Genomic DNA, 57,671 nt, shown 5'->3' with positions numbered 1-57,671 from the left:
GCGGACCATGCTCTCGTTGGAGAACGGCAGCAGATCCTCGACCGACCCACCACCGCGCGCCACGACGATGACATCCACCTCCGGATGAGCGTCGAGCTCGGCGATCGCACGGCTGACCTCGCCGACGCTGCTCGTGCCCTGGACGGCCACCTCGCGCACCTCGAACTGCACCTGCGGCCACCGGGCGGAGGCGTTGACGATGACGTCGTGCTTGGCCTTGGCGTCCCGCCCGCAGATCAACCCGACCCGGGTGGGCAGGAACGGCAGCGCGCGTTTGCGGTCGGCGTCGAACAGACCCTCCGCTGCGAGGATCCGTTTCAGGTGCTCGATCCGGGCGAGCAGCTCGCCGAGGCCGATCGCGCGGATGTCAGTGGCTCGCAGGCTCAACGTCCCGCGTTTGGCCCAGAACGACGGCTTGCCGCGCACCACCACGTGCGCGCCCTCCTCGACGGCGGTGCCGGCACCGGCGAGCAGGCGCTTGAGCATGGTGACGTTCAGGGACATGTCCACATCGGTGTCACGCAGCGTGAGGTAGGCGCTCGCGGACGCATTGTGCGCGTTGACCTGGACCAGCTGACCCTCGACCCAGACGGGGGCCATCTTGTTGACGTAGTCGGCGATCTTCACCGAGAGGAGCCGAACCGGCCACGGGTGCTCGGCCGTGGTGTCCAGCGCCCGGGCGGGCAGATCGGTGGGCGCAGCGCCGGGGGAGACGCCGGACCGTGGCTCGGGCGGTTGCATACCTCTAGCCTGCCGCATCCCGCCGACAATCCCACGCCATCCCGCCCTGCCCTGCACCCGCGACCTGCCCACGCCTGCCCTGCACCTACCCCCGGGACCCACCACCTACCCCAGCACCCACCTGCCTCGCGTCGAATCCCCTTTCCGCCACCGAGCCACCTTCCATCCCTCCGGACGTGGGTTCCCCGGCGGAATGGGGATTCGGTGCGGAGCACGATCACTCGCGATAGGGAGATGCGGCCGCGCAGATCCCCCGAACGGACGATGTGGTCACCCCTCACGCAGTGTCACGGTGGCGCTATGACTGAGCCCGGCCGGATCGCAGATACCGCAGACGCCTCGACCGCACCGAGCACGGGTGCTCTCGTTCGAGGCCCTTCGACCGCAACGGAGCGGGCCCTGGCGCCCGATCTCGCGCGCGGATTCATGCTGTTGTTGATCGCGCTCGCGAACACACCGTGGTATCTGTACGGACAGGCTTCCGGCATGACCTCGGCCCACCCGGTCGACGGTTCAACCCTGGACCGCATCGTCCAGTTCCTGCTGATCACGGCCGTCGACGCCCGCATCTACCCGCTCTTCGCGTTCTTGTTCGGGTACGGGATCGTGCAGCTGTACCGGCGCCAGATCGAAGCCGGTGCAACCGACCAGGCGGTGCGGGCGATCCTCCGGCGGCGGCACTGGTGGATGATCGTCTTCGGCGCGGTCCACGCCGCATTGCTGTGGTTCGGGGACATCGTCGGTGCGTACGGTCTGGTCGGGTTGATCATGGTGGCGATCTTCCTGCGGCGCATGGACCGGACCCTCATCGTGTGGGCGGCCGTGCTCACCGGGATACTGACCGTGATCACTCTGCTGGGACTGGTCTCGCTGCCCTTCATCCCGGCCGACCCAGCGTTCGAGCAGGGCGGCGGCTTCGCCGACCCTGCCGCCCTCAGTGGTGAGGAGGACTACCTCGCCTCCGTCCTCCTGCGGCTGGCGACCTGGCCGCTGATCGCGATCGCTCAGGGCATCATCGGACTCGTCGTCCCGACCATGATCCTGCTGGCGTTCTGGGCTGCACGCCGGCAGATCCTCGAGGATCCGCGGGCCCATGCACGACTGTTGCGCCGCACCGCGGTGATCGGAGTCGCCGTCGGCGTGCTGGGCGGGCTGCCCAACGCACTTACTCATGTGGGTGTGTTCGAGCTCGGCCCGCACCAGTCGTGGATCTTCACCCTGACCCAGTCGGTGACTGGGATATTCGGCGGACTCGGCTACGTCGCCGTCTTCACCCTCCTCGCCGACAGGCTCCAGCGAGCAGGTTCCGCGAGTGTGCCCGTCGTGGCGATCCAGGCCGTGGGGAAGCGATCGCTGTCGAACTACCTGGGCCAATCGGTCATCTTCGCCCCGCTGCTGAGTGCCTGGGGCATCGGACTGGGGGCGGACCTGAACAGCGCCGGGGTCGCTGCGATCGCGGTGGCGGGGTGGGCATTGCTCGCTGCGGTGGCCTACCTCTACGAGCGTCGCGGATGGCGGGGGCCAGCCGAACGGCTGCTGCGCCGCCTCGCCTATCGGTGAGGGACGCCGTCGTGAGCCGGGCGGGTGGCTGATCCCACAGGTCAGCCCCTCCGATGGGCCTCGACCTGGCACGTAGACTGAATCCGTGACGACTTCCACCAAGCGAATCCTGCTCGCTGCACCCCGCGGCTACTGTGCGGGGGTCGATCGGGCTGTCGAAGCCGTCGAGCAGGCCCTGGACCACTACGGTGCGCCGATCTACGTGCGCAAGGAGATCGTCCACAACAAGTACGTGGTGGAGACCCTCTCCAAGCGCGGTGCGATCTTCGTGCATGAGACGGACGAGGTGCCCGAGGGCGCGCGGGTGATCTTCTCCGCCCACGGCGTCTCCCCGGCTGTGCACGCTCAGGCCGCCGAACGCAACCTCGACACGATCGATGCCACGTGCCCGCTGGTGACGAAGGTGCACAAGGAGGCCGTTCGGTTCGCCAAGGACGAGTACGACATCCTGCTCATCGGGCACGACGGCCACGAGGAGGTCGAGGGGACTGCGGGTGAGGCGCCCGAGCACATTCAGCTGGTTGACGGCCCGGCCGCGGTCGACAGCGTGAGCGTGCGCGACCCCGAGAAGGTGGTGTGGCTGTCGCAGACGACGCTCTCGGTGGACGAGACGATGGAGACGGTGCGCCGGCTGCGGGAGAAGTTCCCGCAGTTGCAGGATCCGCCCAGTGACGACATCTGCTACGCCACGCAGAACCGCCAGGTGGCGGTGAAGAAGATCGCTCCGGATGCGGACGTGATGATTGTGGTCGGCTCGGCCAACTCCTCGAATTCGGTGCGATTGGTGGAGGTGGCGCTCGAGGCCGGGGCACGCTCCGCCTACCGGGTCGACACCGCCGATGGGCTCGACCCGGCATGGTTCGAGGGTGCGAGCAGCGTGGGCCTGAGTTCGGGTGCGTCAGTGCCGGAGATCCTCGTGCGCGACGTGATCACCCAGCTCGGCGAGTGGGGATTCGGTGAGATGGAGGAGGTGCGCACCGCCACCGAGGACTTGATGTTCTCCCTCCCGCGGGAGTTGCGCGCCGATCTGAAGAAGGCAGGCCAGCCGGTGGGCCGGCCCGCCCGGGGCGCCCGTCGTTCGCTGGACGTCTCCGCTACCTGACGGCGTCCCTCACGGGGCCCGGCCGAGCCCAGTGAGGCATAGCGTTCCGTCGATCCGCTCCACCGGGCGAGGGCTGTGCGTCAGGCCTTCTTGGTACGGCGTGCCGCCGAACCGTGGCTGACCTTGTCTGCGTCCCGGGTGGCGTCGGCGACGAGGGACTCGATCTCTGGATCCGGTTCCAGCGCGAGACCCTCCAGCGGCAGCGCTGCCGTGTTCTCCCGGATCGGCAGCTGGGCGGGCCCGGCGTCAGTGTGCTGTGCTGTCTCGTAGACGTCGGGCTTCTGAGCGGGGGTGGCGAGCACCTCCAGCGGCGGGTGCGATTCCAGCGCCGGATCCAGGCCCTGGAGGTTGCTGAACCGGCGAGCCTGGGTGATGACGTTGGAGTCCAGGGAACGGTTGAAGGCGTTGAACGCCTCGACCGAGGAGTTGAGCCGCTTGCCGAGCGTGGTGAGGTGCTTGCCCATGGTGCCGAGCCGCTTGTGCAGCTCCCGCCCGACCTGGAAGACCTGCTGCGCCTCGTGTGCGAGAAGTTCCTGGCGCCAGGTGTAGGCGACGGTGCGCAGCAGTGCCACGAGTGTGGCCGGGGTTGCGAGCACGACGTTCTTCTCGAACGCGCGCTCCATGATCGTCGGATCCTGCTCGAGTGCCGCCTGCAGGAACGACTCAGCGGGCAGGAACATCACGACGAACTCCGGAGTGTTCTCCAGGTGCTCCCAATAGGCTTTCGCGCCGAGGGCGTCTACGTGGTCGCGCACATGGCGGGCATGAGCCTGCAGTCGTGACGTACGTACGGAATCCTCCCGAGCCTCCATCGCCTCCAGGTAGCCGTTGAACGCGACCTTGGCGTCCACGACGACGCGCTTCTCGCCAGGAAGGGTGACCACCAGGTCCGGACGCAAGGCCCCGCCGTCGGTGCTGACGGTCTCCTGTTCGACGAAGTCGACGTGCTCGATCATCCCGGCCGCTTCCACCACACGACGCAGCTGCAGCTCGCCCCACCTGCCCCGGACCTGTGGCGCACGCAGGGCCGTCACCAGCTGGTTCGTCTCCTGGCGCAGGTGCTCGGAGTCCGATCGCATCTGCTTGACCTGTTCGGCGAGCGTCGAGTGCGCCTGTAGCCGTGCCTTCTCCGCCTGGTCCATCCCGGACTTCACCTCGGTGAGCGTGCGGCTCAGCGGTTCGACGAGCGACTTGACGGCGTCTTCCCGCTTGGCGAGCTCGGCCTCGGAGAGCTGCTGAGCGCGTGCGAAGCGCTCCTCTGCCTGCTTGAGAAAGGACTCCTGCGTCTGTGAGAGCACCTTCGCTGAGAGCGCCTCGAACTCATCCGACATCCGCTTACTGTCGGCGCGCAGTTCCTCGACGCGCTCCTGCGCCTGCGTGATGCGCTCGGCGGCCCGTGCGCGCTCGGCCTCGACCGTCCGCTCGAAGCCGGCCCGTTCGAGATCGGCCCGCTCGTCGGCGGCACGTTCTGCCGCGTGGAGTGCGCGTTCGTGTGATTCCCGCTCGGCAGCGAGCCGCTCGGTCAGCACCGGGACCTGGGCCGCCTTCTCCTCGGCGGCGTGCAGGCGATCGGTGAGGTCGGCGATCTCGTTCGCTTCCCCTGCCCCGGTGGCAGATGTGCCGCGTGCGGCACGCATGAGCCATGCGCCGGCGAGGCCGCCGAGCACGAGGCCCACGGCCAGTCCGAGTGAGAGCTGTGCGAGATCCATGCCTTCACCGTGCCACGAGGCACCGACATCGTCCCCACGGGCGCGCCGCCGCCGGGGAAACCGTGACGACGGTGCGACCAGAGGAGGAGGACAACGGCCGGTTTCATCCGCTTGATGGATCCGCGCCGCACGGCGTGCGGGCTAGCGTAAACGGGTGATCTCGAGATGGGGGCGCTGGCGTGCGGCGCGCAAAGTGCGGGAAGGGGACGGGCGGCCCCTGGGACGGTATCGCTGGTGGCAGCCGCTGTCGCGCTCGCTGCTGCACCTGGCCCTGCGGGAGGAGGACGGCGAGGTCCGCCGGTGGTCGGTCGACGTGCGCCTGTGGGGCGACTCCGACGGCGAGGTCCGGGCTCACCTGTTCAGAGACGGCCGTCATCACGCCAGTTCCAAGCTTCCTGCCGTACTCCCGGTGCCGGGTGGATCGATCGAAGTGGTCGCGAGTGGCTACGGCCTCCGGCGCTGCCATTTCGTCTCCGACGACGGGGCCCAGCAACAGCTCGTCCCCGACCCTGCCTCTGCCGAAGGGCGCCGAGCGCGACTGGAACGTGAGCGCCCTGGTGTCAGCCGCGCGATCGGCGCCGTTTCCGTGGCGATCCTGCTGGTCGCCCTTGTCCTCGGGGTGCCGCAGATCGTCGAGCAGATCTCGCACATTCCGCCCGTGGCCGAGCATGTGGGTACGTTCACATCACCGCTGACGCTTCCCGCCTGGAGCAACATCGCACTTACGGTGGCCGCGCTTGTCGCGAGCACGGAGCGAGCACTGCGGCTGCGCTATCACTGGCTCCTCGACGGCGGGCTCTTCGAGGGCGAGGCCTGACCGGTCGATCTCCCCCTTGCGGTGGATCACGATGTCCGTGCTGGCCCTTAGGTTGGATGGCATGTCCGAGCCTCACCTCTCACGCCCGGCCGACGCGGCACCGGCTGATCCCACACCCGGCGCAGTCGAGCGTCCCGACGTCCGCTCGCCGTCCGCGCCGCCCGACCCCGCTGCAGCCCTGTCGATCCGCGGTCTGTGGAAGCGATTCGGCCAGAAGACAGCCGTGGCCGGCATCGACCTGGACGTCCCCCGTGGCTCGTTCTACGGTTTCGTCGGCCCCAACGGTGCAGGTAAGACCACCACGCTGTCGATGGCGACCGGTCTGTTGCGACCCGATGCGGGGACCGTGATGGTCAACGGCACCGACTTCTGGAGCGCTCCTGACTCCGGGAAGGCGCAGATGGGCGTGCTCCCGGACGGGGTGCGCCTCTTCGACCGGCTCACCGGCGCCCAGCTGCTCACCTACTCAGGGCTGCTGCGGGGGATGGATCGTGACGTCGTCGCCGAGCGTGCCGACGATCTGCTGCGAGCGATGGATCTCACCGAGGACAAGGACACCTTCGTGGTGGACTACTCGGCCGGGATGACGAAGAAGATCGCCTTGGGCTGCGCGCTCATCCACGCTCCGCGTGTGCTGGTGCTGGACGAGCCGTTCGAGGCGGTCGACCCGGTCTCGGCGGCGAACATCCGGGACATGCTCGCCGACTATGTGCGCTCGGGGGCCACCGTGATCGTCTCCTCGCATGTGATGGACCTGGTGCAGCGGATGTGCAGCCATGTGGCGGTGATCGCCGACGGGCAGATCCGCGCCGCCGGGACCGTGGACGACGTCCGCGCTGGTGGCTCGTTGGAGGACAGGTTCGTCGAGCTCGTCGGCGGTCGGCACCAGACGGAGGGACTGGCGTGGTTGCGCACTTCGTCCGACTCCGACTGACGATCCTGGCCAACACGTTCCGGCGGAGCGTGTGGCAGATGATCGGCTATCTGTTCGCCATGCTCTACGCATTGTTCGTCATCGGCATGGCTGTGGTGGGGGCGGTTGCCGGTGGTGGTGTCGACCCGCAGCTGACCGGGCAGATCATCCTGCTGGCAGGCGCGCTGGCGATGGTGGCCTGGTGGGTTGTGCCGATCTTCGCCTTCGGCACCGATGCCACACTCGATCCGCAACGCTTCGTCTCCTTCGGCATCCCCCGGCGCCAGCTGCTGACCGGCCTGACGGCCGCGGGGTTCACGTCCATTCCTGCAGCCGCCACAGTGCTGGTCTCGGTGGGGATCGCCTTCGCCTGGTGGCGCACACCGGCACTGATCCCCCTCGCCCTGGTGGGCGGTCTGCTCGCCGTCGCGCTGTGTGTGGTGGGGTCCAGGGCCCTGACGACGGTGCTGGCCCCGCTGCTGGATTCTCGCCGGTCCCGTGAGGTACTGGCGGTTGCGGCGCTCGTGCCGATCGTGATGATCGGACCGGTGATCAGCTGGTCCACCACGCGGCTGGCGGACGGTGCCACGAGCGGGGATCAGGTCCGGTCATTGGTGACAGACATCGCCACCGTGGTGGGGTGGACGCCGTTCGGTGCGCCCTGGGGGATCGCACCGGCCGTCGACGCCGGTGACTGGGGGCTGGCGGGCGCCCGGTTGATGATCTGCCTCATCAGCCTGGTGTTGGTCGTGTTCGCCTGGGATCGTGGCCTCGCCCGGGCGTTGGTGACGCCGCCGACAGCCGGCGCCGGGGGACGTGGCAAGGGGCTGGGGTGGTTCGACCACTTTCCCTCGACACCTACGGGGGCCGTGGCTGCTCGCGCGCTGACGTATTGGATCCGTGACCCGAGGTACTCGGCGTCTCTGGCGGTGGTGCCGCTGCTCCCGGTGATTCTGGCGGTGGCGGGTGGTAGCGGGGGACTCAACGAGATCATCTTGATCCTCGCGCCCCTGACCGCCTGGATCCTGGGCTTCGCCATCTCGGCCGATATCGCCTATGACAGCAGCGCCTTTGCGCTGCACGTGGCCACCGGCGTCTCCGGACGCGCCGACCGCGCCGGGCGAGCGCTGGCGATCGGTGCACCTGGTGCGCTAGTGGTGAGCGTCTTCGCGGTCGCGACCTGCGCCGTCACCGATCGCTGGGATCTGGCGCCGATGGTGCTCGGTGTCAGCTATGGGGCGCTGGGCGTGACGCTGGGTGTGTCCAGCGTGACCTCCGCCAGGCTGATCTACCCCGTACCCAAGCCCGGTGATAGCCCGCTCAAGCAGCCCCAGGGTGCGGCCATGGCGACTCTCGTGGCGCAGATGGCCGGCATGCTCGCCTCGTTCGCGATCTCCCTGCCCGTCCTGGTGCTGGCGGTGCTGACACTGGTGATCGGGCCCGTGTTCGGGTGGATCGCGCTTGTGGTCGGCAGTGCGGGTGGCGTCGCGGTGTGCGTGCTCGGGGTGCGATTCGGCGGTCGCTGGTTCGACCGCCGCACGCCCGAGATCATGCAGCAGGTGATGGCACAAGCCTGACTGGCCAGAAGGTCCCGCGCCCGCGCCACTCGTGCCCGCGCGCAGGTGTCGATGAACGTCCGGGTCGCTGCACGTCGTAGCGGCCCGGAGGTTCTTGACGTGTGTGCTGGGTCACTCTACTGTGATCCTCGTTGAGCAATGTTGCTTGGAATGAGGATGAAATGATCATGAAGAGTCATTTGACGGTCCGGTTCGCGGCCCCGATGGCTGCTGCAGCCCTCGTCGCCGCCGCTCTGGTACCCGTGGCAGCAGACCCGGCGCGCGCCGCAACGAGCCAGCTGGGAGCCGTCGACGATGTGGTCGTCGACGGTGACGTCTACACCTTCACCTCCGGCGAGGCGGTGCTGCAGATCGAGGTCCCCGACGAGGACCTGCTGCGGGTGCGTCTGGCCCCCGACGGTGAGCTGACCGACCCGGCCAACGATCCACCCGACGATCCGGAGGCACCGTCTGCGCCGATCATCGTCAAGGACGACTATGCCGGCGGCGGCTCGGAACTGACCGAGACCGACGAGGCGTACCTCATCAGCACCGACTCCTCGGTGCTGACGGTCACGAAGGACCCGATCACGCTCGCCATGTCCGATGCCAGTGGCACCGTGCTCTGGCGTGAAAGCGAGCCGCTGCGCTGGGACTCCGATGGCACCACGCAGACCCTGGAACAAGGCGCCCAGGAGCAGTTCTTCGGCGGCGGGATGCAGAACGGCCGCTTCAGCCACCGCGACTCCGAGATCACCATCTCCCGCGACTTCAACTGGAACGACGGCGGAAACCCGAACGCCGCACCCTTCTACCTCTCCAGCAACGGCTACGGCGTCTTCCGTAACACGTTCGCACCCGGCAGCTACGACTTCCATGCGCCGGTGCAGACCACCCACTCCGAGGAGCGCTTCGACGCCTGGTACTTCGTCGGTGACACCCGGGAGGTGGTCGACGGCTACACCGAGCTCACCGGCCGGCCGCTGATGGTGCCGATGTACGCGCTCGAAGTCGGCGACGCCGACTGCTACCTCCACAACGCCAACCGTGGCGAGCGCGAGACGCTGCGGGATTCCCGCGCCGTCGCCGACGGCTACATCGAGAACGACATGCCACTGGGGTGGATGCTCGTCAACGACGGGTACGGCTGCGGCTACGAAGACCTGCCCGAGACCGCCGAGATGCTCCAGGACCGTGGCGCCGAGCTGGGCCTGTGGACCGAGGCGGACCTCACCGATCAGGAGTACGAGGTCAGCAACGGGGTCCGGGTGCGCAAGACGGATGTTGCATGGGTCGGCCCCGGCTACCGGTTCGCGCTGAGCGCATGCGAGGACTCACGCGCTGGTATCGAGGACAACAGCGACGACCGGGCCTTCGTGCTGACGGTCGAAGGCTGGGCCGGAACCCAGCGCTGCGGCGCCACCTGGAGCGGTGACCAGGCCGGGTCGTGGGAGTACATCCGCTGGCAGATTCCGACCTATGCCGGCGCCACCCTCTCCGGTCAGCACCTGGCCACCGGGGACATCGACGGCATCTTCGGTGGCTCGGCCGACACCTACACCCGGGATCTGCAGTGGAAGATGCTGCTGCCCAACACCTACTCGATGAGCGGCTGGGCCGCCGACGACAAGCAGCCCTACCGGTACGGCCCGCGCCACACCGAGATCAACGCCGACTACCTGCAGCTGCACGAACGGCTGCTGCCCTACCTCTACACCCACACGGCTCAGGCCAGCATGACCGGTCTTGGCGCCACCCGTCCGCTCTACGTCAACTACCCGGACGACCCCACCACCTGGGGTGAGGCCGTGCAGTACGAGTTCCTCTCCGGCGACGACCTGCTGGTCGCACCCGTCTACGAGGACTCCACCGTCCGGGACGGGATCTATCTGCCCGAGGGCACCTGGGTGGACTACTGGACCGGCCGCATCTACGAGGGGCCGCAGACCATCGACGGCTATCCGGCCCCGCTGGAGCGCCTGCCCATGTTCGTCCGCGCCGGAGCGATCATCCCGATGTTCGCCGACGGGACGCTGGACTGGGCCGAAGGACTCGCTTCCGGGCAGCTGGACCTGGACATCTACCCACAGGGGCAGTCCGCCTTCACCCGCTATGAGGACGACGGGCGGACGCAGGCATGGCGCGACGGCGAGTCCGCGACGCAGGAGTTCACCGTGGACGCGCCGGAGCAGGGTGCCGGACCCGTCACCGTGACCCTCGGCGCGCTGGACGGCTCCTACGACGGCATGCCGGACGAGCGCACCTACCAGCTCACGGTCCACACCGACCGCGAGCCCGGATCGGTCCGGCTCGGGAACCAGCGGCTGTCCGAGACCGATGGGCCTGAGAACCTCACCGAACCGGGGTGGACCTATGACGACGCACGCGGCGTGGTTCTCATCCGCACGCCTGCCTTGAGCACCTCCGATCAGGTGAGCATCCGGATCAACGGAGCGGGCGCCGTCGGTGGGACGCATCCGCAGGAGCGCAATGTGGACGTCAGCTTGACAGTCCCGACGATCTCCAGCCCGGAGACGACGGACGTCGCGCAGGTGAGCATCACCAATCAGAGTGGTGCCGACCTTCGGCTGGACGAGGTGAGTCTTGACCTTCCCGAGGGTTGGCAGGCGCACGTCGAGGATGTGTCGGCGATCGAGCTGGCTGACGGCGAGAGTGCGGTGGTCGAGGCAGGTCTTACTCCCGACGGCGCAGCTGAGCCTGGCAGCTACGAGCTCACTGCCGCAGTGGCCTACCAGGTGCGCAGCAACTCCTACCGCCTCGAGGCGAAGGCGAGTACGACGCTCGCCTTTGCCGACCTGGCCGGGGCGTTCAACAACGTCGGAGTGACGGCCGAGGCGGATCCGGCACCGGGCGATATCGACGGCGGTGGGTCCAGCTTTCTGGCCGAACGGCTGGCCGATCAGGGCGTAGAGCCGGGCGCGGAACTGACCTACGGCGACTTCACCTTCGCCTGGCCGGGCTCCGAACCAGGAACCGCGGACAACGTGGCCGCGCAGCAGCAGACGATCCGGCTCTCCGGGCAGGGCAACGCCCTGGCACTCCTGGGAACGGGAACGAGCGGGAGCGCCGGTGGGGCCGCCGTCGTGCACTACGCCGACGGCGGGAGCGAAGAGGTCGAGGTCGGGTTCCCGAACTGGTGCTGCCTCGACGTGGACTCCTACGGTGCGCAGATCGCGGTGTCCACCCTCGGCAAGAACACCCCGACTGGGCCTGCCTACCCGACCACGGAGTATCGCTTGTACACGGTGGCCGCACCGATCGATCCCGACCGGGAGGTCGCCGCGGTGACGTTGCCGGGCAACAGCACCGTGCACGTGTTCGCGATGGCGGTGGGCACCACCGAGTTTGCGCAGGCGCCGATCGAGGATGGGCAGTACACGCTGACCGACGCCGGAACCGGGCTGAACCTGCAGGCGCCGGGTACGGACTCTTCGCAGCTGCTGACCGCCGATCCGTCGGCGGCCGCATCGCAGAAGTGGATCCTCACCCGCAGTCCGGGCGACGGGAGCTATGAGGTACGCAATGCCGGCAGCGGCCAGTGCATGGATGTCTTCTACTCCTCGGGCGATGTGGGTGCGCTCGTGGGGCAGTACACCTGCACGGGGACCTCGAACCAGCGCTTCGATGTGGAGGTCACCGATGACGGCATTGCGTTGTCCGCCCGTCACAGTGGCTTGAGTATCGGTGTGGACGATGCCGGTGCCGTGGTGCAGGTGAGCCAGACGCACAGCTGGCAGGCCAGCGTCGCCTGAGCGAGGTGAGCGTAGGGGCCGGTCGCGGGCAAGCCCGTGGCCGGCCCTTGTGCCGCCGGGCTGGTCCGCGCCCGTAGACTCGTCTCCCGTGGCTCTCACTATCGGTATCGCTGGCCTGCCCAACGTCGGCAAGTCCACCCTGTTCAACGCGCTCACCCGTGCGACCGTGCTCGCCGCGAACTACCCGTTCGCGACGATCGAGCCGAACGTCGGTGTGGTGCCGCTTCCGGACGAGCGACTGGGCACGCTCGCGGAGATCTTCTCCAGCGAGAAGATCCTGCCCGCCACGGTGAACTTCGTCGATATCGCCGGCATCGTGCGTGGCGCCAGTGAAGGGGAGGGGCTTGGCAACCAGTTCCTCGCCAACATCCGCGAGGCGGACGCGATCTGCCAGGTGACCCGGGCCTTCGCCGATCCGGACGTGGTGCACGTGGACGGCAAGATCTCGCCCAAGGACGATATCGAGACCATCAACACCGAACTGATCCTCGCCGACCTGCAGACGCTCGAGAAGGCACTGCCGCGGCTGGAGAAGGAGGTGCGCGGTAAGAAGACCGAGCAGGCCGTGCTGGACACCGCCAAGGAAGCCATCGCGCTGCTGGAGGCAGGGACGACGATCTCAGCTGGGGGAGCGGGTCTGGACGCGAGCATCGTCAAGCAGTTCGGGCTGATGACCGCCAAGCCGTTCATCTACGTCTTCAACACCGACGACGACGGTCTGGCCGACGAGGCGATGCAGGCTGAGCTGCGTGAGCTGGTCGCCCCGGCCCAGGCGATCTTCCTGGATGCCAAGTTCGAGGCAGAGCTGATCGAGCTCGAAGCGGACGAGGCCGCCGAGATGCTCGCCGAGAGCGGGCAGGACGAGGCAGGCCTCGACCAGCTCGCACGGGTCGGATTCGACACCCTCGGCCTGCAGACGTACCTCACGGCCGGCCCGAAGGAGTCCCGTGCCTGGACCATCGGGAAGGGCTGGACCGCTCCGCAGGCGGCAGGCGTGATCCACACCGACTTCGAACGCGGGTTCATCAAGGCCGAGGTCGTCTCCTTCGACGACCTCGTCGACGCAGGGTCCATGGCCGAGGCGAAGGCGCGCGGGCGGGTGCGCATCGAGGGGAAGGATTACGTGATGGCCGATGGTGATGTGGTGGAGTTTAGGTTCAACGTCTGACACCGCGGTCTCCCGGCGCGGCTGGGAGGCGCATCCGTTCTGCGATCGTGGATCGAGCCGGTCGGGGCGGTGACGCTCGTGGGGCGCGTCAGTCTGTCGTCTCGTGGGGCGTGTACGACAGTGCGGCGTCGACGATCTGTGCGCTCGAGGCGTCCTGCAACTCTTCGGGAGGCCAGAAGATGAGATCGCTCGCTTCCGGGTGCGGGACGTTCATCTCGAACAGCTCGAGGTAAAAGTCGCCGCTGTCGTCTGCGGCAGAGATTCTGTCGACGATCTCGACCAGTTCCTCTCGCGTGATGTCGGGTACCCGCACTGGCCGATTCATGACGCGTCGGACGAAATCTTGCGGATCCTCCGCGGCGTGGATACCGCGGAGATCAGTGGGATCAACGTCCGTTCCGACCGCGGCATTGAATGCAGCGAGCTGCTCGGCGTAGGGTCTGGCGGACTCGACTCGCGAGGCAACGGCGTCGGCCTGCGCGCCAAGTGTCGACAAGAGATCCGGAGGAATCGATCGCGGTGTCAGTACACTGCGGAGCTCCATGTCGCGACGCTATCAGGGTAGTCGCGGGCGTAGCGCTGGGCGGGATGGTACTCGCTTCTGCGGGTGCGCCGCGTAGATCTCGCATGTGCGGTTGGTCGGCTGCGGAACGTGGTGGAGCTCAGGTTCAACGTGTGATCAGCGCTCTCCATCCCTGAGCCGTGCGCCACCCGGCCGACGGCAGCTACCACGTGGAATTCGAGGACCACGACCGTGCACGCTGGAGGCCCACACCCAAGAACTACAAGGCGATCCAGGTCGAGCTCAAGCCGGTCCACGAGGACTGATGGTTCGATGACGGGACGCCGTTGGCTCCACCTGGCGTCGAACCAACTGTTCCGGGAGCCTGGAGATCGACGCGGCTACGAATGCAACGTGGACGTCAGTGTTGAGCCCGCGCCGGCGAGGGTGCAGGTCGGCGAGGGCATCGGGTTCCACTTCCATCGTGCGACACTCAGCCTCGAGGAGGGGCTCGACGCACACAAGCGCAGCTGATCGCCGGCGCATCGGCACTTCTCGGGCGAACACAAGGCGATGAGGATGCGCGATCGAAGCGCACTCCGTGCGCTCGATAGAGCAGCTCGCTGCCGAGGAGACGCAGGCGCTTCGGGCCAAGGTCGCCGGGATCACCCCGTTGCAGACGGCGTAGGTCGTAGAGATAGGGGGAGCCATGAGTTTGTCGGGACGTGACGCCGATTTGCCTGTCGCCATCGTGAGCGACGGCGCACGCGGAGTGCGCATCGAGTGGCTTCGACGTCGTGGATGGAGGAGGCGTTCGCTGGTCAGGCGGCGTCGTGCGCGAGCGTGAGGACTTCCGCACCTTCGTCGGTCACGGCAATTGTGTGTTCGCTGTGTGCGGTCCTGCCGCCTGTCGCGCTGCGCAAGGTCCAGCCGTCGGGGTCGGTGACGAGTTGCGCGGTGTCGGTCATGACCCACGGTTCGAGTGCGAGCATCAGGCCGGGGCGTAGCTTGTAGCCGCGTCCCGGTCGTCCGGTATTGGCGACGTGTGGGTCCTGGTGCATTGTCGTGCCAATCCCGTGGCCGCCGAACTCGAGGTTGATCGAGTAGCCGGCGTCGGCTAGCACGGTCCCGATGGCGTAGGAGAGGTCGCCGATCCTTGCTCCCGGCCGGGCTGCGGTGATGCCTGCGGCCAGCGCCCGCTCGGTAGTCGCGATCATCCGCTCATCGGCGGGATCGCGGCGCTGGCCGACGATGAAGCTGATCGCCGCGTCGGCGGCCATTCCCCGGAGCTTCACGGCGAGGTCGAGGGTGAGCAGATCGCCGTCGGCCAGGCCGTAGTCGTGCGGCATCCCATGGAGGACGGCGTCGTTGACCGCCGTGCAGATATGGTGCCCGAACGGGCCGCGGCCGAACGAAGGCGCGTAGTCGACGTAGCAGGACTCGGCACCGGCGTCGAGGATCATCTCCTTGGCCCACTGGTCGATGTCGAGCAGGTTGGTGCCGACCCGGGCGCGGGCCCTCATGGCGTGGAGGATGTCGCCGACGAGGCGTCCGGTATCGCGGGCGCGGCCCAGCTGGGTGAGGTTGAGGATTTCAATCACGCCAATAATTATACCGGTCATGTAATCCCGGTACTATAATCGGAACATGGTCAGGCTCCCGCTCACCCCGGAGGAGATCGCGCGAGGACGGCGTCTTGGCGCGTTGTTGCGGCGCGCTCGCGGCGAACGTTCCATGCTCGAGGTCGCCCTGGACGCTCGTGTGTCGCCGGAGACCTTGCGCAAGATTGAGACCGGCCGCGTGGCCACACCGGCCTTCTCGACCATCGCAGCCCTCGCGCAGGTGCTGGGTCTCTCGCTCGATGAACTCTGGATGCAGGTCGCTGTGCCTGCAGAAGATCTCTCGAGTGTCACGTAGGCGACCCACACCGGGATGGGACGTCGACGTGCGCGCGCCGTCGTGCTGTTCGTGCTCGTGCAGGTGTCGCCGGCACCGGAGCCGGCCATGCAGGAGGTCGAGCTCGAGGATCTTGACGACACGGCAATGAAGCTCCTCAGGAAGGAGCGCAATCTGGCCATCGACTATCTTGCGAAGCGCAAGATGCTGCCCACCGAGAACATCGCCGCCCTCAAGGCACGCCTGATCGGCCGTCTGCACATCGACGAGCACAGATGAGCACCCGAAGCGCCGTTCACCGCACTGGGAATTCGCAGGCTTCGTGCAGTGGTTATCCGCGCGAAGTGTCGATGAGGTCCTGAAGCGCATCGCGCGTGGTGGTCAGTTTCGCGATGCGTCCATCGTAGGTGTGGAGGTGCTCGACGAGCAGCGGCACGGCGCACGGTTCAAGTCGGTCGGTGTCGTGGATGCATTCGATGAGTTCGCCGATGACGTCGACGGATAGGCCCGCCCCGAGCAGGCGACGGATGGTGTGGACCTGCTCGATGACCGAGGGGTCGAACAGACGTTGGCCGGTCGAAGACCGTTCTGCCTCGATGAGCCCCTTGTTCTCGTAGTGCCGCAGCATCCGAGGCGTGGTGTGTGTCAGCGCGGCGAGACGCCCGACGCGGAGGGGCTGGTCCACACCTGCGCGACTTGCCTCTGCCACTGGTGTCAACTCCTACTTTCGCGTCATGACGACATCGATCATTCAACTCAATGCTAAGTCGGCCGACGTGGCGAGCCTCGCGCCGCTAACCTTCGCCGGCTACGCCCACTTCACCGCGATGCAGGTCCGGGGCGGCCGAGTCCGCGGCTTGGACCTCCATCTGGCCCGTCTCCGCGACGCCAGTGACGAACTCTTCGGGTGGCATTTGCCTGACGAGGTAGTCCTGGAGCGGCTGCACAGCTCCCTCACTGCGGCGCCGTCCGACGTGTCACTGACGTGCTTCGTGACGTCACGGCCCGGAGAGTTCGCCCCGGCGGGCGACTCCGTCGACCTCGACATCCTGGTCAAGATCACCGATCCGGCCACGCCGCCCACAGGTCCGCTCTCCCTCGACGCCGTCGAGCACGAGAGACATCTGGCCCACGTCAAGCACGTCGGCGAAGTCTCCAAGACCCATTTGCTCCGGCGTGCGAACGCGCGCGGCTTCGACGATGCCGCGTTCACCGACCGGTCGGGTCGACTCAGCGAAGCGACGATCTGGAACCTGGCCCTCTGGGACGGGGAATCTGTGATCTGGCCCCGCGCCGAGATCCTCACCGGCGTCACGATGCGGATTCTGACCCGGCGCCTCCGCGTGCTCGGTGTCTCGCAGCAGACGCGCGATGTCGGCCTCGACGAGCTCGGGACGCACCTGTGTGCCGTGGTGATGAACTCGTGGACTCCCGGCATCCCGATTGCACGGATCGGCGATGCACCACTCGGTCACGACGTCGAGTTCACGCGCCTTCTGCATTCGGCGTACGGCGAGGAGCCGCTAGAGGCGGTGTAATGGGATCAACTCTGCGCTCGGCGCTCGGCGCTCGGCGCTCGGCGCACGTCGTGCTTGGGGTGGAGATGGCGACGAGGAGCCACTGCGTACGCTGAAGCGGCAGGTCGGCGTCTGCCGCCGGACGCGATCCACGTGCGCGGTAGCCGAATGTTCTGACGCGAGGAGAGTCCATGCCCACGTTCATCGCCATCGGCTACGGAGATGTCGCCGGATATGAGAAGACGGATCCCGTGGTTCGTGACCGTGCACATGCACACGATGCAGATCTGCGCAGGAACGGGGCGCGGATGTGGACGTCCGGAACGCCGGTCCAGATCCGAAACCCGGAGGGAGCAGGAACCACTCACGAGCACGGCGCATATATGACTTCCCATCTCCCAGTCGCAGGTTTCATCCTCCTCGAGGCGGATGACCTCGACCATGCGATCGCCCTGGTAGCGGATACTCCATGCGCAGTCGCCCATGGTGTTGTCGAAGTGTGGCCGATGAGCGAGTGAGCGAGTGACTGATCGGCAGTTGTGCGACGGCGCAGGCGGACGCTGCGCGTCGCAAGGTCGTTCCGAGAGTCGAGGTGCAGCCCGCTTTCCGGCCGGGCGTTTGCCGTTCGATGAATCCGGGATCACCTCAGACTCAACCCACGACTCCAGGTATCCGGCGAGGTCATCGAAGATGCCCACCTCAGATCCGGCGTAGAGCAGCGATGCCAGGTGCACCATTGTGCGCCTGGTCAGGCGAGACCAGCGCATGAATCGGCCGTGGCTCGGGAGAACGCCCTGCGCAATCCAGCAGTCCCGATCTGGTCTGGACCTCCGGGTCGAGCGCCGCGGCTGACCGATGATTCCGGCTCGCGCCAGGTATCTACCCCAGTGAGCCTTCCGATCCCGGAAGGTGCACGAGCGATGGTGGAACGGAGCTTTCCGGATGACGACCACACAAGGCACTGCGGTGGTGACGCGCCCGTGGTGGGCGCTGGCCGTGGTGTGCATGGCCATGTTCATGGCAGTCCTGGACTCGACGAGTGTCTACGCGGCACTTCCGGCAATAGCCCGTGATCTGGGCTTCTCTCCGGCAGAGATCCAATGGGTCATCACTGCCTATGGCGTGTCCATCGGTGGATTTCTGCTGCTGGGCGGACGACTGGCGGATCGGTGGGGGCGACGCCGGGTGTTCATGGCCTCGGTTGCCGTGTTCGCGGCAGGGTCGCTGGCCTGCGGGTGGGCGCCGTCGGGTGACGTGCTCATCGCTGCGCGGGTCCTGCAGGGCATGGGTGCGGCGGTCATGACACCGGCGGGACTGGGGATCCTGATGAACGTCTTCCCGGACGGCCCGGATCGCAACAGGGCGTTGGGAATCTGGGGCGGCCTCGGCGGTATCGGTGCCACAGTCGGACTGCTCCTGGGTGGTGTCCTGACCGAATGGGCCGGATGGCCATGGATCTTCTTCACCAACGTTCCTGTGTGCATCGCGGTCGTGGTCCTGTGCCCACTTCTGCTTCCCGCAGGTGAACCGGGCAGAAGCCGAGTCGATCTACCGGGTGGCCTCATGTGCACCGGCGCCCTGGTGCTGATACTCCTGGCGCTGTTCCGGATCGCTGAGCAGGGCGCGGATCCCCTCGTGGCAGGCTTCGGAGTCGGCGGGCTCGTTCTGGCGTCGGTGTTCGTGCTCATCGAGCGTCGCAGCCCGGCACCGCTGGTTCCGCCGCGTCTCTTCTCGCGGACCACCCTCGTCGGGGGCAACCTGGTCATCGTGATCGCCGGCATCTCAGTCGACGGCTTGCTGATCGTCGTGACGCTGTACGCGCAGCAGGTCTTGGGATTGTCGGCGTTGCAGTTCGGTCTGACCATGGCGATCATGACCGTCACCTCGGTGGCCGGGGTGGTGGCTGGGCAGCGACTCGTCACTCGTTCCGGCTTCCGGATCGTGGCGGCGGCGGGCATGGTTCTCCTGGCCATCGCCTGCCTACTGCTCAGTCGTCTCACACCCGATGGCACAATCGTCGGGGACCTGCTCGCGGGTCTCATCACGTTCGGTGCAGGGATGGGTGCCGCGTTCGTGGCTGGCCAGATCGCGGCACTTGCCGGCGCCCCGCAGGAAGATGCCGGTGTGGCAGCGGGTGTGGAGGAGACCTCGTTCGCGGTCGGCACCACGATGGGCGCGGCACTCGCCTCGGCAGTGGCGGTCGGCTACGCGACACATGCGGGCGGGGTGCTCGATCCAGCGGTGGCCTTGACCGAAGGCTTTCGCATCGCGCTGCTGGTGCTGGCAGGGTTGGCCGCAGTCGGAGCAGTGGCCGCGGTGACGCTGTTGCGGGCGGAGGCGAACGACAGCACGGTGAACTCATGATCGTCCACACCGCCCACACCGACTTCGAGCAGCGGACCCGGCCCCTGCGGCCCGAGCTGCTGGGGCATGCCTATCGGATGCTCGCCTCGATCCAGGACGCCGAGGACGCTGTCCAGGAGTCCTATCTGCGCGCCTGGCGCGGTTACGGCGCCTTCGAAGGGCGATCCTCGATCCGAACCTGGCTCTACCGGATCGTGACGAACGTGTGCCTGCGTGCGCTGGAGGATCGTGGCCGCCGGGCCCTGCCCACCGGGTTGGGTGGCCCGGGAGACGACCCCGCGGCGGCGCTGGAGCAATGGCCGGAGCTGCCGTGGGTGGAGCCGATCCCGGACGCCATGCTGGCGGGAAGCGCGTCTGCAGCCGTCGACCCGCTGACCGTCGTCACCCAGCGTCATAGCGTTCGACTGGCATTCATCGCTGCACTGCAGCACGTGCCGCCGCGTCAACGTGCCGTGCTGATCTTGCGTGAGGTGCTGGCCTTCAGTGCCGCAGAGGTCGCTGAGATGCTGGAGACGACGCCGGCTGCGGTGAACAGCTTGCTGCAGCGGGCCCGCTCTCAGCTCGACGACGCGGACCTGAGCGAGGGGGCTATCGACGGGGCCGCGTTCAGCCAGCGTGACTCAGCTCATCAACGCCAGCTTCTCGACCGTTTCGTCGCCGCGATGCACGCCCATGACATCGAAGCTCTGGTCGCCACCCTCACCGCTGACGCCGTCTTTGAGATGCCGCCGTTTCCCACGTGGTTCCGCGGTGCGGAGACCATCGGACGCATGGTCTGGTCTCAGAGCCCGGCCAAGGGGCCCGGCGACCACCTGCTCGTTCCCACGTCTGCCAACGGTCAACCAGCACTCGGCCTGTACATGCCGGACGACGACGGCGTGCACCGAGCGTTCAATCTGCAGGTGCTCACGCTGACGCCGTCCGGGATCTCCCACGTTGTCGCGTTCTTCGACCTGAGGCTGTTCGCCCGGTTCGGCCTGCCGGAGGTCGCTGACGGCGTCAGCCAGCGCCCAACTCCGTCAGGGGCTGACGGCGTGACGCGAGCGCGCCCACCACAGCACCGGGATCAGGGCGAGGGCGAGGATTCCCCCTCCGAGTGACAGCGCCTGGAAGCTCGAGGTCACCATCACCACGGCCGACATCGTGCCGCCCGTCGCTCCGGCCAGGGCGATCAGCACATCGATCGTGCCCTGGGTGCGGGGCCGGTTCTGCGGGACCGTGGCATCGACCACCAGTGCGGTGCCGGCGACCAAGCCGAAGTTCCAGCCGATGCCGAGAAGGATGAGCGCGAGGATCAGCAGGCTGAGTGAGTCGCCCGGGGCAGTAGCGGCGAGACCCCCAGCCAGCAGCAGGGTGACACCGGAGGCGATGACCATGGGTGTGAGGCCGAGCCTGTCCACCAGGTGCCCGGTGATGAGGGAGGGCAGCCACATCGCCCCGACATGCAGGCCGATCACCAGGCCGACGGCGGCCATCTCGTGGTCGTGGGCGCGCATGTGGATCGGGGTCATCGTCATGATGGCGACCATCACCAGCTGAGTGAGGACCATCACCGTCGCGCCCACGTAGGCGCCAATCCCGACCCGGGGAGCGTCACCGGCCGAGGTGGTCTCCGATCCGGCGGTGGCCCCGACGGCGATCCGCCGGGCGAGCAGGTACGGGTCGGGCCGGAGGAAGACGAACAGCACGAGCCCTGCCGCGCCGTAGGCAACAGCGGCGAGGATGAAGGGCCCCGCAAGTGTGGGCACGCCCAGGGACTCGGCGAAGGCGCCGAGCGGATCGATCAGGTTCGGTCCGGCGACGGCTCCGATGGTGGTGGCGACCATGGCCATGCTGGTGCCGAAGCCGCGCTTGTTCGCTGGGGCGAGGTCGGTGCCTGCGTACCGTGCCTGCAGATTGGTGGCGGTGCCCGATCCGTAGACGAACAGCGAGATGAACAGCAGCGGTAGGCTGCCGGCGACGGCGGCAATGACGACTCCGAGCGCTCCGATGCCACCGGTGATGAAGCCGTGGGCCAGACCCAGGCGGCGGCCAAATCGTTGGGTCGATCGGCCCACCAGGTAGGCCGCGAGGGCGGATCCGAGGGTGAATAGGCCGGTTGGCAGCCCGGAGAGTGCATCGGAGCCGAGCATGTCCTGGGCCAGTAGCGCGCCCACCGAGATTCCTGCAGCCAGTCCTGCGCCGCCCAGGATCTGGCTCATGATCACCACCGTCAGGGTCCGCTTGTGGACTCGTGCGCGCTCCGGTTCGCTGACGATCTGATCCTCTGCCGTGCTGGTTTCAGGCAACACTGAGATCGATCTCCTTGCTCGCTCGCCACTCCACGATGCCTTCGTCCATCGCTTGAGCGTCCATGCCTCGCTCGCGTAGCAGCACTGCCGCCTCGCGCGCCATCCGGCACAGTTCGCCCCGGCAATACACGACGATCTGCGCTTCGGCGGGGATCTCGTTGAGACGGTCTTCCAGGTCGGCCAAGGGTACGGACAGGGCGCCAGGGAAGTGGCCCGCCTCGTACTCCTCGGTGGGCCGGACGTCGATGATGACCATCTCAGACGTGACGGCGGAGGGATCGATGACGGGCCCCTGAGCTCGCGGCTGGCCCATGTACGCATCCACAGCCTCTCCTAGCCGGGGGTACCGGTGGAGCGCCACCCGCTTGGCTGCCGTGTACAGCTCGGCCACATCGTCCCCGCTGAGGCGGTAATAGATGGTGGTCCGCTCGCGACGCTTGCTCACCAGGCCCGCTCGGTTCAGCGTCTGCAGGTGGGCCGAAGTAGTCGTCATCGCCATGTCTGACAGGCGAGCGAGCTCCTCGACGGAGTGTTCGCCCTGTGCCATGAGTTCCATGAGCTGCAGCCTGCGTCCGTTCGCGAGCGCCTTGACCGCTTCGGCGAAGGCCTCGAACACGGACAGCTTGTCCACTCGATCGTTATTCCATCGTTCCATGGAATAAGAGTGTACGGTACGTTCTCGCCGTCGAGTGCCGCCCTACTCGTTCCCGGGACGCCGCCGGTTCTGCTTCGTCTGAGCACGTTGACGTTTCCGTTCGAGCCGGCGCCGCTGCGATCCGCGGGTGGGTTTCGTCGGTCGTCGCGCCACGGTGGGCATGACCGCCTCGCGCAGGAGCATGGCCAGCCGGTCGCGGGCGGCCGCGCGGTTGCGGCGCTGCGAACGATACTCGGAGGCATCGATGGTCAGCACCGTCCCGGTCAGGCGGTCGGAGAGCCGGTGGAGTACCCGTTCGCGCTGGGCGTCATCGAGTGCAGTCGTCGCCGCGATGTCGAGGCTGAGTTGGACGCGCGAATCCGTGGTGTTGACCCCCTGACCACCTGGCCCCGACGCGCGCGAGAACTGCTCGGTGAGCTCCGCCTCGGGCACGCTCAGCCCGTGCGGAGCGCCCGGTCCCGGAGGTACGCGCAACACGTCCATCGTGACAGTCTCCCGCAGCGGCCGTTCGCGGATGTGTGCTGTCCACTCTCTCCGCCCGCGCGATCGTGCCTACAGTCGGCACATGTCCTCTCCCGTGCACTCGAGTTCGACCCGCTCCCGCCATATCCCGCCGCCAGTCTTCCTCGCGACCGCCGCTGTGCTGCAGCGTCTCCTCGCCCGACGAGCCGGCCCTCCGCCGCGCTGGCGCCGGTTCGCCTCGGCCGCGCTCGCTCTGGTCTCCCTCGTACTTCCCGCGACGGCGGCCCTCACCTTCCGCACGCGTCGCACCACGGTCAGTCCGCTCGACCCATCTGCCGCCAGCACCCTGGTCACCGACGGACCGAACGCGGTCACCCGGAATCCCATGTATCTGGGAATGGCGGGACTGCTGAGCGCCCATGCGATTCATCGCGGGTCCTGGCTCGCGGTGATCCCGGTCGCCGGGTTCATGGCCGTGATCGACCGGCTGCAGATCCCTGCCGAGGAACGTGCTCTCGCCGAGCGTTTCGGTCCTGCCTACGTCGCCTACTGCGCCCGGGTGCCTCGATGGCTCCCGGGGGTGCGGAGAAGGGCGTCGCACGGGCGCTGAGAGGCTCGTACTGGGCTGGCAACGCGATGAGGCAACATTTGCCAAATCGGCAAGCATCGTTGCTGCATTGCGCCAGTGCCTGCAGGATGAGGGCATGACAACTGCTTCGCACGCACACCACGGCCACGCTGGGCCGGAGGCGGCCGACATGGCTGCCTACTTCGAGCCGCCCGCCTGGGAGGAGCGTTACGCCGGTCACGGTTCCCACTGGAGCGGCAATGCCAATCCGCAGCTGGTCGCCTTGGCCTCCACGCTCACGCCCGGCACTGCGTTGGATGTCGGCTGCGGTGAAGGCGGTGACGTCATCTGGCTGGCCCAGCAGGGCTGGCAGGTGACCGGCGCTGACTTCTCGGCCAACGGCCTGGCCCGCGCGGCCCGGCATGCCGAAGACGCTGGTGTGGCCGAGCGGGTGGACTTCTGGAAGACGGACGCGCGTACGTTCGCGGCGGACGGTCGCCAGTTTGATCTGGTGACCACCCACTACCTGCACCCACCGGACGGCGGAATGGTCGCCGTCGTGGGCCTGCTCGCCGAGGCCGTGGCAACCGGTGGCCACCTGCTCGTGGTGGGGCACGCGTCGTCGGGGGTGCATGCCCCGACGACGGACGCGCACGCACGGGCGATGTTCGTCGCTACCGACCTGCTACCCGGGGTACCGGAGGGATTCGAGGTGGTGGCGGCCGAGCAGCGGCCGCGCACGGTGGTGCGCGAGGGGGAGACGTTCGAGATCGCCGACTCGGTCCTGGTGCTACATCGCACGGCCTGAGCGGAATCTCTGAACCTGCTCAGAGCGCGCGAGGTCAGGCTGGCGCGGCCGGGTCGTGCGATTCGTGCACCGCGTACTCGCGAAGCAGCTCCGAGTAGTCGGAGGCGATTCCGCGGAGCATGGCCGTCACCATGGCTTCGATCTCATCCGGCCCGAGGGGCGCCTGCCCGAACAGCTGGCGGTAGAACGTCAGGGCGCAGAGCTGGTCCACTGCGAGCGGGAGATCGACCCCGTCTGCCAAATCACCCCGTTGGCGCGCCGTGAAGAGGGTGCGATGAACCGCCCGCCGCGGTGGTTCGACCACCACGGCCAGTAGTTCTTCGTGCAGGTCGGGCTCGCCGGCTCCCTCCGCCGTCAGCTGCGCGAGCGTCTCGGCCCCGACCCGGCTGAGGGCCTCTGAGGCCAGCACGAGGCACTCGTGCAGGTCGCACAGGGTGCACCCGGTATCGGGCGCCTCCAGGCGGCCCAGGCGCTCAGCCAGCACGGCGAGCACCAGCCGGCGGCGGTTCGGCCACCGTCGGTAGACCGCCGACTTGCTCACGCCGGCACGCCGGGCGATGTCCTCGATGGCGACGGCCCGATAGCCGGACTCCTCCAGGGTGTGCGCTGTGGCCTGCAGTACGGCGGTATCGATGTGCTCGTCGCGCGGGCGCCCTCGCCCGTGGGGATCTCTGGTCATGTGCCCATCCTCTCCGGTAAAACCAATACGGTACGTAGCGTACCGTAAATAGGAGGGATTGTGAGCGAGCGCCGCAGCGCACATCAGGACGAGGGGACACGGGCTGGGCTACGGGCGTGGATCGGGCTGGTTATCCTCTCGGTGCCGATCTTCATGACCGCGGTGGATATGTCCGTGCTCTTCCTGGCGATGCCCACGATCGCTGCCGACCTGTTGCCTTCCGGCACACAGCAGCTGTGGGTGCTGCACATCGGGGACATCGCCGGAGCGAGCCTTGTGCTCACCGCCGGCCGACTCGTCGACCGATTCGGTCCGCGGCGGCTGCTGGTGCTCGCGCTGCTCGGCTACGGCATCGCCTCCACGCTCGCGGCGCTGGCGCCGACGATCGAGATACTGATCGGAGCCCGGATGCTGCTCGGGGCCTCAGGGGTAGCCGTCGCGCCGGCGGGTGCTGCCCTGCTGCGGGCTCTCTTCGGTTCGAATCGGCAGTTCTCGTTCGCGATCGCCCTGTTCATGGCGGCCTTCTCCGGCGGCATGGCATTGGGACCGCCACTCGGTGGCCTGCTGCTGGAGCACTTCTGGTGGGGCGCGATCTTCCTGTTCAATGTCCCGATCGCCCTCGGGGTGGTGGGCATCTGGTGGCTGCTGCCGAAGATCGAAGGTTCCGGCGCCGGGCGAATCGATGCGGGGAGCATCGCCATGTCCGCCGCGGGGATCGCGGGCGTGGTCTTCGGCGGGCAGGAGCTCGCCGCCCACGGCTGGAATCCCTGGCACGCGGCCGTGCTGCTCGCCGGCCTGCTGCTTCTCGCCGTCTTCACCCTGCGCCAACGTGTGCTCACCACGCCACTGTTGGACCTGTCGCTGTTCCGGTCGGCACCCTTCACTTTCGCTCTCGCGAGCATCTGGCTCGTGATCACCGCCAGTGCGGGAGCCGATCTGCAGTTCGCGCAGCACCTGCAGGTGGTGATGGGGCGCGGCCCGTTGGCGGCCGGTGCACTGCTGGTGGTGCCTGCGCTGCTCTCCATGGTGGCCACGGCGGCTGCTCCGATGCTGCTGCGGTGGATGAGACCCGGCTTCGCGATCGGTTCGGGTGCTCTGCTCGCCGTCGGAGGCGCCGGTGCGATGTTCGCGACCCTCCGGACGGGACCTGAAGCCTCCCTGATCGCACTGGTCGCCGCGTCCGGTGTGATCGCGATCGGAGTGTCCCCGGTCTTCGCCATCGGAACCACCATCGTGCTGACGAACGCACCCGCCGACCAGACTGGTTCCGCCCAGAGCCTGCAGGACGTGGCCGGGAGCCTCGGCAACACCGCCGGGCTCGCACTCGGCGGAACCGTCGCCTACCTCGGCTATAGCCGGGCGATACTCCAGCAGCTCCCCGCGGAGCTCGACCCGACCGTGGCGCAGCAGAGCATCGAGAGCGTCGGCGGCGCCCTGGCCGGCGCCCGCGACCTAGCGCCCGGACTCGCCCAGGAGCTCCTCGACGCAGTGACGGCGGCGATGACGGCCGCCACCCGGGACACCTACGTCGTCGCCATGGTCGGGTTCGCGGCACTGGCCGTGGTGGCGTTCTGGGGCCTGCGGAGCGCACGGGTGACCGAACCGGAACCGGATGCGAGCGATGAGCCCGAGCCTGACAATGAGCCTGAGCGCCTCGAGTGCGGCGCTCCGGGCACGGGCCGCTAGGAAGGGGACACCAGCCATGGCAACGATGGTCCGCGTATTCCATTCCGATCGGCGCGATGGCGTGGGCATCGGTGAGAGCCGCATCGAGATCAGCCCGGGCGTGGGCGCGGAGGAGGGCCTGCCGTTCAGCGCCTACTCTGCTCAGTTCGGTGCGGGTGAGACGGCCCAGCTCCCGGCGTCGTATGAGGAAGTGTGGGTGGTCGTCAGCGGGCAGCTCCGGATTCGCTCCGGCGGCATCGAGGCGACGGCGGGTGCCGGCGACTACGTGCATGTCCCGCCGGACTCGCCGGGTGTGGTCGAAGCGATGGTGGCGACGACGCTGGTGTGTGTCTCGGTCCCTGCGCACTGACGGTCGCTCGAGGTTGCCATCTACACTCGGACCCGTGGACTGGGACTTCGACGGCGAGATCATCTCCTGGCGCGGACCGGCACCATTCTTGTTCGTCGATATCGACCCCGACCTGTCCGAGGACATCAAGTCGGCCGCCAAGGGGCTGGAGTACTGGGGGCAGGTCGCCGTGGAGGCCACCATCGGGCGCACCCGCTTCACCACTGCACTGTTCCCGAAGGACGGGCGGTATCTGCTGCCGGTAAAGGTCGCCGTCCAGCGCGCCGAGGGCGTCGGTGAGGGGGACGTGGTGGCCGTCTGGCTCGCGCTGCGCTACGAACGATGAGCCGGCCCGACCTCGTCCTCACCGAGGAGTTCACCCGCGCCCTCGACCTGCTCGAACGCGGCGAGAACCTATTCCTCACCGGCAAGGCCGGGACGGGTAAGTCCACGCTCATCCGGCACTTCCTGACCACGACCGAGCGCCGGGTGGTGGTCGCCGCACCCACCGGTATCGCCGCCCTGAATGTCGGCGGCTACACCATCCACCGCCTGCTCAGCCTGACCTCCACCACCACCGTCGAGGAGGTCCGCACCGGCCGCTACCGCCCGGGCCGGTTCGCCAAGGCGCTCGCCTCCCTGGACACCCTCATCATCGACGAGGCCTCCATGGTGCGGGCGGACCTGTTCGACATGCTGACTGCTGCGCTGGAACGCTTCGGACCCCGGCCCGGCACGCCCCTGGGAGGTGTGCAACTGGTGCTGGTGGGCGACCTGCACCAGCTCCCGCCCGTGGTGACCGAGGGTGAGGCGGACTTCTTCGCCACCCGGTATGCCACGCCGTACTTCTTCTCCGCCGACTCCTACGACCAGTTCCCGACCGTCGAGCTGACCACCGTCTTCCGCCAGCTCGGCGACGACCGCCTCACCGGCATCCTGAACGCGATCCGCGAGGGTGTACTCCTCGGGCACGCCATGGACGAACTCAACTCCCGCACCGATCGCGAGTTCGAACCGCCCGAGCACGAGTTCTGGCTCACACTCACCCCCACCAACCGGCTCGCCACCTCGCGCAACAACGCCCGGCTCGCCCATCTCGACACCCCCGAGCACGTCAGCACCGCCACCCAGAGCGGCGACCTCACCACGCTCGACCCACCGGCCGACGCCACTCTCCGGTTCAAGGAGGGCGCCCAGGTGATGATGCTCACCAACGACCCCGGCGACCGGTGGGTGAACGGCACGATCGGCCGGATCGAGCACGTCGAGAGTGGTGACTCAGGAGACTCGGGTGATCTGACGGTGGTGGTCGTATTCACCGACGGATCCGCTGCCGAGGTCCGACCGTTCACCTGGGAGGCCACCCGCCCGGTGGTCGAATCCGGCGCACTCCGGCACGAGGTGGTCGGCACCTTCACCCAGCTGCCGTTCCGCCTCGCCTGGGCGATCACGATCCACAAGAGCCAGGGCCAGACCCTCGACCGGGTGGTGGTCGACCTGACCGGTGGCACCTTCTCCGACGGTCAGGTGTATGTGGCACTCAGCCGCTGCACGTCGATGGCCGGGCTGGTGCTGCGCCGGCCCGTGTTCGCCAAGGACCTCAAGACCGACCGCCGGATCACCCGCTTCCTCCGTTCTGCCAGGCCCACGACGGCGCAGGCTCAGTTCTGCGGGATCGGCATGCTCACCGTGGGGGAGGAGGGCCGGATGTCACGGCCCCGGCCGGTGGAAATCGCCGTCGCCTTCTCCGACGGGACCGCCCTGAGCACCCTGGTCAACCCGCAACGTGACCTGGCCGATGCGCGCCTCCGATACGCGATCACGACGGCGGACGTCGCCCTCGCGCCGACCCTCGCCGAGGCCTGGGCGCTCCTGGCGCCGGTACTCGACGGCTGCACGCCGGTCGGTCCCGGGATCGACGAGACGATGGCGTTGCTGGACTTCGAGCTCAAGCGCCTGGGGGTGGTGGTGCCGCTACCGCTGGGTGTTGCGGCCTCCGCGGACGGGGAAGCGCCTGCCGACGGGGGCGGGCCCGGCAACCGCGGTGGAAGCCGGGCAGCCGCCGGCCGAGTCAGTGGGTCTGGCCAGAGCGAGTCTGCGCTCGACCTGGCGCGTGCGGCGCTCGCCGCGCTCACCGCTCCCGCGGACGCCGTCGATGCGTTCACCGATCCCTCCGGCTCCGACCTGGAGTCGGCTGGGGTGGGCTACCTGCTCACCCGCGATCCGGACGTGCCGGCGCCGCGCCCGTCTCACCTGCCCGGGCTGGCTGACCTGCTCGCCGTCAGTGGCCCCGTCTCGCGGGTCTTGCTCGGTGGCGAGGTGCCACTGGATGGTGGTCATGAGGGGGGTGAGGCGACAGGGGATGGCACCTCGGTCGTGACAGAGCGGCCAGCGGCGATCACCGGCCCCACCGTGGCCGTCGCCCGGGCCCAGGTGCTGGCTGCCGCGGGCCGGGTGGAGGCCACCGCTGCCGTGCTCGACCGGTTGCGCAGGCTCGAGCCCCTGCTCGGCCCCGGGATCGCGGACACGGTCTCGGCGAACGCACCGGACGCCGTCGAGGTGGCTGACGTGCTGCACCCCGAGGCCAGGGTGTGCTTCACCGGAGAGGTGCTGACACCGTCGGGACACGCGCTCGCACGGGGTGAGATGGAAGCGCTGGCCGTGGCCGCGGGGCTGCGCCCGGTGCCCTCGGTCACCAAGACGCGCACGGACGTGCTGGTGACTGCGGAGCCCGGCACACAGTCCGGGAAAGCGCGGAAGGCGCGCGAGTACGGCAAGGTCGTCATCGACGCCGAAGACTTCCTGCGCTGGCTCGGTGATCGGGGTGTGCCCGTTCCGTCGTGATGCGCGGCTGCCTACGATCGGATCATGACGACGACGGCTCAGCTGCGCCGAGCGGCTCTGGATCTTCCCGAAGCCGAGGAGGAGACGCACGGCGGGATGCCCGCGTTCAGCGTCCGCGGGACGATCTTCGCGAGTGCACACGGTGACGAAGCTGAGCTTCGGCTCCCGGCCGATGCCGTCCGGGAGGTGGCCGGGGCCCTGTCCGGCAGCGCTCCGATGACGCGCGGCCCGTTCGTGACCGGGGTGCGTGTGCCGCTCGCCGCCGTGAACGGGCAGGAGCTGAATGCCCTGGTGGCCCGCGCCTGGCGGCACTGCGCGCCGGTGGATCTGGGCGAGTGCTACGATGCCGCCCTGGCGGGAACGGCCGCGACAGACCTGCCCGCCATCGGCAAGCCCGCCACCCGGGCGCTCGCGGCCGCCGGGATCACCACGCTGGATCAGGTGGCCACGCGCTCCGAGGCAGAGCTGCTGGCCATGCACGGCGTCGGGCCGAAGGCGGTGCGGATCCTCGGTGAGGCGCTGGCCGAACGCGGGTCGTCCTTCGCCCCATCTCCGGCGACCTGACCGAACCGGCCCCGCTGCTCCCGGGACGCCTCGCCCCGCATCACGGAGCCGCATAGTCTCGGAGTCGCTCCAACCGTGACAGCCATTGCACGTCGCGGCGGATATTGCCTCGTGGCGTCGTGCCTGACGGTCCTACTGTCGCCACCATGACCGTTCGCCTGCACCGCTCGCCGTCCCTCGCCGTCGCTGACTACGCCTACGCGGCATCCGTGCCCGCCACGGCCCGCCTGGTCCATCTGGCCGGCGCGTGCCCGCTCGACCCGGAAGGCACCACGATCGCGCCCGGGGACTACGAAGCCCAGGCCCACGCCGTCGTGGTGAACCTGCGTCAGGCTCTGGCGGATCTGGGCGCGGACCTGACGGACATCGTCTCCCACCGCGTGCTCGTGGCCTCCTCGAACCAGGCTGACCTGGTCCGGGTGTGGGACGTCGTCCGGACCGCGTTCGGCGACCACGACGTGCCCTCGACACTCATGGGGGTGACTGTGCTCGGCTACCCCGGCCAGGTTGTCGAGGTCGAGGCCGTGGCGGTGCTTCCTCAGACGCCGCTGCCTTCAGACGGTGTGTTCGACGACGCCCGACTCGCTGCCGTGTACGACGCGTTGGACCCGGACCGGTCTGATCTGAACCTCTACGTGGACATCGCACAGGAGCTGGGCGCGCGATCAGTGCTCGACGTGGGCTGCGGCACCGGCACGCTCGCCACCGTGCTCGCCGGCCGGGGATGCGACGTCGTCGGCGTGGACCCCGCGGGTGCCTCGCTGGACGTGGCACGCCGCAAGCCGCACGCGGACCGGGTGACGTGGCTTCACGGCGACGCCGCCGCCGCGGCGCGGGAGATCCCCGGCCCGGGTGCCGATCTCGCCGTGATGACCGGCAATGTGGCGCAGGTGTTCGTCACGGATGAGGCATGGGAGGCGAACCTGCGGGCGATCGCCTCGCTGCTACGGCCCGGCGGATATCTGGTGTTCGAGACGCGCATCCCCGAACGCCGGGCCTGGGAGTCGTGGAACGCCCGCGACTCCCTTGTTTCCGCCGACGTGCCCGGGATCGGCCGGGTCGAGTCCTGGCACGAGCTGCTCGACGTACGCGCCGAGACGGTCACCTTCCGCAACCACACACGATTCGCCGACGGAGTCACGATCCCGGCCGAGTCCACGCTGCGATTCCGTAGCCGTGAGCAGGTGACGACGTCACTTGCCCGTTGCGGCTTCCTGGTCCGCGAGGTGCGCGACGCCCCGGATCGTCCCGGCAAGGAGTACGTCGTCCTCGCGCAGCGGGTGGAGTGACTCCTGGAAGGCGCTTGCCTGACGGCGGAGCTTCCATTACGGTGCGAGTGAGCAATTTTCACCTAGGTAACGGAGCCATGAAAATGAATCTCACAGCATCACGTCGGACCTTCCTGGTCGGTGCCGCGGCAGCACTCGCCGCTGCTGGCACGATCGGCACCAGCACCTCGGCCCGTGCGGCCGAACCGTTCGATGGGCTGGTCGATCGGCGTCGCGAGTTCCTGACCGGCGGCGATGTCGCCGCGACCCACCCTGAGCTCGCGCAGAAACGGCAGACGATCGACGCGGAGGCCAGCGACCTGATCGCCACCTTCAACCGCGCATCGGGCCGGCGGTACCTGTGGCCGGACCTGCCGATCAACGGGGCGTCGAACACCGCCGAGGTCGGGAACATGGGAGTCACGGCCAACCGGATCACCACCCTTGCCACGGCTTGGGCTTCCGGTGGCAGCGAGTACTACCAGGACCCCGACCTCCTGTCCGATCTCCAAGGTGCTCTCTGGTTCCTCTCCGGCCAGTACCGTGCCGGCCGCAGCCGCCCCGGCAACTGGTGGTTCTGGGAGATCGGCCTCCCGCGCCGCGTGGCCGACACCCTGATCCTGCTCGGCGAGAACGCCCCGGACGAGGTGGTCGACCTGCTGCTGGCCGCGGTCCGGTTCCACGCCCCGGATCCGAACGTCCGGCGGGACTACACCTGGCTGAAGGAGACCGGCGCGAACCGGGTGGACAAGGCGCTTTCGTGCATCATGCGCGGACTGATCGATGAGGACGAAGCCGACGTCATCCTCGGCCGCGACGCTCTCTCCGACGTTGCCGGCGGGGGCGCGAACAGCGTGTTCGGGCGTGTCAGCTCCGGGGACGGCTTCTACGATGACGGTTCCTTCATCCAGCACGGGTACCTGCCCTACTCCGGCACCTACGGTGGGGTCGCGATCACCGGCGTGGCCGAGGTGCTGGCGCTCCTCGCCGGAAGCCAGTGGGCAGTGAGCGACCCGCAGGTGAACAACCTGTTCGAATCCATCGACCTCACCTTCGCGCCCTTCCAGTGGGACGTGCGCACCATGGACACCACCCGCGGCCGGGCGGTCTCACGCCAGCAGGGGCAGGACTTCCACTCCGGCTTCGCCATCGCCTCGGCCATCCTCGTACTCGCCGACTCCGCTCCGGCAGCCGACGCGGCGCGCTACCGGGCGATGGTGAAGGGATGGCTGGACCGGACCGAGGACCAGCCGTTGGCGACCAACAACCAGACCCTGGCGGCTACGGCCCGTAGTCTCGCCGTCGTCGAGGATGAAGCGATCACGGCGGCGGAGCCTCGTGTGGGCACCACCAACACCTACGAGCAGGAGCGCATCGTCCACCACCGCGGCGAGTGGGCCGCCGTCGTGAACACGTCCTCGGCCCGGATCGGGCGGTACGAGTGGGGCAACCGGGAGAACAACCTCGGCTGGTACCAGGGCGACGGCATGATGTTCCTGTACCACCGTGAGGACTCGGCGCAGTACTCCGCCGACTTCTGGCCTACTGTCGACCCGTACGCCCTGCCGGGGATCACCGTGACCGGGGAGGAGCGGACCTCCGGCCTCGGTGACGGTACCGGTATCCCGCGCGCTCAGAACTCCTACGCCGGTGGTCTCACCGTCGCCGGGGAGATGGGCACCACCGCGATGAACCTGCGGAACTTCTCCGGCAACCTGCGCGCGAACAAGTCCTGGTTCTACCTGGAGGACCGGATCGTCTGCGTCGGATCGGGTATCACCGACTCCTCCGGAACGGGAGCGCGCACGATCGCCGAGAACCGGTCCTTCCCGGTCGGGCAGATCCCAGCCGTTCAGGTCGACGGCGACGCCGTGGTGCTCACCGACACCCCGCTGCCGGCCACGGCGGTGCACGTGGCCGGGCATGCCGGTATCGTCGCGCTCGCCACTGAGGACACTGAGGACACTGAGGACACTGAGAACGCTGCGGGTGCCGCGCTCACCTGGCAGGTGCGGTCCGAACGTCGCACCGGTACCTGGAAGACCATCAACGACGGCTCCGACACCGGTGGGACCGACGAGGAGGTCAGCCGCGACTACGTGCGGATCGAACGCGAACACACCGGCGACGGTGACTGGTACGCCTACCAGATCCTCCCGCTCGCGGACGCCCGGACCACGGCGGACGAGGCGGAGCGGCCAGGGGTCGCCGTCGTGCTCGCCGAGCCGGCCGCGCACCTGGTGCAGGCCGGCGACGGGACCCGCATGGGCCACTTCTTCGAGGCAGGAACCCATGGCGGGTACACCGTCAGCGGGCCGTGCGCGGTCGGTCACCGGCAGACCCCGCCCCCGCACAGCAACGCCAACCGACGCGCCAAGCGTCAGGTCGAGGTGGTCGTGGCGCAGCCGACGAAGGCCGGCGGCATGCTCACGGTCGAGTTGCCGATCGAGGTGCCCGACGCCGTCATCGAGGCGGATGAGTCGGTGACGGTAGTCTCCACGGCCCCGCTGGTGCTCTCGGTCGACGCCGACGTGCGCCGCGGCGGCGAGCACCGGGTGAAGTTCGCGAGCCGCTGACCGGGTAGGCGCCCACACGAAGAAATCCCTCGTCGATCTGGTCACCAGATCGACGAGGGATTTCTGTTGTGCGTCGCCTCAGCCGGCGTCAGCCCGGCGCAGCCTCACGGCTACGTGAGCCTGCGGAGCGAGGTCGGTCACGCCGTCAGCGTGGCGATCACCCGGTTGAACGTCTCCGACGGACGCATGACGGCGGAGGCCTTGGCGTCGTCGGGGCGGTAGTAGCCGCCGATGTCCGCGGGCTCTCCCTGCACGGCGAGCAGCTCGGCCGTGATCGCCTCTTCGTTCTCCTTCAGTGCCGCGGCGACCTCCGCGAACCCGGCGGCCAGCTCGGCGTCCTCGGTCTGTCCGGCCAGCTCCTGCGCCCAGTACAGGGCGAGGTAGAAGTGGCTGCCACGGTTGTCGATCTCACCGGCCTTGCGGCTGGGGGACTTGTTCTCGTCCAGGAACGTGGCCGTCGCGCGCGAGAGCGTGTCGGCCAGCGCCTTCGCGCGGGCGTTGCTCGTGGTGGTGCCGAGGTGGTCGAAGCTCTCGGCCAGCGCGAGGAACTCACCGAGGCTGTCCCAGCGCAGGTGGTTCTCCTCCACGAGCTGCTGCACATGCTTCGGTGCGGAGCCGCCCGCGCCGGTCTCGAACAGGCCACCGCCGTTGATCAGCGGTACCACCGAGAGCATCTTGGCGCTGGTTCCCAGCTCCAGGATCGGGAACAGGTCGGTCAGGTAGTCCCGGAGCACGTTCCCGGTCACCGAGATGGTGTTCTCGCCGCGGCGGATGCGCTCGAGGGAGAAGCGGGTGGCCTCGACCGGGGACATGATCTCGATTCGGAGACCGTCGGTGTCATGGTCGTCGAGGTACTGCTCGACCTTGGCGATGAGGTTGCGGTCGTGCGCGCGGGTCTCGTCCAGCCAGAACACGGCCGGGTCGCCGGTGGCCCGGGCGCGGGTGACGGCGAGCTTGACCCAGTCGCGGATCGGCACGTCCTTGGTCTGGCAGGCGCGCCAGATGTCACCGGGGGAGACCTCGTGGCTGAGCAGCACCTCACCGGCGGCGTTCACGACCTCGACGCGACCGGCGGTGTCGATCTCGAAGGTCTTGTCGTGGCTGCCGTACTCCTCGGCCTTCTGCGCCATCAGGCCGACGTTGGGCACCGAGCCCATGGTGGTCGGGTCGAAGGCGCCGTGCGCGCGGCAGTCCTCGATCACGGCCTGGTACACGCCGGCGTAGGAGGAGTCGGGAATGATCGCGAGGGTGTCCTGCTCGGCGTCGTCGGCGTTCCACATGTGGCCGGAGGTGCGGATCATGGCTGGCATGGAGGCGTCCACGATCACATCGCTGGGCACGTGCAGATTCGTGATGCCCTTGTGGGAGTTCACCATCGCCAGGGCAGGGCCCTCGGCCAAACCCTTCTCGACGGCGTCCCTCACCTGCTCGGCGACGTTCGCCTCGAGCGCATCGAGCCCGGAGAGGATGGCGCCGAGGCCGTCGTTCGGGCTCAGGCCCGCGGCCTCGAGCTGCTCACCGTGGGTGGCGAAGAGCTCCGGCAGGAAGGCCCGGACGGCGTGACCGAAGATGATCGGGTCGGAGACCTTCATCATGGTGGCCTTCAGGTGGAGGGAGAACAGGACGCCCTCATCCTTCGCGCGCTGGATCTGTGCCGCCAGGAAGGCGTCCAGCGCCTCGGCGCGCATCACCGTGCTGTCGACGAGCTCGCCGGCGAGCACCGGGACGGACTGCTTGAGGACCGTTTCGCTGCCGTCGGTCGCGCGGTGGCGGATGGTGAGGGTGTCATCGGCCCCGATGACGACGGACTGCTCGTTCGAGCGGAAGTCGTCTGCACCCATGGTGGCGACGTTCGTCTTCGAGTCGGCGCTCCAGGCGCCCATACGGTGCGGGTTCTTGCGCGCGTACTCCTTGACGGCCATCGGGGCGCGACGGTCGGAGTTTCCTTCACGCAGGACCGGGTTGACCGCGCTGCCCTTGACCTTGTCGTAGCGCGCGCGGGTGTCCTTCTCCTGCTCCGTCTTGGGCTCGTCCGGATAGTCGGGCAGGTCGAAACCCTGCTGCTGGAGCTCGGCCACCGCGGCCTTGAGCTGGGGGACCGAGGCGCTGATGTTGGGCAACTTGATGATGTTCGCCTCGGGCGTCTTGGCGAGTGCCCCGAGCTCGGCAAGCGCGTCGCCCTGCTGCTGCTCGGCGGGGAGGACGTCGTTGAAGGCGGCGATGATGCGGCCGGAGAGCGAGATGTCCCGTGTCTCCACCTCCACGCCGGCGGTGGCGGCGTAGGCCTCGATGATCGGCTTGAACGAGTAGGTCGCCAGCAGCGGCGCCTCGTCGGTGTGGGTGTAGATGATGGTCGACATGCGTCAGTGAGTCCCGTCGTGGTGTGGCGCTGATTGCTCGATATCAAGATATCGTCTCTACGGCTCCTGCTGCTCGTCATCGGTGCAGAGGGTGCCGCGTCAGGTGCCACGGATGGGTCCCGATGCCAGCGATCACGTGCCGCGGCCAGCGTGAGTGGCACTGACGTGAGTGGTCCTGATGAGTCCGGCTCCGGCCAGTGGGTCTCGAGCGTTCCTGGCGGTGTCTGTCAAACCGTCGCGGGCGACATTCTCCCGGTGGAGGAATGCTGTGCGCTGTGCACCGGATCTTCGAGCGAGGCGGTCGCGAGGGCATCTCCGGCGGGAATTGATCGTCGCGCGAAATGGCCTGTGCATTCCATCCGTTGTCTCACCCTTCAGAATCGACATCCAATATGTGAGATTGAAGCGTCGTTGTGCGGCTGACCAGGGTCGACGTCCACCGGCAGATTCCAGGGGCTGAGACGAGGTTGGATGTGGGTGCCGGAATACCGTGCCGCCTGGGGGCGGGATTGCGTGAGTAATGGCGGGGTCAATAGGTGGCTATAGACAATCAGGTATCCGTTAGGTAACGATGCGGATACAAGATTGTCATGGGTGGGTCGCCGCACACAGGGGCGTGTGTACAGTTCCCGTTGTCCATGGCGAACGCTCAACTCGTCCGACCCACCAGGTCGATCCGGGCTCAGGCCCGGGGCGAGCAGCCCCCCGCCATCCAAAGGAGGAACTGTGAAGATCAGGCGCATCACCGCCGTCGCTGCCACGTTGGCAGCCAGCGCGCTCGTGCTGAGCGCGTGCGATACCCCCGACACGTCGTCGACCGACAGTGGGCTCGACACCGGCACCGCCGTGACAGTCGGCTGGAACCAGGGGTTCTACGAGTACAACGAGGACAGCGCGACCGGCAACGCGACCGCGAACGCGAACATCCGGTACTTGATGAACGACTACGTGAACTACTACGACGGCGACCTCAACCTCGTCCCGAACGAGTCCTTCGCCTCGTACCAGGTCACCAGCGAGGACCCGCTGACGGTCGAGTACACCTTCACCGACGACGCGTCCTGGTCGGACGGCACCCCGGTGGACGCCACTGACATGCTCCTCAGCTGGGTGGCCCTGAGCGGTCACTTCAACACCGCGGAGTTCGTCCAGTCCTTCGACGACGAGGGCAATGTCGTCTGGCTGTACCCGGAGGACTCCGAGAACGCCGGTGAGGAAGTGCCGCAGGAGGAGATTGAGAACAACGTCTTCTTCAACTTCACCTCCGGCAACATCGGCCTGATCGAGGAGACTCCGACGATCTCCGAGGACGGCAAGACGATCACCTTCGTCTACTCGCAGCCGTTCGCTGACTGGGAGGACAACCTCGACGTTGGCGTGCCGGCCCACGTGGTCGCCATGCACGCCCTCGACATCGAGGACCCGCAGGAGGCCAAGGACGCCTTCGTCGACGCCGTCGTCAACAACGACGCCGAGGCGCTCGCCCCGATCTCGGACTTCTGGAACAACGGTTTCGCCTTCGGCGACACTCTGCCGGAGGACGAGTCGCTGTACCTGTCCAGCGGCCCCTACATCATGACCGACTTCGTGCGCGACCAGTACGTCACCCTGGAGGCGCGCGAAGACTACACCGGCGATCACCAGCCGCAGATCGAGACCATCACGGTCCGCTACAGCGAAGACCCGATGGCGCAGGTCCAGGCCTTGGAGAACGGCGAACTGGACCTCATCTCCCCGCAGGCCAGCGCAGACACCCTGCAGGCCTTGGAAGCCCTCGGTGGGGACTTCGACGTCATCACCGATGACGCCGCGGTCTACGAGCACGTCGACCTGATGTTCACCAACGACGGCCCGTTCGACCCGGCCACCTACGACGGGGACGAGGAGACCGCCCTGGCCGTGCGTCAGGCGTTCCTGAAGCTCATCCCGCGGCAGGACATCGTGGATCGCATCATTTCCCCGCTCAACCCCGAGGCCAACGTCCGGTCCTCCTACACCGCGATTCCCGGGTCGCCGAACTACGATCAGATCGTCGGAGCGAACGGCATGGACGAGCTGTTCCCGCTCGAGCTCGACCGTGAGGGTGCCGCCCAGCTCCTCGAGGACGCCGGGGTGGAGACGCCGATCCAGGTGCGCGTGCTCACTGCGGCCGAGAACGTCCGGCGCCAGGAGCAGCTCGCGCTGATCACCGAGTCCGTCCAGCAGGACGGTCTGTTCGAGATCATCGACGAGTCCAGCGGTGAGTGGGGCTCCCTGCTCGCTGACCCGAGCGGCTACGACGCCTCGATGTTCGGCTGGCAGTCCACCTCCACCGCGGTGAGTGAGTCGGCTGCGAACTTCGAGACCGGCGGCGGGAACAACTTCGGTGACTTCCGCGACGAGCGCGTGGACGAGCTGTACGACGAGCTCGCCGTCACGACCGACGCGGCACGCCAGGCCGAGATCCTCGCCGAGGTCGAGACGATCCTCGTCGAGCAGGGATTTGGTGTCACCCTCTACCAGCACCCGGGTGTGCACGGATTCAACGCCCGCCTGCAGGGTGTGGACCCGATCTCCATCTCCCCGACGATCTTCTGGAACTTCTGGGAGTGGGAGACGGATCTGACCGGCGACGAGGATGGTGAGGACGCAGAGTCCTGATCGCGTCCCTGACGTGACACCTGGGGGTGCCGGCTCCGGCCGGCACCCCCAGGTCTGCCCGCACCGCCCGCAACCGCTCGGTCATCGCCACCCGCGCTGGAGAGAGTCAGCGTAGACTCCCCGCACCTACGGCTGACCGAGCCGCCTGACGAGGTTCCTTCACCCATGCTGACTTTCATCGTGCGCCGCGTGCTGATCGGCATCGGCATCCTGTTCGTGTCGTCGCTGATCATGTATGTCCTGGTCGATTTCACGATCGACCCGCTGGAGGATCTGCGGCTGAGCACCGATCCGAGTAAGGACCTGCAGATCGAGCAGCGGATCGAACTGCTCAATCTGAATGACCCAGTGCTGCTGCGCTACCTGTGGTGGCTGGGTGCCTTCGTCACCGGCGACTTGGGGACCGCATGGACCACCGGTCGCGACGTCGCCGACATCCTGGCCGCCGCGATCGTCTCCACCGTCCAGCTGGTCACCGCCGCCACCGTCCTGGCGATCTTCCTCGGCATCGCGGTGGGGATCGTCTCGGCGCTGCGCCAGTACACGACCTTCGACTACCTCATCACCTTCCTCTCCTTCCTGCTGTACTCGCTGCCCTCCTTCTGGATCGCAGTGCTGCTCAAACAGTGGGGCGCCATCGGGTACAACGACTTCCTGCGTGACCCGGTCATCGCAATACCAGTGATCCTCGGGATCGCCCTCGTCATGGGGTTGGTGTGGTCGCTCGCTTTCGGTGGCGACGTCAGACGACGGCTGACGGTCGGCGCCAGCGCTGCGGGCGTGACCATCGCCGTCCTGCTCTACATCCAACTCACCGACTGGTGGAGCCAGCCGAACATCGGCCCGGTGTTGCTGGCCGTTTCCTCGCTCGCCATCGCACTCGGGGTGACGACCCTCTCCAGCGGGCTGCGCAACCGCCGCGCTCTCTACACCTCCCTCACCGTCGCCGTCCTGGGAATCGCGCTGTGGTACCCGATGCAGTTCGGGTTCTACTACCTCGGCGCCTGGGGCGTGATGAACTGGGCGACGGCCCTCGGGTTGGGCGTGCTTGCGGCTCTCGTCGGCGCCGGGGTGGGCCTGCTGTTCCGGGGGCCGGACTGGCGCATCTCGGCCCGCACCGGTGCGCTGACTGCGGTACCCGTCGCGACACTGATATTCATCGACCGGGTGATGCAGGTCTGGGACGACTACATGGCCTCCAACATCATCCGGGGTCGCCCGATCGCCACCATCGGTGATCGCACTCCGAACCTCGAGGGCGACTTCTGGGTGACGACGCTCGATCAGTACACCCACCTGCTGTTGCCGACCATCTCCCTCATGCTGCTCTCCTTCGCCGGGTACACCCGCTACGCACGCGGCAGCATGCTGGAGGTGATGAACCAGGACTACATCCGCACCGCGCGCGCGAAGGGGCTCACCGAGCGCACGGTCGTGATGCGGCACGGTTTCCGTAACTCGCTCATCCCGATGGCCACGATCGTCCCGATCGACATCATCACGCTCATCGGTGGCGCCATCATCACCGAGAACATCTTCAACCGGCCCGGGATGGGGCAGATGTTCCTGCGCCACCTCGACGAGAACGACATCGAACCAGTGATGGCCTATCTGATCATCGTGGCGTTCCTCGCCATCGTCGCGAATATCGTCGCCGACCTGATCTACGCCGTCCTCGACCCACGGATCCGGGTGAACGCATGACCTCCCAACCTGAACCCACCGAGCAGGCCGAGAATGCCATCGAGCTCAAGGCGGTCGAGGGCAAGTCGCAGGGCAAGATCGTCCGCGAGCGCTTCTTCCACCACCGTGGCGCCATCGTCGCCCTCGTGGCGCTGATCCTGGTGGCACTGCTGTCGCTGACCTCGATCGGGTTCCCCGTCTTCGGCTGGTACGTCGGCGGCTGGTGGCAGTACAATCCGGCCGAGACCATGGCCCTCGAGAACGCCGGCGGTACGCCGACGCTCACGATGCCGTGGAGTGAGGCGGGCTTCGCGATCGGCAACCACCCCTTCGGTCAGGACACCATCGGTCGCGACATCTTCGCCCGCACCATGAAAGGTGTGCAGACCACCATGGTGATCATGGTCGTCGTCGGCGCAGTGGCTACCGTGATCGGCGTGCTCGTCGGCGCCCTCTCCGGGTTCTTCCGCGGATTCACCGACACGCTCCTGATGCGCATCACCGACCTGTTCATCACCATGCCGCTACTGGTGATCGGCGCCGTGCTCGGCAAGCTGGTGGGCTCCGCCAGTGCGGTGCCGCTGGCCCTGGTGCTCGGGGCGATCACCTGGACCACGCTCGCGCGTCTCGTGCGCGGAGAGTTCCTGAGCCTGCGCGAGCGGGAGTTCGTCGACGCCGCCCGGGTGGCAGGCGCCAGCAACTCGCGCATCATCTTCAAGCACATCCTGCCCAACGCGATGGGTGTGATCATCGTGACCGTCACCCTGCTGATGAGTGCGGCCATCCTGCTGGAGGCGGCACTGAGCTACCTGGACTTCGGCATCAAGGAGCCGACGATCTCGCTGGGCCGGATGATCAGCGACTACCAGAGCTCCTTCAGCACCCGTCCCTGGCTGTTCTGGTGGCCCGGCATGTTCATCATCACCATCGTGCTGTGCATCAACTTCATCGGCGACGGCCTCCGGGATGCCTTCGACCCACGGCAGAAGCGCCTCCCCTCCGCCCGCGCCATGGCCAAGGCCACCCGGCGCGAGCACCAGAGCAGTTCGGTGGCGACGTCATGACGGTGCAGGTGAGAGGACGTGAGCCCGGGTTCACCACCCAGGCTGCGCAGCCGCCTGTCGCCTGCTCAGAGCAGGCCAGTGGTGAGCCACGACGCCAGGGCGAGGGCCGCCGTCGTGGGCAGGATCGCAACCTGCGCTCGATTCCAGGTGACCCGCGGGGGAACTGCGCCACGACGGGCGCCACGCAAATGGCCCGCCTCGGCCAGTGCAGCACGACGCTCCCCGATGGCCAGCGCGGCAGCCTCGGCGCCCGATCCGGAGGCGCTGTCGCCGGATCGCCCACGTCGACGGGCGGCCAGACGCGCCCCGGTCCCACTGCTGGCCGGTACCGCCCAGGCGGTCACCGTCAGATCGCCGGCGCGGATCTCCAGCGACCAGCGGGTCTCCGCGGCTGTGAACTCCGGCCACGGCACATGCACGGTGCGCAGGATGTTGACCACCGTGATGCCGCCGTCGGAGACCTCCACCTGGGGTTCCCAGAACAGGGACCACACCAGGGCGAGGACGAGCAGCGCCGTCGGGCCGGTCTGCCACAGCGCGAACGGTCCGTCCAGCACCATCGCATACCCGACCAGCAGCACCCCTGCCGCGCCGATCGCCACGGTGAGCAGGCGACCGACCGGGGACCGGAACGTGAGAGTGGCTCCCATCGCCACATGGTCTCATTCGCCCGTCATCGCGGCCGACACGGCCAGCATGACCAGCACCGTAGGAAGGAGCGTGCCGCGTGAGCACGCAGACAGCCCCGGAGCAGCCCGTGGCCACCGCCGAGCCGATCCTCACGGTGCGCGACCTCAGCGTCGACTTCTTCGTCGAGGGCGAATGGTTCCCGGCCGCCACCGGCGTCTCCTACGACGTCCACCCCGGTGAGGTGCTCGCGATCGTCGGTGAGTCCGGATCCGGTAAATCGCAGTCGTCGATGTCACTGCTGGGCCTGCTCCCGACGAACGGACGCGCCACCGGCAGTGCGAAGCTCGGTGAGACCGAGCTGATCGGCCTGACCGGGGCACCGATGCGGCGGATCCGCGGTAACGAGATGGCCGTGATCTTCCAGGAACCGATGACCGCGCTGAACCCGGTCTACCCGATCGGCTTCCAGATCGTGGAGACACTGCGTACCCACATCGACATGGGGCCGGCTGCCGCCAAGGAACGAGCGATCGAACTCCTCACCCTGGTCGAGATGCCCGACCCGGCCACCCGGTTCAACTCCTACCCGCACCAGCTCTCCGGCGGGCAGCGCCAGCGCGCGATGATCGCCCAGTCGCTGGCGTGCGATCCGAAACTGCTGATCGCCGACGAGCCCACCACGGCGCTCGATGTGACCGTGCAGGCCGAGATCCTCAAGTTGATGCGCGACCTGCGCAACCGCATCGACTCCGGCATCGTGCTTATCACGCACGATATGGGTGTCGTGGCCGATATGGCGGACAAGATCATCGTGATGCGCCGCGGTGAGGTGGTCGAGAGCGGCACGGCCGAGGAGATCTTCTCCCGCCCCCAGCACGAGTACACCAAGGAACTGCTGGGCGCCGTGCCCCACCTGGGCGGCGTGAGTGCCACCGAGGTGCGCGAAGGAGCGCCGGCGGCTCGTCCCGAGCAGCCGGCAGCGGTCACCGGGGAGCCGGTGATGATCGCCGAGGACATGATCATCGAGTACCCCAAGCGCGGACGTACTCCGGCGTTCCGGGCGGTGGACGGCGTCAGCCTCACGATCGGTGCCGGCGAGGTCGTCGGACTGGTGGGGGAGTCCGGATCGGGTAAGACCACCATCGGGCGGGCCGTCGTCGGGTTGCTGCCGGTGACGGGCGGAAGCCTGCGGATCGACGACCGGGACATGGTCGGGATATCGCCGAAGGACCTGCGCGCCCTGCGCAAGCGGGTCGGGATCGTCTTCCAGGATCCGGGTTCCTCGCTGAACCCGCGGCTGCCGATCGGGGAGTCGATCGGGGAGCCGCTGTACCTGCACACCGGGATCAAGGGCGCCGAGCTCACCAAGAAGATCGATGTGCTGCTGGACCAGGTGGAGCTGCCGCGCTCGATGCGCAACCGCTACCCGCACGAGCTCTCCGGCGGTCAGCGCCAGCGGGTGGGTATCGCGCGCGCCCTCAGCCTGGAGCCCACGATCCTGGTGGCCGACGAGCCGACCTCCGCACTTGATGTGTCGGTGCAGGCGAACGTGCTGGAGTTGTTCTCCGAGCTGCAGCGCGAGCACGGGTTCGCCTGCCTGTTCATCAGCCACGACCTGGCCGTGGTGGAGATGCTCTCCAATCGGATCGCGGTGATGCACCACGGCAAGCTCGCCGAGATCGGGTCTACCGCGCAGGTCGTGCACCACCCGCAGGATCCCTACACCCAGCGCCTCATCGCCGCCGTACCGGTTCCCGACCCGGCGGAGCAGAAGGTGCGGCGCGAGCGCCGCGACCAACTGCTCGCCGAGGCTGCTGCCGAGCTGGCGGCGGAGGAGCAGTACGAGGTGCAGCACCGCCGGGGACCGCGCACGGAGCTGTAGCGGCCGGGGAGTCGACCATGCCTCTCTCGCGGTCTGACACACCTTCGGAAGTCTGACCCACCGCCGGCAGGGGGTAGAGGTGGGTCAGACTGCCGGAGGTATGTCAGATGCCAGCCGGGGTGGTGCCTGGGTGGCGGACGTGCGGTGCGGTGATGGCGGTTACCCACGCCGGTCCTGGGCGATCGGCTCCGTGCCAGTACACTGAGGTCCAGCGCCCGGCCGGGCGCGCGTCTGCGCCCGGTCCGCGATCTTGGCGCATTTCCCACCTGAGAGCGACCGCCTGAATGAGTGTGCCCACCCTCGCTTCCCGCACCGACCTGCGCAACGTGGCCATCGTGGCCCACGTCGACCACGGCAAGACCACCCTGGTCGACGCCATGCTCTGGCAGTCCGGTGCCTTCGGCGATCACGACCACGTCGACGAACGAGCGATGGACTCCGGCGATCTGGAGCGGGAGAAGGGGATCACGATCCTCGCCAAGAACACCGCGATCGCCTACTCCGGGCCGTCGGCCGCCTCCACCGGCCATCCGCAGGTCATCATCAACGTGATCGACACACCCGGCCACGCCGACTTCGGTGGCGAGGTCGAGCGCGGCCTGTCGATGGTCGACGGTGTGGTGCTGCTGGTGGACTCCTCCGAGGGTCCGCTGCCGCAGACGCGGTTCGTGCTGCGTAAGGCGCTGGCCGCGCACCTGCCGGTGATCCTCGTGGTCAACAAGGTGGACCGCCCGGACTCACGGATCTCGGAGGTTGTCTCGGAGACCCAGGATCTGCTGCTCTCCCTCGCCTCGGACATGTCCGACGACGTCCCCGACCTGGACCTGGACGCCGTCCTGGACGTTCCGGTCGTCTACGCCTCGGCGAAGGCTGGCCGGGCGAGCGTGACTCAGCCTGGTGACGGCGAGCTGCCGGACTCACCGGACCTGGAGCCGCTGTTCCAGACCGTGCTGGAGAAGATCCCCGCGCCCACCTACGACGCCGACGCACCCCTGCAGGCGCATGTGACCAACCTCGACGCGTCCCCATTCCTGGGCCGGCTGGCGCTGCTGCGTATCCGCGGCGGGACGATCAAGAAGGGCCAGACCGTCGCGTGGGCGCGCAAGGACGGCACTCTGAAGAATGTGCGCATCAGCGAGCTGCTGCGCACCCAGGCGCTCGACCGGGTGCCGGCCGAGTCCGCGAGTGCTGGTGACATCGTGGCCGTGGCCGGGATCGAGGAGATCACGATCGGTGAGACCCTCACGGACCCGGACGACCCGCGCCCGCTGCCGCTGATCACCGTGGACGACCCCGCGATCTCGATGACCATCGGGATCAACACCTCCCCGCTGGCCGGCCGGGTCAAGGGTGCAAAGGTCACCGCGCGACAGGTCAAGGACCGGCTCGATCGCGAGCTCATCGGTAACGTCTCGCTCAAGGTGCTGCCGACCGAGCGTCCGGACGCCTGGGAGGTGCAGGGCCGTGGTGAGCTGGCCTTGGCAATCCTGGTCGAGCAGATGCGCCGCGAGGGCTTCGAGCTGACCGTCGGCAAGCCGCAGGTGGTCACGCGCGAGATCGACGGCAAGCTCTGCGAGCCGATGGAGCGGATGACCATCGATGTTCCGGAGGAGTACCTCGGCGCGGTCACTCAGCTGCTGGCCGCGCGCAAGGGTCGCATGGAGACCATGGTCAACCACGGCACCGGCTGGATTCGGATGGAGTTCGTCGTGCCCGCACGCGGGCTGATCGGGTTCCGCACCCGGTTCCTCACCGACACCCGCGGCACCGGGATCGCGCACTCCATCTCCGAGGGGTACGAGCCGTGGGCCGGCGAGATCGAGTTCCGCACGTCCGGTTCACTGGTGGCCGACCGCGCCGGCGTGGCGACTCCGTTCGCGATGCTGAACCTGCAGGAGCGGGGCTCATTCTTCATCCAGCCCACGTCCGAGGTGTACGAGGGCATGATCGTCGGGGAGAACTCCCGCGGTGACGACATGGACGTCAACATCACCAAGGAGAAGAAGCTCAACAACATCCGCTCCGCCACGGCAGAGTCGTTCGAGAACCTCACTCCGCCGCGCACGCTCACCCTGGAGGAGTCTCTCGAGTTCGCCCGGGACGACGAGTGCGTCGAGGTCACACCCGAGTCGGTGCGCATCCGCAAGGTCATCCTCAACCAGCATGAGCGCACCAAGGCTGCTCGGCGCAAGGTCTGACCGGCAGCCGCGGGCGCCGGGCCTGCGGTCGCCGGTGAGGGCTGAGGTCGCTGGCACGCCCGCGGTGTGCCCCGGCGGCCCGGACGGCCCGGACGGCGCGAGCCCCCTTCAGGGGCCTAATAATCGACCCCTGAACCGCTCAGGGGTCGATTATTAGGCCCGCGGCGGCAGCGCGGAAGGCTGGGATCGCGCGCTGCCGGCAGTCCTGATACCGGCTCGTGACGGCATCGACATCGTGGCGACCATCTGCAGCAGCATGCTGCGCGGTTCGACGCATCTGTGTCGCTCCGGTCAAGTGCGGCCGGTGCAGAACGGACTGCGGCCAGGTGCATGCGATGGAGCACGGCCCGTCCTGAGGGAGGATGGGGTGGTGACTTCCTTCTCGCCGGAGCCGGAGCCGGAGCGGCTGCGCGTGCTCGCCGGCTTCGCCCATCCCGACGATGAAACCCTCACCGGTGGTGGGATCCTCGCCTGGCTCGCCCGTGGGGCCGAGGTGCACGTGGTCACCGCCAACCGGGGTGAGCGCGGTGAGGTGATCCCTGGCGACATCGCCCACCTGGAGGGTGACGGCCCAGCCTTGGCCGAGGTGCGCGTGGCCGAGCTCGCCGGGGCGCTCGATGCGTTGGGCGTGGCGGGCCACACCTTCCTGGACGCTCTTCCGGGGCTCACCGGACGCCGTCGGGAACGCTACACCGACTCCGGGATGCAGTGGGACGGCGACTCCCGCGTACGCGCAATCCCCGACCCCGCCGCCGGGCGCGACGCTCTCACCACGCAGGATTCCGCGGTGGCCGCACGGCTACTGGCTGCGCACATCCGCCGGCTGCGACCCCACCTGGTCCTCTCCGACGAACCGGGTGGAGGTTACGGCCATCCCGATCACATCCGGATGCACGAGCTGATGCGGCGGAGCCTCGAGCTCGCCGCCGAGGAACAGCTCGAACCCATGGCCGACGACGACCCGTGCGCTGATCTTGAGCCCTGGCGTGTGCCTGTGGCCGCCTGGGTGGTGCGGCCGGAATCGTCCGCGCGGGCTGCTGCCGCATGGCTGGCCACGACGCCGTCCCGGCCTCGCCTGACAAGCCTCGGCCGGGCGCTGACGGTTGCTGATCCGGACGCTGAGATGGCGACCATCGTGCGCCCGGATGCGCAGGTGGACCTGGTGGTGGACACCGCTGATGTAGCCGGTCGTGTCGCGGCAGCGATGCGCGCTCATCGTAGTCAGGTCCAGGACGCCCAGTTGCTGGCGGAGATCGACGGCGAATCCGTCGAGGGGTACTCCGAGCGGGGCGGCGCGCTCGGATGGTTCGCCCTGAGCAACGAGGTGCTGCAGCCGTTCACGGCCCACGTGGGTCTGACCGTGGCTCCCGGGTGGGGGAGCACGACCGCGTTGCGCGGTGCGCTCGCGGCAGCTGAGCCGCAGCAGGGGTCCGGTGAGGTCTCTCCCGTGATGGTCCCTGGCGAGGACGCGGAGGAGGTGCCGGCCTGGTACGCGGTGCTGATGCGCGCCTTCACGGCCGTCCTCGGGGTGGTGATGGCAGCCGCCACGACGGCGTTCCACCGGTGGGAGCCTCCGTTCGGCCTGGTCCTGGCTCTTCTGGCGATCGTGGCCTCGGGTACCTTGAGCCGGAGTTTCGCCGACCGGCTCGGGGTGATCGTGCACGCCGTCGCGGTGGCTGCCACGGTGATCGCCCTGGCGTATGTGCGTCCCGGCGGTGATGTGGTCGTCACGGACGAGGCGATCGGCACGATCTGGTTGCTGGGGGCTGTGCTGATGACCGCAGTGCCGGGGTTGCTTCCTGCGAGGTGGTTCCGTGACGGACGTTGAGATGTTCCGGACGGCGATGGCCCGGCTGACCTCCGGCGTTTGCGTGGTGTCCGCCAGGGACCGGTATGACATCGCGATCACGGCGACCTCCGTCGTCTCGGTTTCGCTGGAGCCTCCGACCGTGTTGTTCTGCGTGCACCAGGACTCGAGGTTGCGGGAGGCGCTGGAGTCGGTGACCCGGTGGGCGGTGAGCGTGGTGAGCAGGTCCGGCCGGGCGGAGGCGGAGTGGCTGGCCAGTCCGGGCCGGCCCACGCGCGGGCAGCTTGACCAGGTGGCCTTTCACCGCGGGGAGCACAGCGGCGCGGCGATCCTCGACAGCGCGGCCGCATGGGTGGAGGCCGAGACGGAGTGGATCCAGGAGGCCGGCTCGCACGACGTGGTGGTGGGCAGGGTCTTGGCGTCAGGGACGCAGTCTGACCGTACCGGGGCGCTGGTGCACCGGATGAGCCGGATGATGACGATCGACTGACTGCCACCGCGAGACGTTGTGACCATGCTGTGACCGTTGGGGTGGGCATGGTCACAGCGAGTAGCGCGATTGCGTCGATAGACTGCGCCGGGCGGCCGTAGACGACGGGGGCGAACAGAAGGGCGTGAGTGTGCGGGACGAGGAGACGCCGGAGCCGGGCGAGGGGACGGATCCGGAACAGGCGCAGACCGGTGCGGAGCCGGGCGATGGCGCGCCTGACCAGCCTGCGGAGGAGCTGCCCGACGACCACCCTGAAGGTGAGGATCAACCGGCGCGCGAGCCAGAGGGCGCCACCGAGTCCGAGGTGGATCCCGAGTCTGACGGGACCGAACCGGACCCTGAGGATGCGCCTGAACCGGAGCCCGAGGGTGAGCCTGAGCCAGAGCTCGATTCTGATATCGATCCGGAACCGGAGACCGACCCCGCTTCGGAAACTGAACTCGAGACCGACCCCGCGCCGGGCGTCGAGCCCGATGTGGCGTTCGACGAGGCTCGCGACCCGGACCCGGACTCGAACCCCGACCCCGAGCCCGAACCTCAGCCGGCGAGCGACGCTGACGTCCCTGCCGACGAGCCCGAGACCATCGTGCTCCCGGCTCAGCCCGACCCCATCCCGGACGAGACCGACGTGACACCCACCAAGAAGAAGCGGCGCCGCGGGCGCCGCGCTGTCCTCATCGCCGCCGGTGCACTCGTGCTGCTCGGTGGCGGGTACGTGGCCGGCGCCTGGTATCTCGGCGACCGGGTACCAGGCGATACGACGGTGGCCGGTGTCAACATCTCCGGCCTGCCGATCGACGAGGCCGAACGGGTCCTCACCGAGGGGCTCGCCGAGGAGACGACCGCACCCGTGGATGTCTCCTTCGGTCAGATCACCGCCGAGGTCGATCCCACCAGTGCGGGCCTTGCGCTCGACACCACCGCCACCGTCGACTCCGTCACCGGCTTCACTCTCGACCCGCGGAGGGTCTTCGGGCACCTGTTCGGAATGGGCGAGCAGCCGCCCGTTCTTGACGTCGACGACGAGGCTCTCACCGGCGCGCTGAGCGGACTGGCCGAGAACCTCGACGAACCACCAGTGGAAGGGGCGATCGACTTCTCCGATGGTGAACCCGAGATCACCGAACCTGTGGATGGTACCGGCCTCGATGTCGACGCCGCCGCCGAGGTCCTGGCCGAGGAATGGCTCACCGCAGACGGCACGATCGAACTCCCCGCCACCGTCCTGACGCCGACCATCGACGATGCCGTCATCGAGGACGCGATGACGACCCAGGTCGAACCGATGCTCTCCGGACCGGTGACCGTGGAGGTCAACGGCGAGACGGCGGAGCTCAGTGCGGACGAGGTGGCAGCAGCCGCCGCCATGCAGGCAGACGGATCCGTTCTGACGCTGGTGCTCGACGGTGAACCGCTCGCGAATCTCATCACCGAACGCGTGCCGTCTGTGGGGGAGAGTCCGCAGGACGCTCAGATCGTGCTCGACGATGGCGAGCCCACGATCATCCCGGCTGTCACCGGGACCGGCCTGGACCCGGCCGAGTTGGCTGACGCGGTGGCGAGCGCTGCGGTGGCGAGCGATGCCGAGGAGCGCACGGCCGCCGTCGAGCTGGCGCAGACGGAACCGGAGTTCTCCACCGAGGACGCGGAGGCGCTCGGGGTGACCGAGGTGATCGGCACCTACCGCACGCCCTACCCGTCCGACCCCGTTCGTACCGAGAACCTGATCGCGGGCACTGCCCACATCAACGGCACCCTGCTGAAGCCCGACGAGCAGTTCTCCCTGCTGGAGGCACTCCGCCCGATCAGCACCGCCAACGGCTACACGGTCTCGGGCGTGGTGGTGAACGGCTTCCACAGCGACGCCATCGGCGGCGGCCTCTCCCAGGTGTCGACGACCACCTTCAACGCTGCCTACGAGTCCGGGCTGACCGACATCACTCACCAGCCGCACTCGCGCTGGTTCTCCCGTTACCCGGAGGGCCGCGAGGCGACGGTCTTCGACCCCAGCATCGACATGGTGTTCGAGAACAACACCGGCTACGGGGTGCTGATCCAGGCCTATGTCACAGACTCCCACGTGGTGGTGACGATGTGGGGCACCGACGTCTTCGACGTGACCATCGACGTCAGCGGCCGGTACAACTTCACCCAGCCGCAGACGCTGTACAACCCGGACCCGCAGTGCCACGCCGAGCCCGGCGGCCAACAGGGCTTCAGCGTCACCGTCAGCCGCACGGTCACCCGCGATGGTGACGTGGTCGAGGATGACTCCTACAGCCACACCTACTCCCCGTGGAACCGCGTGATCTGCGGTGAGGAGCCGACTGAGGAACCCGACGAGGACTCCAGCGAGGACTAGCGCCTCGCCCGGGGCGCGGTCACCGGCGCCGCGGTGGAGGCGGCGGCACCCGCTTCGCGAGCACGATCGCCTCCGCGGGCACAGCGACCGGGCCCCGCCGGGTCTCCACCTCGACTCCGGAATCGTCAACCCGCAGCAGTTCGCCGAGCGCATCGGTCAGGCCCCCTTCGGGCAGCCGGAACCGCACCACGACGCGTTCGCCGGCCCGCCAGGATCGCCAACGGGCCGGTTCGGCAGAGCGGTCAACCATCGATGTGTCTCATTCCTCGGAGTGGATCGGTGCTCAGATCGCAAGGCAGCGCCTTCATGCTGGATACTAGACAGAGCATGCCGGTGCACTGCGGTGCTCACCGCATCTGGCCTGGCTCTGATCGGGCCAGTGCCCCCGTGATGGAAGGAATCGCCCGTGACGTACGTGATCGCGCAGCCCTGCGTGGATGTCAAGGACAAGGCCTGTATCGACGAGTGCCCGGTCGACTGCATCTATGAGGGTGAACGGTCCCTGTACATCCACCCCGACGAGTGCGTGGACTGTGGTGCCTGCGAGCCGGTCTGCCCCGTCGAGGCGATCTACTACGAGGACGACGTACCCGAGCAGTGGGCCGAGTACTACAAGGCGAACGTCGACTTCTTCGACGACATCGGCTCACCCGGCGGCGCCGCCAAGCTCGGCCTGATCCCCAAGGACCACCCGATCATCAGCGCGCTGCCGCCGCAGGCCGAGTAGTCCTCGTGGGCTTCGTCCAGCTCACCGACGCCTACCCCTGGGATGCGGTCGTTCCCTTCCGGGACCGAGCTAGCCAGCATCCGGGCGGACTGGTGGACCTGTCGATCGGTACGCCGGTGGATCCGACCCCGCAGGTGGTGCGGGATGCCCTGACGGCCGCCGCCGATGCCCCCGGATACCCGACGGCGCACGGCACCCCTGCCCTGCGGGAGGCCGTGGCCTCGTGGTTCCGTGAGCGGCGCGGTGTGCCCGAGCTCGACCCCGATGGCGTCCTGCCGACGGTGGGGTCGAAAGAACTGGTCGCCACGCTGCCCTCGCTGCTCGGCCTGGGGCCCGACGACATCGTCGTGGTGCCGTCCGTGGCCTACCCGACCTACGCCGTCGGGGCGCGCCTGGCCGGGGCGCAGGTGCTGGTGGCCGATGACGTCGCAGCCTGGGCGGGCAACCCGGCCGTGCGTCTGGTCTGGGTGAACTCGCCCTCCAACCCCACCGGCGCAGTGCTCGGCGCCGAGCACCTGCGGGGCGTGGTGACGGCGGCACGTGAGCTGGGTGCCGTGGTCGCCTCGGACGAGTGCTACGCCGAGCTGCCGTGGGTCCAGCCCTGGACCGAACCGTCCGGCGGTGGTGTGCCGTGCCTGCTGCGGCCGGATGTCAGCGGGGGAGACCACGCTGGTCTGCTGGTGGTGTATTCGCTGTCGAAGCAGTCGAACCTGGCCGGCTACCGGGCTGCCTTCGCCGCCGGTGACGCGGCCCTGGTGCACGGCATCCTGCAGCTGCGCCGGCACATGGGGATGATGGTGCCGGCACCGGTGCAGGCCGCCACGATCGCGGCCTTGGGTGACCACACGCATGTGGACGCTCAGCGGGAACGGTACCTGCGCCGTCGGGAGGCTCTGCTGGAGGCCCTGACCGGAGCGGGCTACGCCGTGGACCACTCCGAAGCCGGCCTGTACCTGTGGGTACGACCTGCTGACGGCGGCGGGGACTGCTGGTCGATGCTCAGCGACTTCGCCGAGCGTGGGATCCTCGTGGGTCCGGGCGAGTTCTACGGGGCTGTCAGCGACGACCACGTACGGGTGGCGCTGACCGCGCCGGACGCGCAGATCGACCAGGCTGTGGACCGCTTGGCCCGGTGATGACGCCTGTGATGAGGGATACCTACGAAGATTTCCCGAACTCCACGATCCGCAGGTACGTTGTGTAGGGAATCTTTGCTATCGGACTCGACTGGGAGCCCGAAGAGACGATCTTCTTGACGCTAGGAAGGGACGCCCATGTCCGACGCCACCCTCACCCCCGCCACGTTCCGTGTGGACGACCACGAACTGGAGTTCGCGCGCGTCCCGGCAGTGGAGGGCAACGACGGCGTCCATATCTCGAACCTGCTCAAGGAGACCGGCCTGGTCACCCTCGACTCCGGGTTCATGAACACCGCGAGCTGCGAGTCGAAGATCACCTACATCGACGGTGACGCCGGCATCCTCCGCTACCGCGGCTACCCGATCGAGCAGCTCGCCGAGCAGTCCTCCTTCCTCGAGGTCGCCTACCTGCTGATCAAGGGCGAACTGCCGACGGAGTCCGAGCTCTCGGCGTTCACCGAGCGGATCGAGCGCCACACGCACCTGCACGACAACTTCAAGGCCCTGATCGGCGCTTTCCCGCAGGACGCGCACCCGATGGCGGTGCTCTCCTCGGCCGTGTCCGCGCTGCCCGGCTACTACCCGGAGAGCGTCGACCCGTTCGACCCCGAGGCGGTCGAGCTGGCCACGGTGCTGTTGTTGGCGAAGCTGCCCACGATCGCCGCCTACGCCTTCCGCCGCTCCCGCGGTGAGGAGATGATCGGCCCGGACACCTCCCTCGGTTACGTCCAGGACTTCCTGCGGATGAGCTTCGCCAATGGTGGCGGGTACGAGACCGACCCGGAGCTGGTGAAGGCCCTCAACCTGCTGCTGATCCTGCACGCCGATCACGAGCAGAACTGCTCCACCTCCACGGTGCGGATCGTCGGGTCCGCGCACGCGAACCTGTACGCGAGCGTCTCGGCGGGTATCGGCGCACTCTCCGGCCCGCTGCACGGCGGTGCGAACGAGGCTGTGCTCGCGATGTTGAACGACATCCAGTCCAGTGACGACGACGTTGACACGTTCATGACCCGGGTCAAGAACAAGGAGAAGGGCGTACGCCTGATGGGCTTCGGCCACCGGGTGTACAAGAACTACGACCCGCGCGCCGCGATCGTGAAGAGTGTGGCCGACACCGTGCTCAAGAAGCTCGGCAAGAGCGACGAGCAGCTCGAGATCGCTATGCGCCTGGAAGAGATCGCCCTCTCCGACGACTACTTCATCCAGCGCAAGCTCTACCCGAACGTGGACTTCTACACCGGCCTGATCTACAAGGCCATGGGCTTCCCCACCAACATGTTCACCCCGCTGTTCGCGGTGGGCCGGGCGCCGGGCTGGATTGCCCAGTGGCGGGAGATGATGAACGACCCGACCACGAAGATCGGCCGCCCGCGCCAGGTGTACACGGGCTACTCGGCTCGCGACTACGTGCCCGTCGCCGAGCGCTGATCGGGGCCATCCCGCCGTCCGGCACCACCCACCCGTTGAGCGGGCCCGCCCCGCTCCGCGGGCCGAACTTTCGGCCCCTTCTCGGGTTTGACCCTGAACTTCGGGCCCCTGGAGCGCTGACGGGGCGGGTGGTTGCTGCCAGTCGCACGCTCAGCCCCTCCGCGGGCCGAACTTTCGGCCCCTTCTCGGGTTTCACCCTGAACTTCGGGCCCGGTGGACGAGGGTGGCCCGGGCGTGGGCGTGGCTCTGCCGTGGTGCGCTGGTCCACGAGCGCGTCCATCGCGGTTCCCTCGCCGGCTGAGATCATCGGCAGTACCGTGGATGGATGCATGGGGGACAGGTCCAGGAGTCGCATGGGGCGCGGGTGAACGGGACAGGGCAGCACGAGACGCGTACGGCACCGGCCGGCGCCTCGCCGATGACGCGCGTGGTGGTGCGGATCGTGCTGCTGGTGCTGCTCGTCGTGGCGGGCAGCAACGAAGTCACTCGTCCGCACGCCAGCTCGCTGGACGAATTGCGCGCCGACCTCACTGCGGGTGACGTGTCGGCGATGACCATCGAACGTCCTGCCGACCAGGCCGAGGGAACGTTCGCCGTCCGGTGGGACTCCGGGCTGTTCGACTCCCACGCTCGCTATGAATACAGCTGGCGCGAAGACGTCGACGAAGCCGCCGGGCTCGTGGAGTGGGCACACGCCGACGGCGTCGCCGTGACGATCATCTCTCCCTCAACCGGATTCATCGACAACGACGGCTGGCTCGCCAACCTGATCGGCGGCTGGTCCACGCTCCCAGCCCTGTTCGCCGGTGCCGGCCTCCTGATCGTGCTTGCCACCGGGCCCCAACCCTGGTTTGCCACCCGATGGGCCTGGTTCTGGCTCGGCGCCGCCATCCCGGTGCTCTGGTTGGCGTTCCTCCTGTTCGAACCACGCCCGCTGTGGCACAGCGCACGTCTCGCCTCGGCCGGGCGCGAGCCGGTCCCGAACCCCGAGGGCCAGGATCGGCGACTGACCGGCGGCTGGGCCTTCCTCATCGCAGGTGTGGTCGCCTCGGTGCTGGCCACAGTGCCGTTCCCCTGGCTGAACGGGTGGCACCCGTTCCTGCCCACCCCCTGACGGGTACCACCCGTCGTCGAACGCTGGGTTTGTGCGGCGTCCGGCGAGGTGAACGCACACGTCAGCGTTCGACATGTGCAGAGCCGGTACGGACGGGCTTCCCGGGGCCGTTGGGGGGAGGCTTCGGAAGCCTGCGCCGGGAAGAGTGCTGGCAGGTGCCGGACCCGTCATCTACCCTCAGAGACATGGCGTCGAGGGCGAGGCCCGTTCCCACGCGCGGGAGCCGCGTGCAGGACATGCTGCCTGTGCGCCACGACGCCAGGTCGGTCCAGGCCGCGATGGACGCCTTCCTCGGCTCCGGCGAGCTTCCGCCCTTCGTGGATCCCGTGGTGGCTGACTCGTGGCGGCGCTCACGCGGCAGCGGTCTGGACCCGGAGTCGGCCACTGCCATCCTCGGTCTGCCCGGCGATGATCTCGATGCCTATCGCAGCCAGCACCCGCTCGCGGGGGTGATGCCCGTGGTGCGGGAGCTGCTGGTCGGGGCCGCCACCAGCGACGGTCTCGTGGTCGCCATCTCGGACGACGTCGGCCGGCTGTTGTGGGTCGAGGGAAGCCACGGCACCCGCAGCACGGTCGACCGGGTCGGTTTCGTCGAGGGCGCGCTGTGGCGGGAGGAGCAGGTGGGCACCAACGCCCCCGGCACTGCGCTTGCCACGCGCCGGGCCGTGCAGGTTCTCGGGGCCGAGCACTTCGCGCGCCCGGTGCGCTCCCTCAACTGCGTGGCCGCTCCGATTCACGATCCCACCGGTCGCGTGCTCGGGGTACTCGACATCACTGGTGGTGAACCGGCCGGCTCACGCATGATGCTCTCCCTCGTCCGGGCTGCCGCGGGAACGATCGAACGCGAACTTGCCGCCACCTCTCCCCATGCCTTCGAGTCTGAGCGCACCGAGGTGCGCCTGCTCGGGGATCCGCTCCTGCACACCCCCGACGGCGACCCTCACCTCTCCCTTCGTCATGCCGAGATCCTGACTCTTCTTTCCGAGCACCCGGACGGGCTCACCGGTGAGGAGCTGGCGGTTCATCTGGACAGCCGGGAGCTGTCCGAGGTGACAGTCCGGGCGGAGATCTCGCGCCTGCGGCGTGTGGGCCGCCAGTTGCCGGAGGGGTTGCTGGCCGGATCTCGCCCCTACCGGCTGACCCGATCACTGTGCACCGACATTCAGCGAGTGCGCAGCCACCTCGCTGCCGGGGACGTGACTGCGGCTGTGAGCGCCTATCGGGCGCCAGTGCTGCCCCGCTCCGTGGCGCCCGGGGTGGAGCGGATCCGGGCCGAGTTGTCCGCAGAGGTGCGTTCCGCCGTCGTGACCTCGGGCTCGGTGGAGGCACTGGATCGCTGGACTGGTACGACCGACGGCCGCGACGATCTGCCGGCGTGGCGCGCCCTGCTCACCGCTGCTGCGCCGGGCAGCCCTCAGGCGGTCCGGGCGCTCGCGCATCTCAGCGTGCTCGAGACCGATCTCGCCTGATCGCGCAGACTCCTTCGGGCCCTCCCCGGTGCTGCCGCTGGCGTGCCGCCACACTTCGCTGACCGGACCGACACGGCGGCGTACCGGCGCTGCAACAGTGTGCGCGGCCCCACGCATCTGTGTCGGTCGCGTCACTGCAACGTGGATGCAACCCCCGCCGCCCTACCGTGCTCACACACGGGCGCGAGGACGCGCTCGTGAGGACTGCGAGGAGGCACATCCCCATGACTGTCTACGCACCCCCGGGAACGGAGGGCTCCGTCGTCGAGTACCGCTCTCGGTACGACCACTGGATCGGCGGCGAGTACCTGCCGCCGGCGAAGGGCGA

General features: G+C 68.2%; 48 protein-coding genes (2 of these 48 cut by a window edge). 36 read left to right on the top strand and 12 right to left on the bottom strand.

Annotated elements, in window-relative coordinates:
- Positions 1–741 carry the 5' portion of an exodeoxyribonuclease VII large subunit gene (xseA, locus tag FV560_RS05135; protein ID WP_200837535.1) on the bottom strand. Its footprint begins 558 nt before the window's first position, so the window shows 741 of its 1,299 coding nt (coding positions 1–741); its start codon is at positions 739–741; the stop codon falls past the left edge of the window.
- Between the two features lie 300 nt (positions 742–1,041).
- On the opposite strand from xseA, the gene FV560_RS05130 reads away from it, so the two are divergent.
- Entirely contained in the window at positions 1,042–2,301 is a 1,260-nt protein-coding gene (locus FV560_RS05130) for a DUF418 domain-containing protein (protein WP_159620065.1), read from the top strand.
- Positions 2,302–2,386: 85 nt separating this feature from the next.
- On the top strand, positions 2,387–3,403 hold the full coding sequence (locus FV560_RS05125; RefSeq protein ID WP_159620063.1) for a 4-hydroxy-3-methylbut-2-enyl diphosphate reductase: 1,017 nt from the start codon (positions 2,387–2,389) through the stop codon (positions 3,401–3,403).
- An 80-nt stretch (positions 3,404–3,483) separates the two neighbouring features.
- On the opposite strand, the gene FV560_RS05120 is transcribed toward FV560_RS05125, so the two are convergent.
- On the bottom strand, positions 3,484–5,112 hold the full coding sequence (locus tag FV560_RS05120; protein ID WP_159620061.1) for a DNA recombination protein RmuC: 1,629 nt from the start codon (positions 5,110–5,112) through the stop codon (positions 3,484–3,486).
- A gap of 154 nt (positions 5,113–5,266) precedes the next feature.
- On the opposite strand from FV560_RS05120, the gene FV560_RS05115 reads away from it, so the two are divergent.
- From FV560_RS05115 to ychF, 5 genes are all read left to right on the top strand, one after another.
- Entirely contained in the window at positions 5,267–5,929 is a 663-nt protein-coding gene (locus FV560_RS05115) for a hypothetical protein (RefSeq protein WP_159620059.1), read from the top strand.
- A 61-nt stretch (positions 5,930–5,990) separates the two neighbouring features.
- A complete protein-coding gene (locus FV560_RS05110) occupies positions 5,991–6,863 on the top strand; it encodes an ABC transporter ATP-binding protein (protein ID WP_200837534.1) in 873 nt (290 codons plus the stop codon).
- The gene (locus FV560_RS05105) at positions 6,833–8,419 is read left to right on the top strand and encodes a hypothetical protein (protein WP_159620055.1); all 1,587 of its coding nucleotides are present in this window, start codon (positions 6,833–6,835) and stop codon (positions 8,417–8,419) included. Before FV560_RS05110 ends, FV560_RS05105 begins: the two co-directional genes overlap by 31 nt.
- A 167-nt stretch (positions 8,420–8,586) precedes the next feature.
- Positions 8,587–12,171, top strand: a complete 3,585-nt coding sequence (locus tag FV560_RS05100) for a TIM-barrel domain-containing protein (protein WP_235019935.1) — start codon at positions 8,587–8,589, stop codon at positions 12,169–12,171.
- An 88-nt stretch (positions 12,172–12,259) separates the two neighbouring features.
- On the top strand, positions 12,260–13,339 hold the full coding sequence (gene ychF / locus FV560_RS05095; protein ID WP_159620053.1) for a redox-regulated ATPase YchF: 1,080 nt from the start codon (positions 12,260–12,262) through the stop codon (positions 13,337–13,339).
- 88 nt (positions 13,340–13,427) lie between these two features.
- Here ychF and FV560_RS20070 read toward each other — a convergent pair whose 3' ends face one another.
- Positions 13,428–13,883 (bottom strand): bacteriocin immunity protein, encoded by a 456-nt coding sequence (locus tag FV560_RS20070; RefSeq protein WP_200837533.1) that lies wholly within the window; start codon positions 13,881–13,883, stop codon positions 13,428–13,430.
- A 779-nt stretch (positions 13,884–14,662) separates the two neighbouring features.
- Positions 14,663–15,442 carry a type I methionyl aminopeptidase gene (gene map / locus FV560_RS05085; RefSeq protein WP_159620051.1) on the bottom strand — a complete coding sequence of 260 codons (780 nt, stop codon included), beginning with the start codon at positions 15,440–15,442 and terminating at the stop codon, positions 14,663–14,665.
- Between the two features lie 46 nt (positions 15,443–15,488).
- Here map and FV560_RS05080 point away from each other — a divergent pair, with 46 nt between their 5' ends.
- Both FV560_RS05080 and FV560_RS05075 read left to right on the top strand, forming a co-directional pair.
- Positions 15,489–15,758, top strand: coding sequence for a helix-turn-helix domain-containing protein (locus FV560_RS05080; RefSeq protein ID WP_159620049.1), 270 nt, complete (start codon positions 15,489–15,491; stop codon positions 15,756–15,758).
- A gap of 42 nt (positions 15,759–15,800) precedes the next feature.
- Entirely contained in the window at positions 15,801–16,016 is a 216-nt protein-coding gene (locus FV560_RS05075; RefSeq protein WP_159620047.1) for a hypothetical protein, read from the top strand.
- 52 nt (positions 16,017–16,068) lie between these two features.
- On the opposite strand, the gene FV560_RS05070 is transcribed toward FV560_RS05075, so the two are convergent.
- On the bottom strand, positions 16,069–16,446 hold the full coding sequence (locus tag FV560_RS05070) for a MerR family transcriptional regulator (protein ID WP_200837532.1): 378 nt from the start codon (positions 16,444–16,446) through the stop codon (positions 16,069–16,071).
- A gap of 25 nt (positions 16,447–16,471) precedes the next feature.
- On the opposite strand from FV560_RS05070, the gene FV560_RS05065 reads away from it, so the two are divergent.
- The 4 genes from FV560_RS05065 to FV560_RS05050 all read left to right on the top strand — a co-directional run bounded on the left by FV560_RS05065 (position 16,472) and on the right by FV560_RS05050 (position 20,718).
- Positions 16,472–17,275, top strand: coding sequence for an aminotransferase class IV family protein (locus FV560_RS05065; protein ID WP_159620045.1), 804 nt, complete (start codon positions 16,472–16,474; stop codon positions 17,273–17,275).
- 170 nt (positions 17,276–17,445) lie between these two features.
- Positions 17,446–17,772, top strand: coding sequence for a YciI family protein (locus tag FV560_RS05060; protein ID WP_159620043.1), 327 nt, complete (start codon positions 17,446–17,448; stop codon positions 17,770–17,772).
- Positions 17,773–18,196: 424 nt separating this feature from the next.
- Entirely contained in the window at positions 18,197–19,618 is a 1,422-nt protein-coding gene (locus FV560_RS05055; RefSeq protein WP_159620041.1) for an MFS transporter, read from the top strand.
- Positions 19,615–20,718 (top strand): sigma-70 family RNA polymerase sigma factor, encoded by a 1,104-nt coding sequence (locus tag FV560_RS05050; protein ID WP_159620039.1) that lies wholly within the window; start codon positions 19,615–19,617, stop codon positions 20,716–20,718. The genes FV560_RS05055 and FV560_RS05050 overlap by 4 nt, the downstream gene beginning before the upstream one ends.
- On the opposite strand, the gene FV560_RS05045 is transcribed toward FV560_RS05050, so the two are convergent.
- From FV560_RS05045 to arfB, 3 genes are read right to left on the bottom strand one after another with little or no spacing between them, the layout of a single operon-like run.
- Positions 20,638–21,906, bottom strand: a complete 1,269-nt coding sequence (locus FV560_RS05045; protein ID WP_235019934.1) for an MFS transporter — start codon at positions 21,904–21,906, stop codon at positions 20,638–20,640. The genes FV560_RS05050 and FV560_RS05045 overlap by 81 nt on opposite strands.
- Entirely contained in the window at positions 21,899–22,564 is a 666-nt protein-coding gene (locus FV560_RS05040; protein WP_159620037.1) for a metalloregulator ArsR/SmtB family transcription factor, read from the bottom strand. Before FV560_RS05040 ends, FV560_RS05045 begins: the two co-directional genes overlap by 8 nt.
- A 42-nt stretch (positions 22,565–22,606) precedes the next feature.
- The gene (arfB, locus tag FV560_RS05035) at positions 22,607–23,047 is read right to left on the bottom strand and encodes an alternative ribosome rescue aminoacyl-tRNA hydrolase ArfB (RefSeq protein ID WP_159620035.1); all 441 of its coding nucleotides are present in this window, start codon (positions 23,045–23,047) and stop codon (positions 22,607–22,609) included.
- An 82-nt stretch (positions 23,048–23,129) separates the two neighbouring features.
- Here arfB and FV560_RS05030 point away from each other — a divergent pair, with 82 nt between their 5' ends.
- Both FV560_RS05030 and FV560_RS05025 read left to right on the top strand, forming a co-directional pair.
- Positions 23,130–23,636: a methyltransferase family protein gene (locus tag FV560_RS05030; protein ID WP_159620033.1), complete on the top strand. Its 507-nt coding sequence runs from the start codon at positions 23,130–23,132 to the stop codon at positions 23,634–23,636.
- Positions 23,637–23,730: 94 nt separating this feature from the next.
- Positions 23,731–24,402 carry a class I SAM-dependent methyltransferase gene (locus FV560_RS05025; RefSeq protein WP_159620031.1) on the top strand — a complete coding sequence of 224 codons (672 nt, stop codon included), beginning with the start codon at positions 23,731–23,733 and terminating at the stop codon, positions 24,400–24,402.
- Positions 24,403–24,436: 34 nt separating this feature from the next.
- On the opposite strand, the gene FV560_RS05020 is transcribed toward FV560_RS05025, so the two are convergent.
- The gene (locus FV560_RS05020; protein ID WP_159620029.1) at positions 24,437–25,081 is read right to left on the bottom strand and encodes a TetR/AcrR family transcriptional regulator; all 645 of its coding nucleotides are present in this window, start codon (positions 25,079–25,081) and stop codon (positions 24,437–24,439) included.
- A 60-nt stretch (positions 25,082–25,141) separates the two neighbouring features.
- Here FV560_RS05020 and FV560_RS05015 point away from each other — a divergent pair, with 60 nt between their 5' ends.
- The 7 genes from FV560_RS05015 to FV560_RS04985 all read left to right on the top strand — a co-directional run bounded on the left by FV560_RS05015 (position 25,142) and on the right by FV560_RS04985 (position 34,347).
- Entirely contained in the window at positions 25,142–26,767 is a 1,626-nt protein-coding gene (locus tag FV560_RS05015) for an MFS transporter (RefSeq protein WP_159620027.1), read from the top strand.
- A gap of 16 nt (positions 26,768–26,783) precedes the next feature.
- Positions 26,784–27,116 (top strand): cupin domain-containing protein, encoded by a 333-nt coding sequence (locus tag FV560_RS05010; RefSeq protein ID WP_159620025.1) that lies wholly within the window; start codon positions 26,784–26,786, stop codon positions 27,114–27,116.
- A 34-nt stretch (positions 27,117–27,150) separates the two neighbouring features.
- Positions 27,151–27,441 (top strand): DUF1905 domain-containing protein, encoded by a 291-nt coding sequence (locus tag FV560_RS05005; RefSeq protein ID WP_159620023.1) that lies wholly within the window; start codon positions 27,151–27,153, stop codon positions 27,439–27,441.
- Positions 27,438–29,939 (top strand): DEAD/DEAH box helicase, encoded by a 2,502-nt coding sequence (locus tag FV560_RS05000; RefSeq protein ID WP_159620021.1) that lies wholly within the window; start codon positions 27,438–27,440, stop codon positions 29,937–29,939. The genes FV560_RS05005 and FV560_RS05000 overlap by 4 nt, the downstream gene beginning before the upstream one ends.
- Before the next feature lie 24 nt (positions 29,940–29,963).
- On the top strand, positions 29,964–30,503 hold the full coding sequence (locus tag FV560_RS04995) for a helix-hairpin-helix domain-containing protein (protein ID WP_159620019.1): 540 nt from the start codon (positions 29,964–29,966) through the stop codon (positions 30,501–30,503).
- A gap of 146 nt (positions 30,504–30,649) precedes the next feature.
- Positions 30,650–31,792 (top strand): methyltransferase domain-containing protein, encoded by a 1,143-nt coding sequence (locus FV560_RS04990; protein ID WP_338049692.1) that lies wholly within the window; start codon positions 30,650–30,652, stop codon positions 31,790–31,792.
- Between the two features lie 83 nt (positions 31,793–31,875).
- Positions 31,876–34,347: a polysaccharide lyase 8 family protein gene (locus FV560_RS04985; protein ID WP_159620017.1), complete on the top strand. Its 2,472-nt coding sequence runs from the start codon at positions 31,876–31,878 to the stop codon at positions 34,345–34,347.
- 137 nt (positions 34,348–34,484) lie between these two features.
- Here the strand turns inward: FV560_RS04985 and FV560_RS04980 are convergent, their stop codons facing one another.
- Positions 34,485–36,707 (bottom strand): NADP-dependent isocitrate dehydrogenase, encoded by a 2,223-nt coding sequence (locus tag FV560_RS04980; protein WP_159620015.1) that lies wholly within the window; start codon positions 36,705–36,707, stop codon positions 34,485–34,487.
- Positions 36,708–37,433: 726 nt separating this feature from the next.
- Here FV560_RS04980 and FV560_RS04975 point away from each other — a divergent pair.
- The 3 genes from FV560_RS04975 to FV560_RS04965 all read left to right on the top strand — a co-directional run bounded on the left by FV560_RS04975 (position 37,434) and on the right by FV560_RS04965 (position 42,094).
- Positions 37,434–39,347, top strand: a complete 1,914-nt coding sequence (locus FV560_RS04975) for an ABC transporter family substrate-binding protein (protein WP_159620013.1) — start codon at positions 37,434–37,436, stop codon at positions 39,345–39,347.
- A 165-nt stretch (positions 39,348–39,512) separates the two neighbouring features.
- Positions 39,513–41,051 (top strand): ABC transporter permease, encoded by a 1,539-nt coding sequence (locus FV560_RS04970; protein WP_159620011.1) that lies wholly within the window; start codon positions 39,513–39,515, stop codon positions 41,049–41,051.
- Entirely contained in the window at positions 41,048–42,094 is a 1,047-nt protein-coding gene (locus tag FV560_RS04965; RefSeq protein ID WP_159620009.1) for an ABC transporter permease, read from the top strand. Before FV560_RS04970 ends, FV560_RS04965 begins: the two co-directional genes overlap by 4 nt.
- Before the next feature lie 65 nt (positions 42,095–42,159).
- Here FV560_RS04965 and FV560_RS04960 read toward each other — a convergent pair whose 3' ends face one another.
- Positions 42,160–42,744 (bottom strand): PH domain-containing protein, encoded by a 585-nt coding sequence (locus tag FV560_RS04960; protein WP_159620007.1) that lies wholly within the window; start codon positions 42,742–42,744, stop codon positions 42,160–42,162.
- A 77-nt stretch (positions 42,745–42,821) separates the two neighbouring features.
- Between FV560_RS04960 and FV560_RS04955 the strand changes: the two genes are divergently transcribed.
- The 5 genes from FV560_RS04955 to FV560_RS04935 all read left to right on the top strand — a co-directional run bounded on the left by FV560_RS04955 (position 42,822) and on the right by FV560_RS04935 (position 51,463).
- Positions 42,822–44,606: an ABC transporter ATP-binding protein gene (locus tag FV560_RS04955; protein ID WP_235019933.1), complete on the top strand. Its 1,785-nt coding sequence runs from the start codon at positions 42,822–42,824 to the stop codon at positions 44,604–44,606.
- A gap of 284 nt (positions 44,607–44,890) precedes the next feature.
- Positions 44,891–46,804, top strand: coding sequence for a translational GTPase TypA (typA, locus tag FV560_RS04950; protein WP_159620005.1), 1,914 nt, complete (start codon positions 44,891–44,893; stop codon positions 46,802–46,804).
- 370 nt (positions 46,805–47,174) lie between these two features.
- Complete coding sequence (locus FV560_RS04945; protein WP_159620003.1) at positions 47,175–48,632, top strand: PIG-L family deacetylase; 1,458 nt, start codon at positions 47,175–47,177, stop codon at positions 48,630–48,632.
- Positions 48,619–49,101: a flavin reductase family protein gene (locus FV560_RS04940; protein ID WP_159620001.1), complete on the top strand. Its 483-nt coding sequence runs from the start codon at positions 48,619–48,621 to the stop codon at positions 49,099–49,101. Before FV560_RS04945 ends, FV560_RS04940 begins: the two co-directional genes overlap by 14 nt.
- 124 nt (positions 49,102–49,225) lie before the next feature.
- Positions 49,226–51,463, top strand: a complete 2,238-nt coding sequence (locus FV560_RS04935; protein ID WP_159619999.1) for a VanW family protein — start codon at positions 49,226–49,228, stop codon at positions 51,461–51,463.
- 19 nt (positions 51,464–51,482) lie between these two features.
- On the opposite strand, the gene FV560_RS04930 is transcribed toward FV560_RS04935, so the two are convergent.
- Positions 51,483–51,713 carry a putative acetyltransferase gene (locus FV560_RS04930; RefSeq protein ID WP_159619997.1) on the bottom strand — a complete coding sequence of 77 codons (231 nt, stop codon included), beginning with the start codon at positions 51,711–51,713 and terminating at the stop codon, positions 51,483–51,485.
- Between the two features lie 156 nt (positions 51,714–51,869).
- On the opposite strand from FV560_RS04930, the gene fdxA reads away from it, so the two are divergent.
- The 6 genes from fdxA to exaC all read left to right on the top strand — a co-directional run.
- On the top strand, positions 51,870–52,190 hold the full coding sequence (gene fdxA / locus FV560_RS04925; RefSeq protein WP_159619995.1) for a ferredoxin: 321 nt from the start codon (positions 51,870–51,872) through the stop codon (positions 52,188–52,190).
- A 5-nt stretch (positions 52,191–52,195) separates the two neighbouring features.
- A complete protein-coding gene (dapC, locus tag FV560_RS04920) occupies positions 52,196–53,326 on the top strand; it encodes a succinyldiaminopimelate transaminase (RefSeq protein ID WP_159619993.1) in 1,131 nt (376 codons plus the stop codon).
- A 138-nt stretch (positions 53,327–53,464) separates the two neighbouring features.
- Positions 53,465–54,760 carry a citrate synthase gene (locus tag FV560_RS04915; protein WP_159619991.1) on the top strand — a complete coding sequence of 432 codons (1,296 nt, stop codon included), beginning with the start codon at positions 53,465–53,467 and terminating at the stop codon, positions 54,758–54,760.
- Positions 54,761–55,085: 325 nt separating this feature from the next.
- Positions 55,086–55,874 carry a hypothetical protein gene (locus FV560_RS04910; protein ID WP_159619982.1) on the top strand — a complete coding sequence of 263 codons (789 nt, stop codon included), beginning with the start codon at positions 55,086–55,088 and terminating at the stop codon, positions 55,872–55,874.
- Between the two features lie 185 nt (positions 55,875–56,059).
- Positions 56,060–57,343, top strand: coding sequence for a GAF domain-containing protein (locus tag FV560_RS04905; protein ID WP_235019932.1), 1,284 nt, complete (start codon positions 56,060–56,062; stop codon positions 57,341–57,343).
- Between the two features lie 224 nt (positions 57,344–57,567).
- Positions 57,568–57,671, top strand: the beginning of a protein-coding gene (gene exaC, locus FV560_RS04900) for an acetaldehyde dehydrogenase ExaC (RefSeq protein WP_159619980.1). Its footprint extends 1,420 nt past the window's final position; the window shows 104 of its 1,524 coding nt (coding positions 1–104); the start codon lies at positions 57,568–57,570; its stop codon lies beyond the right edge, outside the window.

Source organism: Ruania rhizosphaerae (assembly GCF_009805705.1).
In the GTDB taxonomy this organism is placed as follows: Bacteria; Actinomycetota; Actinomycetes; order Actinomycetales; family Beutenbergiaceae; genus Ruania; species Ruania rhizosphaerae.
Note: the sequence above shows the minus strand (reverse complement) of the source record. Positions and strands in the feature narration are given on the sequence as shown.

What these genes read in the sequence shown, in the direction of transcription:
- FV560_RS04910 (WP_159619982.1), top strand. Translation starts at nt 55,086, where the DNA reads ATGCATGGGGGACAGGTCCAGGAGTCGCATGGGGCGCGGGTGAACGGG.
- FV560_RS04980 (WP_159620015.1), bottom strand. Translation starts at nt 36,707, where the DNA reads ATGTCGACCATCATCTACACCCACACCGACGAGGCGCCGCTGCTGGCG.
- FV560_RS04985 (WP_159620017.1), top strand. Translation starts at nt 31,876, where the DNA reads ATGAATCTCACAGCATCACGTCGGACCTTCCTGGTCGGTGCCGCGGCA.
- FV560_RS04965 (WP_159620009.1), top strand. Translation starts at nt 41,048, where the DNA reads ATGACCTCCCAACCTGAACCCACCGAGCAGGCCGAGAATGCCATCGAG.
- arfB (WP_159620035.1), bottom strand. Translation starts at nt 23,047, where the DNA reads ATGGACGTGTTGCGCGTACCTCCGGGACCGGGCGCTCCGCACGGGCTG.
- FV560_RS05020 (WP_159620029.1), bottom strand. Translation starts at nt 25,081, where the DNA reads ATGACCAGAGATCCCCACGGGCGAGGGCGCCCGCGCGACGAGCACATC.
- FV560_RS04905 (WP_235019932.1), top strand. Translation starts at nt 56,060, where the DNA reads ATGGCGTCGAGGGCGAGGCCCGTTCCCACGCGCGGGAGCCGCGTGCAG.
- FV560_RS20070 (WP_200837533.1), bottom strand. Translation starts at nt 13,883, where the DNA reads ATGGAGCTCCGCAGTGTACTGACACCGCGATCGATTCCTCCGGATCTC.
- typA (WP_159620005.1), top strand. Translation starts at nt 44,891, where the DNA reads ATGAGTGTGCCCACCCTCGCTTCCCGCACCGACCTGCGCAACGTGGCC.
- FV560_RS05065 (WP_159620045.1), top strand. Translation starts at nt 16,472, where the DNA reads ATGACGACATCGATCATTCAACTCAATGCTAAGTCGGCCGACGTGGCG.
- FV560_RS05110 (WP_200837534.1), top strand. Translation starts at nt 5,991, where the DNA reads ATGTCCGAGCCTCACCTCTCACGCCCGGCCGACGCGGCACCGGCTGAT.
- FV560_RS04995 (WP_159620019.1), top strand. Translation starts at nt 29,964, where the DNA reads ATGACGACGACGGCTCAGCTGCGCCGAGCGGCTCTGGATCTTCCCGAA.
- FV560_RS04930 (WP_159619997.1), bottom strand. Translation starts at nt 51,713, where the DNA reads ATGGTTGACCGCTCTGCCGAACCGGCCCGTTGGCGATCCTGGCGGGCC.
- FV560_RS05080 (WP_159620049.1), top strand. Translation starts at nt 15,489, where the DNA reads ATGGTCAGGCTCCCGCTCACCCCGGAGGAGATCGCGCGAGGACGGCGT.
- FV560_RS05055 (WP_159620041.1), top strand. Translation starts at nt 18,197, where the DNA reads ATGACGACCACACAAGGCACTGCGGTGGTGACGCGCCCGTGGTGGGCG.
- FV560_RS05050 (WP_159620039.1), top strand. Translation starts at nt 19,615, where the DNA reads ATGATCGTCCACACCGCCCACACCGACTTCGAGCAGCGGACCCGGCCC.
- FV560_RS05060 (WP_159620043.1), top strand. Translation starts at nt 17,446, where the DNA reads ATGCCCACGTTCATCGCCATCGGCTACGGAGATGTCGCCGGATATGAG.
- FV560_RS04915 (WP_159619991.1), top strand. Translation starts at nt 53,465, where the DNA reads ATGTCCGACGCCACCCTCACCCCCGCCACGTTCCGTGTGGACGACCAC.
- FV560_RS05130 (WP_159620065.1), top strand. Translation starts at nt 1,042, where the DNA reads ATGACTGAGCCCGGCCGGATCGCAGATACCGCAGACGCCTCGACCGCA.
- FV560_RS05025 (WP_159620031.1), top strand. Translation starts at nt 23,731, where the DNA reads ATGACAACTGCTTCGCACGCACACCACGGCCACGCTGGGCCGGAGGCG.
- FV560_RS05000 (WP_159620021.1), top strand. Translation starts at nt 27,438, where the DNA reads ATGAGCCGGCCCGACCTCGTCCTCACCGAGGAGTTCACCCGCGCCCTC.
- FV560_RS04970 (WP_159620011.1), top strand. Translation starts at nt 39,513, where the DNA reads ATGCTGACTTTCATCGTGCGCCGCGTGCTGATCGGCATCGGCATCCTG.
- FV560_RS04960 (WP_159620007.1), bottom strand. Translation starts at nt 42,744, where the DNA reads ATGGGAGCCACTCTCACGTTCCGGTCCCCGGTCGGTCGCCTGCTCACC.
- FV560_RS05030 (WP_159620033.1), top strand. Translation starts at nt 23,130, where the DNA reads ATGTCCTCTCCCGTGCACTCGAGTTCGACCCGCTCCCGCCATATCCCG.
- FV560_RS05120 (WP_159620061.1), bottom strand. Translation starts at nt 5,112, where the DNA reads ATGGATCTCGCACAGCTCTCACTCGGACTGGCCGTGGGCCTCGTGCTC.
- FV560_RS05010 (WP_159620025.1), top strand. Translation starts at nt 26,784, where the DNA reads ATGGCAACGATGGTCCGCGTATTCCATTCCGATCGGCGCGATGGCGTG.
- FV560_RS04990 (WP_338049692.1), top strand. Translation starts at nt 30,650, where the DNA reads ATGACCGTTCGCCTGCACCGCTCGCCGTCCCTCGCCGTCGCTGACTAC.
- FV560_RS05100 (WP_235019935.1), top strand. Translation starts at nt 8,587, where the DNA reads ATGAAGAGTCATTTGACGGTCCGGTTCGCGGCCCCGATGGCTGCTGCA.
- FV560_RS05040 (WP_159620037.1), bottom strand. Translation starts at nt 22,564, where the DNA reads ATGGAACGATGGAATAACGATCGAGTGGACAAGCTGTCCGTGTTCGAG.